At 56.5% G+C, this 57,671-nt stretch carries 55 protein-coding genes (1 of these 55 running past the window's edge); 22 read left to right on the forward strand and 33 right to left on the reverse strand.

The window, feature by feature from the left end; all coding sequences use genetic code 11:
• Window positions 1–58 precede the first annotated feature (58 nt).
• Window positions 59–838, reverse strand: coding sequence for a hypothetical protein (locus tag FHW04_RS10855; RefSeq protein WP_143811585.1), 780 nt, complete (start codon window positions 836–838; stop codon window positions 59–61).
• Between the two features lie 133 nt (window positions 839–971).
• On the opposite strand from FHW04_RS10855, the gene pyk reads away from it, so the two are divergent.
• Together pyk and FHW04_RS10865 are read left to right on the forward strand one after the other, a co-directional pair.
• The gene (pyk, locus tag FHW04_RS10860; RefSeq protein ID WP_089562029.1) at window positions 972–2,453 is read left to right on the forward strand and encodes a pyruvate kinase; all 1,482 of its coding nucleotides are present in this window, start codon (window positions 972–974) and stop codon (window positions 2,451–2,453) included.
• A gap of 86 nt (window positions 2,454–2,539) precedes the next feature.
• Window positions 2,540–3,772: an MFS transporter gene (locus FHW04_RS10865; RefSeq protein WP_089562028.1), complete on the forward strand. Its 1,233-nt coding sequence runs from the start codon at window positions 2,540–2,542 to the stop codon at window positions 3,770–3,772.
• Window positions 3,773–4,103: 331 nt separating this feature from the next.
• On the opposite strand, the gene lpxM is transcribed toward FHW04_RS10865, so the two are convergent.
• The 3 genes from lpxM to znuA form a co-directional block, all read right to left on the reverse strand.
• Window positions 4,104–5,078: a lauroyl-Kdo(2)-lipid IV(A) myristoyltransferase gene (gene lpxM, locus FHW04_RS10870; protein ID WP_031377440.1), complete on the reverse strand. Its 975-nt coding sequence runs from the start codon at window positions 5,076–5,078 to the stop codon at window positions 4,104–4,106.
• A gap of 125 nt (window positions 5,079–5,203) precedes the next feature.
• The gene (mepM, locus tag FHW04_RS10875) at window positions 5,204–6,535 is read right to left on the reverse strand and encodes a murein DD-endopeptidase MepM (RefSeq protein ID WP_089562027.1); all 1,332 of its coding nucleotides are present in this window, start codon (window positions 6,533–6,535) and stop codon (window positions 5,204–5,206) included.
• 13 nt (window positions 6,536–6,548) lie between these two features.
• A complete protein-coding gene (gene znuA / locus FHW04_RS10880) occupies window positions 6,549–7,496 on the reverse strand; it encodes a zinc ABC transporter substrate-binding protein ZnuA (protein WP_031377442.1) in 948 nt (315 codons plus the stop codon).
• A gap of 77 nt (window positions 7,497–7,573) precedes the next feature.
• Here znuA and znuC point away from each other — a divergent pair, with 77 nt between their 5' ends.
• Both znuC and znuB read left to right on the forward strand, forming a co-directional pair.
• On the forward strand, window positions 7,574–8,329 hold the full coding sequence (gene znuC / locus FHW04_RS10885; RefSeq protein ID WP_031377443.1) for a zinc ABC transporter ATP-binding protein ZnuC: 756 nt from the start codon (window positions 7,574–7,576) through the stop codon (window positions 8,327–8,329).
• The gene (znuB, locus tag FHW04_RS10890; protein ID WP_089562026.1) at window positions 8,326–9,111 is read left to right on the forward strand and encodes a zinc ABC transporter permease subunit ZnuB; all 786 of its coding nucleotides are present in this window, start codon (window positions 8,326–8,328) and stop codon (window positions 9,109–9,111) included. Before znuC ends, znuB begins: the two co-directional genes overlap by 4 nt.
• Here znuB and ruvB read toward each other — a convergent pair whose 3' ends face one another.
• The 6 genes from ruvB to aspS all read right to left on the reverse strand — a co-directional run bounded on the left by ruvB (window position 9,112) and on the right by aspS (window position 14,586).
• The gene (gene ruvB, locus FHW04_RS10895) at window positions 9,112–10,116 is read right to left on the reverse strand and encodes a Holliday junction branch migration DNA helicase RuvB (protein ID WP_031377444.1); all 1,005 of its coding nucleotides are present in this window, start codon (window positions 10,114–10,116) and stop codon (window positions 9,112–9,114) included.
• An 8-nt stretch (window positions 10,117–10,124) separates the two neighbouring features.
• Window positions 10,125–10,739 (reverse strand): Holliday junction branch migration protein RuvA, encoded by a 615-nt coding sequence (gene ruvA, locus FHW04_RS10900; RefSeq protein ID WP_031377445.1) that lies wholly within the window; start codon window positions 10,737–10,739, stop codon window positions 10,125–10,127.
• Between the two features lie 95 nt (window positions 10,740–10,834).
• Window positions 10,835–11,362 (reverse strand): crossover junction endodeoxyribonuclease RuvC, encoded by a 528-nt coding sequence (gene ruvC / locus FHW04_RS10905; protein ID WP_031377446.1) that lies wholly within the window; start codon window positions 11,360–11,362, stop codon window positions 10,835–10,837.
• Window positions 11,363–11,399: 37 nt separating this feature from the next.
• Complete coding sequence (locus tag FHW04_RS10910) at window positions 11,400–12,143, reverse strand: YebC/PmpR family DNA-binding transcriptional regulator (protein WP_031377447.1); 744 nt, start codon at window positions 12,141–12,143, stop codon at window positions 11,400–11,402.
• Between the two features lie 233 nt (window positions 12,144–12,376).
• Window positions 12,377–12,808, reverse strand: a complete 432-nt coding sequence (gene nudB / locus FHW04_RS10915; protein ID WP_031377448.1) for a dihydroneopterin triphosphate diphosphatase — start codon at window positions 12,806–12,808, stop codon at window positions 12,377–12,379.
• On the reverse strand, window positions 12,808–14,586 hold the full coding sequence (gene aspS, locus FHW04_RS10920; RefSeq protein ID WP_046288271.1) for an aspartate--tRNA ligase: 1,779 nt from the start codon (window positions 14,584–14,586) through the stop codon (window positions 12,808–12,810). The genes nudB and aspS overlap by 1 nt, the downstream gene beginning before the upstream one ends.
• 220 nt (window positions 14,587–14,806) lie before the next feature.
• Between aspS and FHW04_RS10925 the strand changes: the two genes are divergently transcribed.
• The 4 genes from FHW04_RS10925 (at window position 14,807) to cmoB (ending at window position 17,867) form a co-directional block, all read left to right on the forward strand.
• A complete protein-coding gene (locus FHW04_RS10925; RefSeq protein ID WP_089562025.1) occupies window positions 14,807–15,628 on the forward strand; it encodes a DUF72 domain-containing protein in 822 nt (273 codons plus the stop codon).
• Window positions 15,629–15,696: 68 nt separating this feature from the next.
• The gene (locus tag FHW04_RS10930) at window positions 15,697–16,092 is read left to right on the forward strand and encodes an MAPEG family protein (RefSeq protein WP_031376661.1); all 396 of its coding nucleotides are present in this window, start codon (window positions 15,697–15,699) and stop codon (window positions 16,090–16,092) included.
• A gap of 81 nt (window positions 16,093–16,173) precedes the next feature.
• A complete protein-coding gene (cmoA, locus tag FHW04_RS10935) occupies window positions 16,174–16,902 on the forward strand; it encodes a carboxy-S-adenosyl-L-methionine synthase CmoA (protein WP_031376660.1) in 729 nt (242 codons plus the stop codon).
• Window positions 16,899–17,867: a tRNA 5-methoxyuridine(34)/uridine 5-oxyacetic acid(34) synthase CmoB gene (cmoB, locus tag FHW04_RS10940; RefSeq protein WP_031376659.1), complete on the forward strand. Its 969-nt coding sequence runs from the start codon at window positions 16,899–16,901 to the stop codon at window positions 17,865–17,867. The genes cmoA and cmoB overlap by 4 nt, the downstream gene beginning before the upstream one ends.
• 16 nt (window positions 17,868–17,883) lie before the next feature.
• On the opposite strand, the gene FHW04_RS10945 is transcribed toward cmoB, so the two are convergent.
• Entirely contained in the window at window positions 17,884–18,507 is a 624-nt protein-coding gene (locus FHW04_RS10945; RefSeq protein WP_089562024.1) for a LysE family translocator, read from the reverse strand.
• Between the two features lie 137 nt (window positions 18,508–18,644).
• On the opposite strand from FHW04_RS10945, the gene FHW04_RS10950 reads away from it, so the two are divergent.
• Window positions 18,645–19,742, forward strand: a complete 1,098-nt coding sequence (locus tag FHW04_RS10950; protein WP_031376657.1) for a glycerol dehydrogenase — start codon at window positions 18,645–18,647, stop codon at window positions 19,740–19,742.
• A gap of 33 nt (window positions 19,743–19,775) precedes the next feature.
• On the opposite strand, the gene FHW04_RS10955 is transcribed toward FHW04_RS10950, so the two are convergent.
• Window positions 19,776–20,624, reverse strand: a complete 849-nt coding sequence (locus tag FHW04_RS10955; RefSeq protein WP_046288269.1) for a hypothetical protein — start codon at window positions 20,622–20,624, stop codon at window positions 19,776–19,778.
• 267 nt (window positions 20,625–20,891) lie between these two features.
• On the opposite strand from FHW04_RS10955, the gene FHW04_RS10960 reads away from it, so the two are divergent.
• Both FHW04_RS10960 and FHW04_RS10965 read left to right on the forward strand, forming a co-directional pair.
• A complete protein-coding gene (locus FHW04_RS10960; protein WP_089562023.1) occupies window positions 20,892–21,590 on the forward strand; it encodes a DUF421 domain-containing protein in 699 nt (232 codons plus the stop codon).
• A gap of 2 nt (window positions 21,591–21,592) precedes the next feature.
• Window positions 21,593–22,324: a DUF421 domain-containing protein gene (locus tag FHW04_RS10965; protein ID WP_089562022.1), complete on the forward strand. Its 732-nt coding sequence runs from the start codon at window positions 21,593–21,595 to the stop codon at window positions 22,322–22,324.
• 126 nt (window positions 22,325–22,450) lie between these two features.
• Here FHW04_RS10965 and cutC read toward each other — a convergent pair whose 3' ends face one another.
• On the reverse strand, window positions 22,451–23,203 hold the full coding sequence (cutC, locus tag FHW04_RS10970; RefSeq protein WP_089562021.1) for a copper homeostasis protein CutC: 753 nt from the start codon (window positions 23,201–23,203) through the stop codon (window positions 22,451–22,453).
• Window positions 23,204–23,288: 85 nt separating this feature from the next.
• Here cutC and FHW04_RS10975 point away from each other — a divergent pair, with 85 nt between their 5' ends.
• Window positions 23,289–24,434 carry a MalY/PatB family protein gene (locus tag FHW04_RS10975; protein WP_069728576.1) on the forward strand — a complete coding sequence of 382 codons (1,146 nt, stop codon included), beginning with the start codon at window positions 23,289–23,291 and terminating at the stop codon, window positions 24,432–24,434.
• Here FHW04_RS10975 and FHW04_RS10980 read toward each other — a convergent pair.
• The gene (locus tag FHW04_RS10980; RefSeq protein ID WP_046288266.1) at window positions 24,431–24,991 is read right to left on the reverse strand and encodes a VOC family protein; all 561 of its coding nucleotides are present in this window, start codon (window positions 24,989–24,991) and stop codon (window positions 24,431–24,433) included. The genes FHW04_RS10975 and FHW04_RS10980 overlap by 4 nt on opposite strands.
• A 314-nt stretch (window positions 24,992–25,305) precedes the next feature.
• On the opposite strand from FHW04_RS10980, the gene FHW04_RS10985 reads away from it, so the two are divergent.
• The 4 genes from FHW04_RS10985 (at window position 25,306) to FHW04_RS11000 (ending at window position 29,640) form a co-directional block, all read left to right on the forward strand.
• Window positions 25,306–25,428 carry a hypothetical protein gene (locus FHW04_RS10985; protein ID WP_009089698.1) on the forward strand — a complete coding sequence of 41 codons (123 nt, stop codon included), beginning with the start codon at window positions 25,306–25,308 and terminating at the stop codon, window positions 25,426–25,428.
• A 208-nt stretch (window positions 25,429–25,636) separates the two neighbouring features.
• The gene (argS, locus tag FHW04_RS10990) at window positions 25,637–27,367 is read left to right on the forward strand and encodes an arginine--tRNA ligase (protein ID WP_031376653.1); all 1,731 of its coding nucleotides are present in this window, start codon (window positions 25,637–25,639) and stop codon (window positions 27,365–27,367) included.
• A 113-nt stretch (window positions 27,368–27,480) separates the two neighbouring features.
• Window positions 27,481–28,407, forward strand: a complete 927-nt coding sequence (locus tag FHW04_RS10995; RefSeq protein WP_089562020.1) for a LysR family transcriptional regulator — start codon at window positions 27,481–27,483, stop codon at window positions 28,405–28,407.
• 234 nt (window positions 28,408–28,641) lie between these two features.
• Window positions 28,642–29,640 carry an aldo/keto reductase gene (locus FHW04_RS11000; protein WP_031376652.1) on the forward strand — a complete coding sequence of 333 codons (999 nt, stop codon included), beginning with the start codon at window positions 28,642–28,644 and terminating at the stop codon, window positions 29,638–29,640.
• 17 nt (window positions 29,641–29,657) lie between these two features.
• On the opposite strand, the gene flhE is transcribed toward FHW04_RS11000, so the two are convergent.
• From flhE to otsB, 18 genes are all read right to left on the reverse strand, one after another.
• A complete protein-coding gene (gene flhE, locus FHW04_RS11005) occupies window positions 29,658–30,050 on the reverse strand; it encodes a flagellar protein FlhE (protein WP_069728579.1) in 393 nt (130 codons plus the stop codon).
• Window positions 30,050–32,146, reverse strand: a complete 2,097-nt coding sequence (flhA, locus tag FHW04_RS11010) for a flagellar biosynthesis protein FlhA (protein WP_031376444.1) — start codon at window positions 32,144–32,146, stop codon at window positions 30,050–30,052. The genes flhE and flhA overlap by 1 nt, the downstream gene beginning before the upstream one ends.
• Entirely contained in the window at window positions 32,139–33,290 is a 1,152-nt protein-coding gene (flhB, locus tag FHW04_RS11015) for a flagellar biosynthesis protein FlhB (protein WP_069728580.1), read from the reverse strand. The genes flhA and flhB overlap by 8 nt, the downstream gene beginning before the upstream one ends.
• 194 nt (window positions 33,291–33,484) lie before the next feature.
• Window positions 33,485–34,126: a protein phosphatase CheZ gene (gene cheZ / locus FHW04_RS11020; RefSeq protein WP_031376442.1), complete on the reverse strand. Its 642-nt coding sequence runs from the start codon at window positions 34,124–34,126 to the stop codon at window positions 33,485–33,487.
• 9 nt (window positions 34,127–34,135) lie between these two features.
• Window positions 34,136–34,525, reverse strand: a complete 390-nt coding sequence (gene cheY, locus FHW04_RS11025) for a chemotaxis response regulator CheY (protein ID WP_046288263.1) — start codon at window positions 34,523–34,525, stop codon at window positions 34,136–34,138.
• A 39-nt stretch (window positions 34,526–34,564) separates the two neighbouring features.
• The gene (locus FHW04_RS11030) at window positions 34,565–35,614 is read right to left on the reverse strand and encodes a protein-glutamate methylesterase/protein-glutamine glutaminase (protein WP_031376440.1); all 1,050 of its coding nucleotides are present in this window, start codon (window positions 35,612–35,614) and stop codon (window positions 34,565–34,567) included.
• A complete protein-coding gene (gene cheR, locus FHW04_RS11035; RefSeq protein WP_089562019.1) occupies window positions 35,614–36,483 on the reverse strand; it encodes a protein-glutamate O-methyltransferase CheR in 870 nt (289 codons plus the stop codon). The genes FHW04_RS11030 and cheR overlap by 1 nt, the downstream gene beginning before the upstream one ends.
• Window positions 36,484–36,566: 83 nt before the next feature.
• Entirely contained in the window at window positions 36,567–38,243 is a 1,677-nt protein-coding gene (locus tag FHW04_RS11040; RefSeq protein WP_089562018.1) for a methyl-accepting chemotaxis protein, read from the reverse strand.
• Window positions 38,244–38,349: 106 nt separating this feature from the next.
• A complete protein-coding gene (locus FHW04_RS11045; RefSeq protein ID WP_046288262.1) occupies window positions 38,350–39,912 on the reverse strand; it encodes a methyl-accepting chemotaxis protein in 1,563 nt (520 codons plus the stop codon).
• Window positions 39,913–40,117: 205 nt separating this feature from the next.
• Window positions 40,118–41,788: a methyl-accepting chemotaxis protein gene (locus tag FHW04_RS11050; RefSeq protein WP_069728595.1), complete on the reverse strand. Its 1,671-nt coding sequence runs from the start codon at window positions 41,786–41,788 to the stop codon at window positions 40,118–40,120.
• Between the two features lie 161 nt (window positions 41,789–41,949).
• A complete protein-coding gene (gene cheW, locus FHW04_RS11055; RefSeq protein ID WP_031376437.1) occupies window positions 41,950–42,447 on the reverse strand; it encodes a chemotaxis protein CheW in 498 nt (165 codons plus the stop codon).
• A gap of 23 nt (window positions 42,448–42,470) precedes the next feature.
• Entirely contained in the window at window positions 42,471–44,462 is a 1,992-nt protein-coding gene (gene cheA, locus FHW04_RS11060) for a chemotaxis protein CheA (RefSeq protein WP_031376436.1), read from the reverse strand.
• An 11-nt stretch (window positions 44,463–44,473) separates the two neighbouring features.
• Window positions 44,474–45,415 carry a flagellar motor protein MotB gene (gene motB / locus FHW04_RS11065; protein ID WP_031376435.1) on the reverse strand — a complete coding sequence of 314 codons (942 nt, stop codon included), beginning with the start codon at window positions 45,413–45,415 and terminating at the stop codon, window positions 44,474–44,476.
• On the reverse strand, window positions 45,412–46,299 hold the full coding sequence (gene motA / locus FHW04_RS11070) for a flagellar motor stator protein MotA (RefSeq protein ID WP_031376434.1): 888 nt from the start codon (window positions 46,297–46,299) through the stop codon (window positions 45,412–45,414). The genes motB and motA overlap by 4 nt, the downstream gene beginning before the upstream one ends.
• Before the next feature lie 132 nt (window positions 46,300–46,431).
• Entirely contained in the window at window positions 46,432–47,010 is a 579-nt protein-coding gene (gene flhC, locus FHW04_RS11075) for a flagellar transcriptional regulator FlhC (protein WP_031376433.1), read from the reverse strand.
• On the reverse strand, window positions 47,010–47,360 hold the full coding sequence (gene flhD / locus FHW04_RS11080) for a flagellar transcriptional regulator FlhD (RefSeq protein ID WP_031376432.1): 351 nt from the start codon (window positions 47,358–47,360) through the stop codon (window positions 47,010–47,012). Before flhD ends, flhC begins: the two co-directional genes overlap by 1 nt.
• 1,017 nt (window positions 47,361–48,377) lie before the next feature.
• On the reverse strand, window positions 48,378–49,814 hold the full coding sequence (otsA, locus tag FHW04_RS11085; RefSeq protein WP_031376431.1) for an alpha,alpha-trehalose-phosphate synthase: 1,437 nt from the start codon (window positions 49,812–49,814) through the stop codon (window positions 48,378–48,380).
• Entirely contained in the window at window positions 49,811–50,599 is a 789-nt protein-coding gene (otsB, locus tag FHW04_RS11090; RefSeq protein ID WP_031376430.1) for a trehalose-phosphatase, read from the reverse strand. The genes otsA and otsB overlap by 4 nt, the downstream gene beginning before the upstream one ends.
• 446 nt (window positions 50,600–51,045) lie before the next feature.
• Here otsB and eptA point away from each other — a divergent pair, with 446 nt between their 5' ends.
• The 6 genes from eptA (at window position 51,046) to msrA (ending at window position 57,026) form a co-directional block, all read left to right on the forward strand.
• Window positions 51,046–52,680, forward strand: coding sequence for a phosphoethanolamine transferase EptA (eptA, locus tag FHW04_RS11095; RefSeq protein ID WP_089562032.1), 1,635 nt, complete (start codon window positions 51,046–51,048; stop codon window positions 52,678–52,680).
• Window positions 52,677–53,357 (forward strand): two-component system response regulator PmrA, encoded by a 681-nt coding sequence (pmrA, locus tag FHW04_RS11100; protein ID WP_031376428.1) that lies wholly within the window; start codon window positions 52,677–52,679, stop codon window positions 53,355–53,357. Before eptA ends, pmrA begins: the two co-directional genes overlap by 4 nt.
• Complete coding sequence (pmrB, locus tag FHW04_RS11105; protein WP_031376427.1) at window positions 53,354–54,412, forward strand: two-component system sensor histidine kinase PmrB; 1,059 nt, start codon at window positions 53,354–53,356, stop codon at window positions 54,410–54,412. Before pmrA ends, pmrB begins: the two co-directional genes overlap by 4 nt.
• Window positions 54,413–54,749: 337 nt before the next feature.
• Window positions 54,750–55,739, forward strand: coding sequence for an aldo/keto reductase (locus FHW04_RS11110; RefSeq protein WP_031376426.1), 990 nt, complete (start codon window positions 54,750–54,752; stop codon window positions 55,737–55,739).
• A gap of 127 nt (window positions 55,740–55,866) precedes the next feature.
• Window positions 55,867–56,433, forward strand: a complete 567-nt coding sequence (locus FHW04_RS11115) for a flavin reductase family protein (RefSeq protein WP_179420086.1) — start codon at window positions 55,867–55,869, stop codon at window positions 56,431–56,433.
• Window positions 56,434–56,492: 59 nt separating this feature from the next.
• Window positions 56,493–57,026: a peptide-methionine (S)-S-oxide reductase MsrA gene (gene msrA, locus FHW04_RS11120; RefSeq protein WP_031376424.1), complete on the forward strand. Its 534-nt coding sequence runs from the start codon at window positions 56,493–56,495 to the stop codon at window positions 57,024–57,026.
• A gap of 40 nt (window positions 57,027–57,066) precedes the next feature.
• Here msrA and phoA read toward each other — a convergent pair whose 3' ends face one another.
• A protein-coding gene (gene phoA, locus FHW04_RS11125; protein WP_046288258.1) for an alkaline phosphatase crosses the window boundary here: on the reverse strand, window positions 57,067–57,671 show its 3' portion. It continues 814 nt past the right edge of the window; the window shows 605 of its 1,419 coding nt (coding positions 815–1,419); its start codon lies off the right edge, out of view; the stop codon is at window positions 57,067–57,069.

Genomic DNA, 57,671 nt, shown 5'->3' on the forward strand with positions numbered 1-57,671 from the left:
TCTGAATTTGCGGCGGGCTGGAGAAAGGGTAATTCTGAAAATGAAGGTTCCGACATTACTAAGTGAGCGTTGTATCTAATCCTGGGGGCAGGTCAATCATTGAGTCCCTCATAGCTGTCACCTCACCGCGGCTATGGGTATTCCAGTTGATTGACCCTGTGAACCGGTTGAGAGTCTTATGGGCGCTCACAATGTCAGCCTGAGATGCTGGCTTAAGGTTAACCATGTGTTCATTACGATAGGTGGCTGATAATGAGGACCATTCCAAGGCGGGAATATGAAGACCATTAGCCTCCGGTTCGTGCTGATGCACTGCTTTAACGTAGCCCTCAGGCGTCTCTACGGAATCACTGTTAGTAGCTCGTATGAGATACTCACTACCACAGACCTCTTTAAGCAGTCCTGATGCATCACCATGTACTCTGCTCTGAGCCGCCTCAATGACTCTCAGGGACTCCTGAAGGTGCCTATGCTGGTCAATGGTCAATCTACCAATCACTGATAACTCTTTAAGGTCTGCTTTAGCATCCTCTAAAACCGATACTGACAGACCATCCCAAAAGGACCCTACAGGCTCAGTAAGCAATCGCTCAGCCATATCCTTTAGGTGCGCTCTAAGCTCCTCCTGTGATGCTTCAATTTTATCTAACATAAAAGCCTTAGCTGTAGCTGCAAGTTCTCTCATACGTTCCATAGCTATTCTCCTGTCGGTTGTCTTCAGACTAATAGTGATGATTAAGGAGGTCTTACCGACTTCACGGAGTCGCATGGAGTATCTTCCTGACCTCTTGCGGCGCACTACCTGAGGAACTGCGAGCTGTGATAATGTGAGGGTCATCTTGTGTCACCCTTGTGTCATCTCATAGAGCCTCTACCTTAAGTGGTCATTACAGATAGGTAGACAGAGAGATGCATAGTTAGTCATTAGGATTCACATTTTTATTCACTTTAAGCACCCTATAAGGCCCATTATGAATAGTCATGCAATCCCTTCCATACTCACTAAGTCCACCTCTCGACGTCTCAGAAGAACCAAGATCGTAACAACCCTCGGCCCGGCTACCGATCGTGATAATAACCTCGAAAAAATCATCGCGGCCGGCGCAAACGTTGTGCGACTCAACTTCTCCCACGGCACGCCAGAAGATCACCAGATTCGTGCAGATAAAGTCCGTGAGATCGCGGCAAAACTGGGCCGCCATGTGGCGATCCTCGGCGACCTGCAGGGTCCAAAAATTCGCGTTTCTACCTTTAAAGAAGGCAAAGTTTTCCTCAATATCGGCGACCGCTTTCTGCTGGATGCCAGCCTCGGTAAAGGCGAAGGCGATAAAGAGCGCGTCGGTATCGACTATAAAGGCCTGCCGGCAGATGTGGTGCCGGGCGACATCCTGCTGCTGGATGATGGTCGCGTGCAGCTGAAAGTGCTGGAAGTTCAGGAGATGAAAGTGTTCACCGAAGTTACCGTCGGTGGCCCGCTGTCGAATAATAAAGGGATTAACAAGCTGGGCGGCGGCCTGTCGGCTGAAGCGCTGACGGAAAAAGACAAAGCGGACATTATCACCGCGGCGAAAATTAAGGTCGACTATCTGGCGGTCTCCTTCCCACGCTGTGGCGAAGACATGAACTATGCCCGCCGTCTGGCCCGTGAAGCGGGTTGCGATGCCAAACTGGTAGCGAAAGTTGAACGTGCCGAAGCGGTTGCCAGTCAGGAAGCGATGGATGACATTATTCTCGCCTCTGATGTGGTGATGGTAGCGCGTGGCGATCTCGGCGTAGAGATTGGCGATCCGGAACTGGTCGGCATTCAGAAAGCGTTAATTCGTCGCGCCCGCCAGCTCAACCGCACCATTATCACCGCCACCCAGATGATGGAATCGATGATTACCAACCCGATGCCGACCCGCGCGGAAGTTATGGACGTGGCGAACGCGGTGCTGGACGGGACCGATGCGGTAATGCTGTCGGCAGAAACCGCCGCCGGTCAGTATCCGGCAGAAACCGTCTCGGCGATGGCCAAAGTTTGCCTCGGCGCGGAGAAGATCCCCAGCGTTAACGTCTCTAAACACCGTCTGGACGTGCAGTTCGACAACGTCGAAGAGGCGATTGCGATGTCGTCGATGTATGCCGCTAACCACCTGCAGGGTGTAACCGCCATCATCACCATGACCGAATCAGGCCGCACCCCGCTGATGACCTCACGTATCACGTCGGGGCTGCCGATTTTTGCCATGTCGCGTCATGAGCGCACCCTCAACCTGACTGCGCTGTATCGCGGTGTGACGCCGGTGTTCTTTGACAGCAACAATGACGGCGTGGCCGCCGCACACGATGCGGTTAACCTGCTGCGCGATAAGGGTTTCCTGGTATCAGGTGACCTGGTTATCGTTACTCAGGGCGACGTAATGGGCGCCACCGGCACCACCAATACCACTCGCGTGCTGCGCGTGGATTAATTGCCCCCCGGGTTGACATTGCCGGTGTAGAATAAAAGACGCGACTGCCTGCCAGTCGCGTTTTTCTTTTCTGACAAGGAGGCCAGATGGCCCGTTTTCACCCCATCAGCCAGCTTACCGGCCGAATTTTGTTGTTTCCTCTGGCGTTAGTCCTGTTCGAATTCGCAACCTATATTGCCCACGACATGATCCAGCCCGGCATGCTGATCGTCACCACGGAATTTGACGTCGGCCCGGAGTGGGTATCGACCTCGCTGACCGCCTACCTGATTGGTGGCGTAGTGCTGCAGTGGTTGCTCGGTCCGCTCTCTGATAAGTTTGGCCGCCGGCCGGTGATGCTTTCCGGCATCCTGTTTTTTGCCGCCGCCTGCATTCTCACCCACTGGGTCAGCTCGATTGAGGAGTTTGTCAGCCTGCGCTTTGTGCAGGGCATCAGCCTGTGCTTTATCGGTGCGGTCGGCTATGCCGCGATTCAGGAGGCGTTTGATGAAGCGCTGGCGGTAAGGATGATGGCGCTGATGGCTAACGTTGCGCTGCTGGCCCCGCTGGCCGGTCCGCTGGCGGGCGCGGCGTGGCTGACCGTTGGCAGCTGGCGCAGTATGTTCTGGCTGTTCGCCGGCTGTAGCCTGCTGGCCTTTGTCGTGCTGTGGCGGGTGATGCCGGAAACTGCCGGCGATCGCAGTCATTCCATCGCCCTGCCGAATCTGGCGCGTAACTACCGGCGACTGATGAAAGATCGGCTGGTGATGTCTGGATCGTTCGCCATCGGGCTGGTGTTTATCCCGATCCTGACCTGGGTAGCGCTGTCGCCGGTGATCCTGATGCATGACGAAGGGCTGTCGCGCATGCAGTACGCGCTGCTGCAGCTGCCGGTATTCCTGGCGATGATTGCCGGTAATCTGACACTGAGTAAGCTGGCGGGACGGGTGCCGATTGAACAGCCGGTGAAGTTTGCTGCCTGGCCGATTCTGATCGGGTTGAGCCTGGCGCTGCTGGCCAGTTTGCTCAACAGTCACGGCTACCTGCTGATTACCGCCGGTCTCAGCCTGTACGCTTTTGGTGCGGGCATGGTGAATGCCGGACTCTACCGCCTGACGCTCTACGCCAGTGATGAAGGCAAAGGCAGCGTGGCGGCGATGCTGGGGATGATCAGCATTCTGACGCTGGCAATCGGCATTGAACTGGCGAAAAGCGGCTATTTCAGTGGTGGTACGTTGTGGTTCTGTCTGATCAACTTTATCAGCGGCGTGCTGTGGTTTGGTCTGGTGATAGTGTTTATGCGGGAACGCAAACGGCGCAGCAGGCTGGAAGCGTTATAACAAGGCCGCAACCACGGGTTTGCCTTACGCAGCCAGCAGAGAAACGCTAAGCGACCGGAGCAGACGCCCGGGAAGCATAGCGGGCGATGAACAACAATGCCGGGAGCGTTTTTGAACAATGCAAAGCGTGGGCCCGCTGCGGGCGCACCTCAGGGACCAGGTACGTCATTGCCCGCGCTGAGCCTGCCATGGCTGGCGGGTTTTGCGTCTTAGCGGGGCGTATACTCCCTGAGCCTGCTCTGTACGATCTGACCGTGTTCCCTGAGCATTCTCGATCTCACCGCTATCCACGCCAGACGTCACAAAAAAGGCCGCTTTCGCGGCCTTGTTGCTATTTGCGTGGGTAGAGCTCTTTACGTGAATAGGGCTCCATATCCCCATCTTTGCGCGTTTTCAGCAGTTTCAGGATCCAGGTGTACTGTTCCGGATGCGGGCGCACGAAAATTTCTACTTCTTCATTCATCCGGCGCGCCAGCTGATGGTCATCCGCGTCAAGCAGATCGTCCATTGGCGGCCGCACATAGATTTCCAGCTTATGCGTGTCGCTGTTATAGACCGGAAACAGCGGCACAACGCGGGCGCGGCACAGCTTCATCAAACGACCCAGCGCCGGCAGCGTCGCTTTATAAGTAGCGAAGAAGTCGACAAACTCGCTGTGCTCGGCACCATGATCCTGATCGGGCAGATAGTAGCCCCAGTAGCCCTGACGAATCGAGCTGATAAACGGTTTGATGCCGTCATTACGGGCGTGTAACCGGCCGCCATAACGGCGACGCGCGGTGTTCCAGGCATAGTCCAGCAGCGGATCGCTTTGGTTGTGAAACATCGCCGCCATCTTCTGTCCTTCCGACGCCAGCAGCATGGCGGGAATATCCACCGCCCAGCCGTGGGGCACCAGGAAAATGACATTCTGCTGCTCCGCCTGCATCTGGTCGATTATTTCACGACCGTGCCACTCTACACGCTGGCGAATTCGCGCCGGATCGCGCAGCACTAATTCGGTCATCATCGCCATCGCCTGCGGTGCCGTGGCAAACATCTCATCAACCAGCGTGGCACGCTGGGATTCACTCAGTTCCGGCAGGCAATAGTAAAGGTTAATCAGGGCGCGTCGACGGGCACCTTTCGCCAGTTTGCCGGCAAAGCGGCCTAACCGACCCAGCAGCGGATCGCGCACTTTCGGCGGTAACATCGCCATACCGGCCAGGCCACCAATCGCCAGCCAGCTTCCCCAGTATTTAGGTTTGAGAAATGAACGTTCAAAAACGGGAATAAATTCAGCGTTATTTTTTTTTCGGGTTTCCATGCACTCGCCTCAAACAATGACCGGCTAATGATAGTGACGACGGGCAAATTTGCAATCATCGTGCGCCAGATATAAAAAAACCGACGGGATTGCCGTCGGTTTCTGCGCGATTTGGCGAAATTCGCTTATTTCAGGCCCAGCTGAGGCAGCCAGGATTTCACCTGCGCCATATACTCGCTGCGTTCTTTGCCGGTCAGTCCTTCCATCCGCGGCAGCTTGGCCGTTAACGGGCTGACCGCCTGATTGTTGATCCAGATTTCAAAGTGCAGATGCGGCCCGGTTGAACGTCCGGTATTACCAGACAGCCCGATGCGGTCGCCACGCTTCACTTTCTGGCCCGGCTTCACCAGCACTTTTTTCATGTGCATGTAGCGCGTCATGTACTGACGTCCGTGACGGATCGCCACGTAGTTACCGGCCGCCCCGCCATTCTTCGCTACCACGATTTCACCGTCGCCCACCGCCAGTACCGGCGTGCCGATCGGCAGCGCAAAGTCGACGCCTTTATGCGGCGCAATGCGTCCGGTTACCGGGTTCAGACGGCGCGGATTGAAGTTAGAGGAGACGCGATACTGCTTCACCGTCGGGAAGCGCATAAAGCCGCGCGCCAGGCCGGAGCCGTTGCGATCGTAGAACTTACCGTCTTCGGCGCGGAAGGCGTAATAGTCTTTGCCGCCGCTGCGCAGGCGCACCCCGAGCAGCTGGCTCTGGGCACTTTTACCGTCGAGCATTTCACGCGACATTAAGACGCTGAACTGGTCGCCGGCCCGCAGCTTACGGAAATCCATCTGCCACTGTAGCGCCTTAATCACGCCGCTGGCTTCCGCACTGGTTAACCCGGCCCGCTGGGCGCTGGCGGCAAAACTGCCGCGCACTTCGCCCTGCAGAACGCTGTTACGCCATTCGCCCTTCTGCATCTCCGCTGCCATTTTAAAGCCACCTTTATCGGTGCGCTCATAGGTGCGGGTTTCGCGACGGGAAATCTCCCAGCTCAGGGTTTTCAGGCTGCCATCATCGGCCAGCGTCCAGCTCAGCTGCTGTCCGACCTGCAGGTTACGTAAATCCCGATCGCTGACCACCAGCGAATTGATGTCACTGATGTCGATGCCATACTGATTCAGCGCACTGCTCAGCGTATCACCAGAGGAGACGGTATATTCGTGGACGCCCGGCGTGTCAGGCACGCCAGTATCATCCTCATCTGCCGGCAGCTCTTCATCCGGTTCCGGTGTGCTCTGATCAATCGGCTCACTGGCTTCCGGCAGCAGGGTGCGGAGTTCATTTTTATCCAGCTCGATAGTTTTGACGATAGGCGTCACATCATCGGTGGGGTGGTAGACGTAAGGCCGCCAGACGGCGACGGCCAGAGTAATAACAGTTAACGATCCCAGCATAACGCGGTGGGGGCGCGGCAAATTATTAAATGCGAGGGCGACAGAGCGGGCTATCTGCTGCACTTTTACCTATTCCTCATGCTCCATTCAGGCAGCTTGCATACTGGCTCGACAGCTGTGAGAGGAATTTCACATAGCTATCTTTAGCTAAGCTGATGTCTGTTCCCAGCGGATCGAGCGTGCCTTTACGCACCTGCGTTCCGCGGGCGACAGCATCGATGACTGCTGGCCTGAATTGTGGCTCAGCAAAGACGCATACCGCCTTCTGCTCAACCAACTGTGTTCGTATCTGGTGTAAACGCTGGGCGCCCGGCTGAATCTCAGGGTTGACGGTAAAATGCCCGGTGGGCGAGAGACCGTAGTGTTTTTCAAAGTACGTGTAAGCGTCGTGAAAAACGAAATATCCTTGATTTCTGACCGGTGCGAGTTGTGCGTTAACGCGTTTGTCCGTGTCCGCCAAAGTTACCTCAAACTGCTGGAGGTTGGCGTCAAGTTTGGCTTTATCTTGCGGCATAAGTTCCAATAATTTTTCATGGATTGCAACCGCGGTTTTGCGTGCGATCTCCGGCGACATCCACAGGTGCATATTAAACTCGCCGTGATGATGATGATGGGCATCGGCGTCCGGCTGTTCGGATTTTTCCGCTGTGTGTTCATCTTCATCTTCACCACCGCTAATCAATAGCGGTTTCACCCCATTGATATCGACGATTGCCAGATTTTTTTTCGCCGGCAGCTCAGCCGCAGACTTCGCCATAAAGGCTTCCATTTCAGGCCCGACCCATACCACTAAGTCCGCGTTTTTTAAGCGTTTTGCATCGGATGGACGCAGGGCGTAATCGTGCTCTGAGGCGCCGTCTGGCAACAGCACATCAACCGGCGTCACCCCATCGGCAATCGCTGCCGCGATAAAACCCACCGGCTTGAGTGAAGCGACCACATTTGCCTGCGCAGAAAAGGTTAAAGAAGCTGTAACGGAGAAAGCAGTTAAGGCGAAAAGTGCGCCCTTTTTAATATGTAACATTATGCGTCATTCCATCGTGACCTGGGTGTGGGATGTGATATTATAACATTCGAAATTCTGTGCAACCTGTAAATACTATGACCTCACTTGTTACACTCGAAAACGTTTCGATCAAATTTGACCAGCGCAACGTGCTGTCTGGCGTCAGTCTGGCGCTGCAGCCGGGGCGCATTCTGACGTTGCTGGGACCAAACGGTGCGGGTAAGTCGACCCTGGTGCGTGTGGTGCTGGGTCTGCTCGCGCCGACCAGCGGCACGCTCAGGCGTGATCCGGCCCTGCGTATTGGCTATGTGCCGCAGAAACTGCACATCGACCCGACGCTGCCGGTCACGGTGGAACGCTTTATGCGCCTGTCGCGTGGCAGTAAAAGCGCAGAGATCCTGCCAGCCCTGAAACGTGTTCAGGCCGGTCACCTGCTCAATGCGCCACTGCAAAAACTCTCCGGTGGTGAAACCCAGCGGGTGTTACTGGCGCGCGCCCTGCTCAACCAGCCCCAGTTACTGGTGCTCGACGAGCCGACTCAGGGGGTTGACGTCAATGGCCAGGTGGCGCTGTACGATCTCATCGACCAGCTGCGTCATGAACTGAACTGTGGCGTGTTGATGGTCTCCCACGATCTGCACCTGGTGATGGCCAAAACCGATGAGGTGCTATGCCTTAATCACCACATCTGCTGCTCCGGGACCCCGGAAGCGGTATCGCAACATCCCGAGTTTATCGCGATGTTCGGTCCGCGCGGCGCACAACAACTGGCCATTTATCGTCATCATCATAATCACCGTCACGACCTGCAGGGACGAATCGTTTTACGCAAAGGACAGGGTTCATCATGATTGAGTTGTTATTACCGGGCTGGCTAGGCGGCGTGATGTTAGCGCTGGCTGCGGGCCCGCTGGGGTCGTTTGTCGTCTGGCGCAAAATGTCCTACTTCGGCGATACGCTGGCCCATGCCTCGCTGCTCGGCGTCGCGTTTGGCCTGCTGTTCAACGTTAATCCTTATTATGCCGTGATCCTGGTGACGGTCTGTCTGGCTCTCGGGCTGGTATGGCTGGAACGACGTCCGCATCTGGCGATCGATACCCTGCTCGGCATCATGGCGCACAGCGCGCTGTCGCTGGGTCTGGTGGTGGTCAGCCTGATGAAGAACGTGCGCGTCGACCTGATGGCCTATCTGTTTGGTGATTTGCTGGCGGTGACGCCGGACGATCTGTGGATGATGGGCGGCGGCGTGGTGGTGGTGTTACTGGTGATGGCGTGGCAGTGGCGTTCGCTGCTGTCGATGACCATTAGCCCGGAACTGGCGCAGGTGGATGGCGTCAATATTCAGCGAACCCGCCTGATTCTGATGCTGGTGACCGCGCTGACTATCGGGGTGGCAATGAAGTTTGTCGGCGCGTTGATTATTACCTCGCTGCTGATCATCCCGGCCGCCACCGCCCGACGTTTTGTCCGTTCACCCGAGGGAATGGCTGGCGTGGCGGTGATTATCGGCGTGCTGGCTGTTACCGGCGGCCTGACCTTCTCCGCCTTCTACGACACGCCCGCCGGTCCGTCGGTGGTACTGAGCGCCGCGATCCTGTTTATTATCAGCATGGCGCGCAAACCGGCGGTCTGATCAGACCTCGCGGGTAATGCCAAAATGACGATAAGCATGCTGCGTGGCCATCCGGCCGCGCGGTGTGCGCTGAATGAATCCCTGCTGGATCAAAAACGGCTCGATCACATCTTCAATCGTTTCACGCTCTTCGCCAATCGCGGCAGCCAGGTTATCCAGTCCGACGGGTCCGCCCATGAACTTATCGATAATCGCCAGCAGCAGCTTGCGGTCCATATAATCGAACCCTTCGCTGTCGACGTTCAGCATATCGAGTGCGCTGGAGGAAACCTCGCCGCTCAGCTCACCGTTAGCCCGCACTTCGGCAAAATCCCGCACCCGGCGCAGCAGACGGTTGGCGATACGCGGCGTACCGCGTGCGCGACGGGCGATCTCTAACGCGCCCTCGTCGCTCAGCGCCAGCCCCAGACAGGCGGCACTGCGGCCAACAATGTGCTGCAGATCTTTCACCTGATAGAACTCCAGCCGCTGCACAATGCCGAAGCGATCGCGTAACGGCGAAGTGAGTGAACCGGCGCGGGTGGTGGCACCAATCAGGGTAAACGGCGGCAGATCGAGCTTAATTGAACGGGCAGCCGGACCTTCACCAATCATGATATCCAGCTGATAATCTTCCATCGCCGGGTAGAGAACTTCCTCTACCACCGGCGACAGGCGGTGAATTTCATCGATAAACAGGACGTCATGCGGTTCAAGGTTGGTCAGCATCGCCGCCAGGTCACCGGCTTTCTCCAGCACCGGGCCAGAGGTGGTGCGCAGATTAACCCCCATTTCATTGGCGACGATGTTCGCCAGGGTGGTTTTGCCAAGCCCCGGCGGACCAAAAATCAGCAGATGATCGAGTGCATCGCCGCGCAGCTGCGCTGCCTTGATGAAAATCTCCATCTGCTCACGCACCTGCGGCTGGCCGACATACTCGGTCAGCATTTTCGGGCGAATGGCGCGATCGAGACTCTCTTCTTCGTTAACGCTTACAGCAGAGACCAGGCGGTCGGCTTCTATCATGACTTACCTCAAATGGCGGCGCGTAGCGCTTCGCGGATCAGCGTTTCGCAATCCGCATCCGGTCGACCGACTTTACTGATCATACGACTGGCTTCCTGCGGTTTATAACCCAGCGACACCAGCGCTGCAACCGCTTCGGCTTCGGCATCGTTGGTTTCCGGTTCGGCATTCGGCGTGGTAAGCGTAAAGGCGGAATCGCCGCCAAACAGATCGCCGTGCATCCCCTTGAAGCGGTCCTTCATCTCGACCACCAGACGCTCAGCGGTCTTCTTGCCTACGCCCGGCAGTTTCACCAGCGAGGCAATCTCCTCTTTCTCGACCGCAGTAACGAACTGCTGCGCCGACATGCCAGAGAGGATCGCTAACGCCAGTTTCGGGCCGACGCCATTCACCTTAATCAACTCACGAAACAGCGCACGTTCCTGCTTGCTGTTGAAGCCGAACAGCAGCTGCGCATCTTCGCGCACCACGAAGTGGGTAAAAATCACCGCTTCGTGATTCAGTTCAGGCAGTTCATAAAAACAGGTCATTGGCATATGGACTTCATACCCTACGCCGTGTGCCTCAAGCAGCACCAGCGGCGGCTGCTTTTCCAGAATATTGCCCCGTAAACGACCTATCACCTGAATGCTTCCTTAACCAACCAATGTGGCGGATTTTATAACATAAAAAAGGCTGGATGAATATCCAGCCTGTGCGTGTGCCGGCAACCGCGCGGCTAACCTGAACGTAAACGCCCGCGGGTCAGCACCAGCTTGCTGTCGCTCATCCGTGCGGCATTCTGCGACACGTGGCAATGAGTAATGGCGATTGCCAGCGCATCGGCAGCATCGGCCTGCGGGTTGGCGGGCAGCTTCAGCAGGGTGCGCACCATGTGCTGCACCTGGCTTTTTTCGGCGCTGCCAATCCCGACTACCGTCTGTTTAACCTGACGCGCGGCGTACTCAAACACCGGCAGATCGTGATTGACCGCGGCGACAATGGCCGCGCCACGTGCCTGGCCCAGTTTCAGCGCAGAATCCGCGTTCTTCGCCATGAACACCTGTTCGATGGCGAAGTAATCGGGCGAAAACTGGGTGATGATCTCGCAGACGCCCGCATAAATTAACTTCAGACGGGCGGGCAACTCAGTGGTATTAGTGCGGATACAGCCGCTGCCCAGATAGGTGAGCTGGCGGCCGGTCTGACGAATGACACCATAACCGGTGATGCGCGAACCGGGATCGATACCCAGAATAATCGACATTAAGCCTCCCCGGTTAAGGAGGTGCGGGTCAGCGCCATTACAGCGTTTCCGCCACCTCGTCGGAGATCTCACCGTTGTGATAAACCTCCTGCACATCGTCGCAATCTTCCAGCATGTCGATCAGACGCAGCAGTTTCGGTGCCGTTTCCGCATCCATTTCCGCTTTAGTAGACGGGATCATCGACACTTCAGCGGTATCCGCTTTCAGGCCGACCGCTTCCAGCGCATCACGCACCGCGCCCATCTCTTCCCAGGCGGTGAAAACGTCAATCGCGCCATCGTCGTAGCTGACCACATCTTCAGCTCCGGCTTCCAGCGCAGCTTCCATCACCGCATCTTCATCCTGACCCGGCGCATAGGAGATCACCCCTTTTTTGCTGAACAGGTAGGCAACAGAGCCGTCAGTACCGAGGTTTCCGCCGGTTTTGGTGAAGGCGTGACGCACTTCGCCCACGGTACGGTTGCGGTTGTCGCTCAGGCACTCGATCATGATGGCAGAGCCGCCCGGACCGTAGCCTTCATAGATGATGGTTTCCATGTTGGCGTTGTCATCACCGCCGACGCCGCGCGCGATGGCGCGATCCATGGTTTCACGCGTCATGTTGTTGGAGAGCGCTTTGTCCATTGCGGCACGCAGGCGTGGGTTCGAGCCCGGATCGCCGCCGCCCAGTTTGGCCGCCGTCACCAGTTCACGAATGATCTTGGTGAAAATTTTGCCCCGCTTCGCGTCCTGTGCCGCTTTACGGTGCTTGGTATTTGCCCACTTACTATGTCCTGCCATGTTACTTTTTCTCCGAACTTAGCATGGTGCAGGCTATCCTGCCGCCGGGATTGTCCCGCTGGCCGGCTCGCAACTCACGTACACAGTACGCTGGCTACGTCGCGCTGGCGGTGAACAACCTCACGGCACCGGGTACGCCTGACTGTTCAATACGTTGGTGTAGTCCTGTTAAAACTCACCAGATTCATAAATTTAATCGATTCGCCGCCGGAAAAATGCGCGGCAGCAGCGATTCAGGTAAATTCTTCAATCGCCTGGCGATTACTCCAGGACTTGGTGAGCGCAGCCGCTTCTGCCGGTGCCAGCCAGCGAAACGCCAGATGCTCGGTCAGTGCAATTGCCCGCTCTGCTGGCAACCGCAGCCGGAACCAGTGTTCGTGATTATGGGTGACACCGGGTGCGTAGCGATGGCGATAGTGCGGAAAGATTTCAAAGTCGATCTGACGCTGACAATCTTCCACCTCCAGCCGTTCCGCCAGCACGTCAATGCCCAACTCCTCGCCCACTTCACGCCGGGCAGCGGCCAGCGGCGTTTCATCCGCCTCCAGGCTGCCGGTTACCGACTGCCAGAAGGCCGGATCGTCCTGCCGCTGCAGCATTAACACCCGGCCAGTGTCGCGCGCCACAATGACCACCAGCACTGAAACCGGATGTTTATAGCCCATTATTTAGTCTCAGGCTTTTCTTTTTTTACCACCTGAATGCCCAGCTCCAGCAGCGAGGCGGGATTCGCTTCGCTTGGGGCTTCGGTCATCAGGCAGGCCGCAGCGGTGGTTTTCGGGAACGCAATCACGTCACGAATGTTATCGGTACCGGTCAGCAGCATGGTCAGACGATCCAGACCAAATGCCAGGCCCGCGTGCGGCGGCGTACCGAACTTCAGCGCATCCAGCAGGAAGCCAAACTTCTCGCGCTGCTCATGCTCTTCAATACCCAGAATGCTGAACACCGTCTGCTGCATTTTGCCGTTATGGATACGCACCGAGCCGCCGCCGACTTCATAGCCGTTGATCACCATGTCATAGGCGTTAGCCACTGCACGGGTCGGATCGGCGGCCAGCTCATCGGCGCTCATCTCTTTCGGCGCGGTGAACGGATGGTGCATCGCCGCCAGGCCGCCCTCTTCGTCCTCTTCAAACATCGGGAAGTCGATCACCCACAGCGGAGCCCAGGCTTTCTCATCGGTGATGCTCAGATCGCGGCCCACTTTGAGACGCAGTGCACCCAGCGCATCGGCCACCACTTTGGCGCGATCGGCACCAAAGAAGATGATGTCGCCATCCTGCGCGCCGGTGCGGCTCAGAATGCCTTCGACGATCTCTGCGTTGAGGAACTTCGCGACCGGACTCTGCACCCCCTCCAGTCCATCAGCACGCACGTTGACTTTCATCCACGCCAGACCTTTGGCGCCATAAATCTCAACGAATTTGCCGTATTCATCAATCTGCTTACGGCTCAGCTGCGCGCCAGCTGGCACACGCAGTGCCGCCACGCGGCCTTTGGCATCGTTCGCCGGACCCGCGAAGACCTGGAATTCGACATTTTTCAGCAGGTCGCCAACGTCCACCAGCTCCATCGGGTTACGCAGGTCGGGCTTATCGGAGCCGTACCGGTGCATCGCTTCGGCAAAGGTCATCTGCGGGAACTCACCGAGATCCACACCCTGTACCGCCTGCCACAGATTACGGATTAAACGCTCCATCACCTCACGCACCTGCGGCGCGGTCATGAAGGAGGTTTCAACGTCGATCTGGGTAAATTCCGGCTGACGGTCGGCGCGCAAATCTTCGTCACGGAAGCATTTAACAATCTGGTAGTAGCGATCGAAGCCCGACATCATCAGCAGCTGTTTGAACAGCTGTGGCGACTGGGGCAGCGCATAGAACTTGCCTTTATGAACCCGGCTTGGCACCAGATAGTCGCGCGCGCCTTCCGGCGTGGCTTTGGTCAGCATCGGGGTTTCGATATCGAGGAAGCCTTCATCGTCCATAAAACGGCGCACGAAGCTGGTGATTTTCGCGCGGGTTTTCAGGCGGGTCACCATCTCAGGACGACGCAGGTCCAGATAGCGGTACTTCAGGCGCGCTTCTTCGCTGTTGTTCTGGTTAGCATCCAGCGGCAGCGGCTCAGAACGGTTGATGATGTTCAGCGCATGGGCAAACACTTCGACTTCGCCGGTCGCCATTTCGCTGTTTTTATTCTTATCGTCACGGGCACGCACGGTACCGGTAATCTGGATACAGAATTCGTTACGCAGTTCAGAAGCCAGCTTAAACGCGTCCTGACGATCGGGATCAAAAAATACCTGCACGATGCCTTCACGGTCGCGCATATCGATAAAAATCAGGCTTCCCAGATCGCGACGGCGGTTTACCCAGCCGCAAAGAGTGACTTGCTGACCCACATGAGACAGATTGAGCTGTCCGCAATATTCTGTACGCATAACACTATCCTTTTAACTTCGCCGCTGCAGCTGACAGCATCCGGCCGCGTAACCTGATGCGATGCTGTCGCAAAAATGGCGGTCATTATAATGGAAAAAGGCAAACAGGATAAGTAGAGCCGCGCCAAAGCGGCGATTTCATCCGCAGCGGGCCTGTTTGCACCGGGGCGTGACCTTAGAGGATAATCGCAAATCTTAACTCAGAGCCAGGAGAGAGGGTGTGACACTTCGTATTGGCCTGCCCCAGTGGCAGCATTCGCACTGGAAACGCTGGGGCATTGAGAGCCTCGCGGATTATGCCCGCTATTTTCACTGTGTCGAAGGCAATACCACGCTGTACGCGCTGCCGACAGCCGATACCGTGCTGCGCTGGCGTGAGATGACCCACGACGACTTTCGCTTCTGCTTTAAGTTTCCCAATACCATCAGCCATCAGGCGGCGCTGCAACACAGCGACGATCTGCTGACCGACTTTCTGCGCCTGATGGAGCCGCTGGCCGATCGTATCGGTCAGTACTGGCTGCAACTGCCCGCCACCTTTTCGCCAGCGCAGCTTAACGATCTCTGGCGCTTTCTGGACAGCCTGCCCGCGCGTTTTCAATACGGAGTCGAAGTGCGTCACGCGGCGTTCTTTGCCAAAGGTGAAGCCGAGCGGGCGCTGAATCGCGGTCTGCTGGCGCGCGGCATTAACCGGGTGGTGCTGGACAGCCGCCCGGTCCACGCCTCAACCTCGCAAAACCCGGCGGCGCTGGCGGCGCGCGCGCAGAAGCCCCGCGTGCCGCCGCATGCTGTACGCACCGGCTCGCAGCCGATGGTGCGGTTTATCGGCAGCGACAGCGTCGAAGAGAGCGTGCCGCTGTTTCAGATCTGGCGGCCAAAGTTAACCGAATGGCTGCAACAGGGCGACGCGATGCTGTTTCTGCACACCCCGGATATGGGCCAGGTATTTCCACTGGTGCAGGCGTTATGGCCGCAGTTGCAACAGATTGATCCGCGGATTGGCAGCGGTCCCGACTGGCCGCAACAGGATTCACTGTTTTAATCAGTGGACAGGACAGCGCCCTCCGCGCTGGTTAGAATAGCCGCCTTACTGATGCTGATGGAGTCACAATGGTTAGCGCGTTATACGTGGTGTGGGGTGCGTTGCTGGTCATGAAGTTTACCCTGGATGTGGTGCGTTACCGCCGCTTCTATCGGGTGGCGTATGGCGATGGGGGTTATCATGATTTAAAAATGGCGATACGCATTCACGGCAACGCCATTGAAACCATCCCGCTGGCGCTGCTGTTGCTGGTGATGATGGAGATGAACGGTGCCGATATCTGGATGGTGCACCTCACCGCCCTGCTATTTTTTATCAGCCGCCTGCTGCACGCCTGGGGTCTGCGCCACAGCGCCATGCCGGGCCGCAAATATGGCATGCTGCTGACGCTGTTTTCGTTGTGCGGCATGGTGATTTTTAACCTGATCTACCTGCCATGGGAACTGGTGGTGACGCTACACTGAGTGTTGCCGGGTTAAGGGGTGCAGCCCGCCCTACTTTCTGCCAGAATAGCGCCCTTTCCGTCGTCTCTTCGGATTTTCGATATGTCTGACCGCGATCAACTCTTCTCAGCGCCCATTGCAAAACTGGGCGACTGGACTTTTGACGAGCGCGTAGCTGAAGTCTTTCCCGACATGATTCAGCGCTCGGTGCCGGGCTATTCCAACATCATCTCGATGATTGGCATGCTGGCAGAACGTTTTGTGACGCCCGACAGCCAGGTTTATGACCTCGGCTGCTCGCTCGGCGCGGCCACCCTGTCGGTGCGCCGCAATATTCAGGTGCCCGGTTGCCAGATCATTGCGGTGGATAACTCCCCGGCCATGGTTGAGCGCTGCCGTCGTCACATTGATGCCTTTCGCGCTGACACGCCGGTAACGGTGCTGGAAGCGGATATCCGCGATATTGCGATTGAAAACGCCTCGCTGGTGGTGCTCAACTTCACGCTGCAATTTCTTGAGCCACCGGCGCGGTTAGCGCTGCTGGAGAAAATCTGGCACGGGCTGAAGCCTGGCGGTGCGCTGGTACTGTCAGAGAAATTCAGCTTTGAAGATGCCGAAGTCGGTGAACTGTTGTTTAACATGCACCATGACTTCAAGCGCGCCAATGGCTACAGCGAGCTGGAGATCAGCCAGAAGCGCAGCATGCTGGAAAATGTGATGCTGACCGATAGCGTAGAAGCGCACAAAGCCCGCCTGAAACAGGCCGGTTTCTCGCACGCCGAACTCTGGTTCCAGTGCTTTAACTTTGGTTCTCTGGTGGCATTGAAATGATCGACTTTGGCCGTTTTTATCAACAAATTGCCGTCGGTCCGCTGGCGAAGTGGCTGGAAGTGTTGCCGGCGCAAATCAGCGAATGGCAACGGGAAAACCTGCATGGACACTTCCGCGACTGGTATAAATCGCTGGAATATCTGCCGTTGCTCGAACCGCAGCGGCTTGACCTGTTACACAGCGTCAGTGCTGACCGCGATGACATCAGCGATCGCCACCGTCAGGGCATTGAGAAACTGCTGCGCAATCTGATGCCGTGGCGCAAAGGGCCTTACTCACTCTACGGCACCGAAATCAATACTGAATGGCGCTCCGACTGGAAATGGGATCGCGTATTGCCGCATATCTCCTCGCTGGCGGGCCGGACGGTGCTGGATGTGGGCTGCGGCAGCGGTTACCACATGTGGCGGATGATTGGCGCCGGTGCCCATCTGGTGGTTGGTATCGATCCGATGCAGCTGTTTCTCTGCCAGTTTGAGGCAGTACGTAAGCTGCTGAATGACGATCGCCGCGCCCATCTGTTGCCGCTGGGCATTGAGCAGTTACCGGCGCTGCAGGCGTTCGATACGGTGTTTTCAATGGGCGTGCTCTATCATCGCCGTTCCCCGCTCGACCATCTGCTGCAGCTGAAAAATCAGCTGGTGAGCGGCGGCGAACTGGTGCTGGAAACGCTGGTGATCGAAGGTGATGTGAATCAGGTGCTGGTGCCCGGTGAACGCTATGCGCAGATGCGCAACGTGTTCTTTATTCCGTCGGCCGAGGCGCTGAAAAGCTGGCTGGAGAAGAGCGGTTTTGTCGATGTGCGCATCGTTGATTTCGCCCGCACCACCACCGAAGAGCAGCGTCGTACCGACTGGATGACCAGCGAATCGCTGGCCGAGTTCCTCGATCCTGACGACGCCAGCAAAACGGTCGAGGGTTATCCTGCCCCGCTGCGCGCGGTGCTGGTTGCCACCAAACCTTAAAATCCTTCCCTGAAGCTTAGCGGCGGGACAAAGCCAGTTTCGCCGCGAAGCCAATGAACACACAGCCGGTCAGGCGATCCATCACTTTCAGCACCCGTGGCTGGCGCAGATGGCGGGCGAAATAGTGGCTGCCACCAATCAGCACCGCATTCCACACCAGTCCCAGCAGCATGTGCGTCAGCGCCATCAGGCTACACCACAGCGCCACCGATGCCCCGGCCGGAATAAACTGCGGCAGAAAACTGACATAAAAGATCCCCACTTTTGGATTCAGCAGGTTGCCCAGCAAACCGCGGCTGAAGCAGGCAAGATAGCCCTGTTGCAGCAGCGGTTGCCCGCTCTGAATCATTGGCTGCTGGCGCGGTTTCAGCAGCAGTTTCAGTCCCAGGTAGAGTAACCACGCCGCGCCCAGCCACTTCAGCAGGTTGTAGGCCATTTCAGACGCCAGCAGCAGCGCGCCTAATCCTAATCCCACCGCGACGCCCCACACCAGACAACCGAGCGTCACGCCCAGCGCCGTTACGCTGGCGCGCTTCGCGCCCTGGGCCACCGCCGAGCGCAACACCAGCGCGGTATCAAAGCCCGGCGTCAGGGTCAGAACAGTAATCGCAAACAGAAAAGAAAACAGCGTGGTGCTCATCAGGATCTCCTGGAAGATGGCGGGCTGGCCGTAGCTTAACAGGGTTCCGGCGACATCTCATTGGTGATTCCCCCGCCCGTTTGCCGACTTTGTGCCAGGCTAACAGCGGTTTATCTTCATATTAAGGAGTTGTGATTATGAGTAAATTTATCTTCTCTTCACCCCGCAAATATGTGCAGGGCGCTGGCGTACTGGATGAGCTGGGGCCTTACATCGCCGAACTGGGTGACAACGCTTTCCTGGTGGCGGATGAAATCGTCTGGAAACTGATTGGCGAGCGCACGCAGCAGGCACTGCAAAAGGCGGGCGTTAATTTTAACTGGCAGCAGTTTAATGGCGAAGCCTCCAGTAATGAGATTACCCGACTGAGCCAGCTGGCGAAAAACCAGGGCTGTAATGTGGTGGTCGGGCTGGGCGGCGGTAAAACGCTGGATACGGTGAAGGCGGTGGCTGATGAGCTGAAGCAGCCGGTGGCGATCGTGCCAACTATTGCCTCAACGGATGCACCCTGCAGCGCGCTGTCGGTGATCTACACCGACAGCGGCGTGTTTGAGAGCTACCGGTTCTACAGTAAAAACCCAGACCTGGTGCTGGTGGATACCGCGGTGTGCGCCAGCGCGCCGGCGCGGCTGTTTGCATCCGGTATCGCCGATGGCCTGGCAACCTGGGTCGAGGCGCAGGCGGTGGCCCGTTCGCACGCCAAATCGATGGTGAACGGTGATCCTACCCTCGCCGGTCTGGCGATTGCCCGCGCCTGTGAAGAGACGCTACTGACCTGGGGCTACAGCGCCTTCGTGGCGGTAAGCGAAAAACGGGTAACGCCAGCGGTCGAGGCAGTGGTTGAGGCAAACACCCTGCTCTCTGGTCTGGGCTTCGAAAATGGCGGCCTGGCGGCGGCTCATGCCATCCACAATGGCTTTACCGCGATTGATGGCGATATCCATCACCTGACGCACGGTGAAAAAGTCGCTTACGGTACGCTGACCCAGATGGTGCTGGAGCGGCGTCCGGACGATGAGATTGCGCGCTACATTCGTTTCTATCGCGCCATCAACATGCCGACCACGCTGAAGGAGTTGCATCTGGAGAATGAGAGCTGGGAAAATCTGGTCAAAATAGGGGCGCTAGCCAACAGCGAGGGGGATACGCTGAAGAACCTGAACCCGAACCTGTCGCCGGAAGATATTGCCCACGCGCTGCTGGCGCTGGATGCGTTCAGTAAGACGGTGGAATAACGCCTCGCGGGCGATGGATAGTGCGATCGCCCGCTACTCTTCTGCCGCAGGCTGGCCCCAGTACTCATATTTATAGGCGGAGCTGAGATGACGTTCGATGGTGCCGCGGGTAAACACTTCGGTTTCGTGCAGGTAGCTCAGGGTACAATTCCCGACCTGATCCCACGACTGACACTCATCGACGGTGCGGATGGTACTCAGCGGCGTGGTCGCGGTGCCGTTCAGGCGCAGTTCCCGCCACTGGTTATCGTAGGTGTAGCTATCGGTGCTGCGGGTTGAGGTGGTGCGGGTCACCAGCCCCTGCGGATTCCAGCGGTAGTGATACTCTCCGTTGGTCAGCTGATCGCTGCCACGCGCCACGCTTTTTTGCAGCCGGAACTGCGGATCGTAACGATAGGTGGTGTCCGTAAAGCCACTGGTGCCCATGCTGGTAAATTTATCCGAGGCGCTGGTGATGTTGCCGTTTTTCCCCTTCTGCCAGTTGATCGTCCCCTGCCGGTTATCGACCACCACCTCTTTTCCCTCTTTCAGCACCTTCACCAGATAGGCATACTCCGCCACCCAGCCACCCTGCACCCGGGCGATGTGCTGCTCCATACTGAGGATCACGTTGCGTTCATTCTTGTCGTAAGTGACATCGGCCACCAGCAGATCGCCGCAGGCATCGAACTGACCCAGCACGCGCTTTTGCGAATTCACATCTTTGCCAAATTCTCCGGCAATCACCTGCTTAACGGCACCCTTTGCGCTGCCGCCCAGCAGGATCCAGTTATTACTGCTGGCAATAGCACCACTGTGCGGGCCGCACTGACTGGCCGCAACCAGCGGAGTGCTCAGACCAGCCAGTAACAGGCTTACAGCAACAATCGGTTCGCATTTCATAAGGTAAGTTCCAGACAACGTTGGGTTAAGTGTAAACGCTGCGGCGGCGAATGGCGGCCTAAGGCAAAAATTTCAGTTGGCCGCCCGCGCCGGTTATTTCGCTGTGAAGCAGTTTCTGCTGTGGGTGCAGAACGCTGAAGACACCGGGCTTTTTGAGGCTTAAGCCAGACGGCACAAGGGCTGCAGGCCGGTTGACCGTGCGGCAGAATAGATTTCACACGATATACTTTTTCACTCTGCTATTCGTCAATAGGGGTACGGTGAGTCATGAAGCAGGATGAAATCGTGTTGTCCGATATTGCACGTCTGGTTTTTGGTCAGAATCCTCCCACGTTTCTGCTGGAGGTGATTGGGCGCGCAGTGATCTGCTTTGTCCTGATTATTATCGCATTGCGTCTGCTGGGTCGTCGCGTCGCCTCGCAATATACGCTGTTCGAACTGTCAGCGGTGGTCACTCTGGCGGGGACCATGGGCGTCCCGTTGCTGGATGACAAGCGCGGGCTGTTGCCGCCATTGGTGATCATTGCCAGCCTGCTGGCGTTGCAGCATCTTGCCGGCCATCTCAGCATGCGCTCCCGCCGGTTCGATCGTCTGCTGGCGGGTAGCGAACGGGTGGTGCTGGATGAAGGTCGACTGAAGCTGGAGACGCTGCGCGCCACCGTGCTGTCGCGCGAAAAACTGTTCTCACTGCTGCGCGGTCGTGGCGTTCAGCATCTGGGGCAACTCAGCCGGGTATACATTGAGCCTTCCGGTGCATTAACCCTGGCGTGGAGCGATACCCCGCGTCCCGGTCTGGCGATTGCGCCCCGCGGCGATGACGCCCTGATTGCGGCGATGGAAACCGATGAGCATCAGGTCTGCTTTTCCTGCGGTAACCTGGCGGACCGCAATACGCCCGCCGATAGCGCCTGCCACTGTTGCCACGCGCACCACTGGCTCCCCGCCTCAACCTCGCTGGAGGACTAACAATGCGTGACCTTATGCACCGCTGGCTAATCGGTGAAGCGCCCTGGACCTTTGCCGGTGAGGTGCTGCTGCGTTTTTTGTTCATCTATCTGGTTTTACTGCTGGTGCTGCGGCTGATGGGCCGTCGCTTTGCCGGTCAGTTAAGCATTATCGATCTGGCGATAATGATCATGTTGGGTGCCGCGATTGGTGCGCCCTTGCAGACGCCTGAAAAGGGCATTCTGACCACCATCGTGTTGCTGATTACGCTGCTTGGCTGTTTTCGCCTGCTCTCCTGGAGCACCTTTTTCTCGCATCGGCTCGAAGTGCTGACCCAGGGCGATGCCACGTTGCTGGTGATGGATGGACGACTGGCGCTGGAGCATCTGCACCACGCTGAATTTTCGCGCGATCGGGCATTCTCGGAACTGCGTTCAATGGGCGTTCAGCATTTGGGTGAGGTCCGGCGCGCCTGGCTGGAACCGTCTGGCCGGGTCAGCCTGTTGCTCTATCAACAGCCGCGTAGCGGACTGTGGCTGCTGCCTGAACAGAATGAGACCTTCAACCAGCATATAGCGGTGGATGGCTGTTTCGCCTGTGGTCACTGCGGTTACGTGGTGCAGAGTGAGCAGCAGCCTGACCAGCAGTGTGACTACTGCGGCCAGCGGGCGTGGCGTCAGGCCGTGAAGCGGCTCGGGGTGGAGAAAATCTACCACCCGCATCAGAAGGAGCATCCGCGCGAAGCCGGTGAATAGAAGCCGGTGAATAAAGGAAAAAAGAGGAACTGCAGGCAAAAAGAACCCCAGCAAGCATACTGGGGTTTGGTACTTGCAAACATCACGTCAATGATCGGCGTGCTGCGCGGCAAAATCGGAAGTGATTCAGGCCACCCGGACGGTGCTCATCTGCATCACGCTTTTCATCGCCTCCACCACATCGCCATCAACGCAATAGCGGCTGAACTCATCGGTTTCGGCTTCAGAACACATGGAAACACCCGCTTTGCGGTAGCGCATCGGCGAAGCGATCAATCGGCTTGCCGAGCTATGGACTTCACGTATTCCCATGTCGAGGAACTTTTGCAGGTTACTCAGACGAACACCGGCACCTGCCATAATGATAGGACCCGTGCTCACTTCATTAAGTTCCTTCAGCAGTGCAATTCCATTCTCCGCGCTCTGCTGCTGCCCTGAAGTCAGAATGCGGGCTACGCCAAGATCGGTCAACTCCTCCAGCGTGCGTTTCGGACTATGGCAGAGGTCGAAGGCTCGGTGGAAGGTCACCGCCAGGCCATCGCACAGCGCCATGATTTGCCGCATCTGCCCACGATGGACGTGCGCATCTTCGTCGAGCATGCCGAGCACCAGGCCCGGAAAGCCGAGTTCGCGAATCAGGGCTACGTCAGATTTCATCGCCTCGAATTCACGTGCGGTATAGCAAAAGTCGCCGCCGCGCGGCCGGACGATGGGATGAACCGGAATTGAAACTTCACGCCGGGCAGCATTCAGCATGCCGGCGGACGGGGTTAAGCCCCCTTCACGTGGCGCGGCACAGAGTTCAACCCGATCGGCGCCGGCCTGCTGCGCGGTCACTGCGCAATCCACGCCATAGCAGCAAATTTCCAGTGTGGTCATTCTCTTCTCCTTTACATGACTCTGGTTCAAGGCAGATTCATCAGTTAGTCTGGCTGCTGGAATGAGTTTACCGGGAAAGTTAACTATGGCATTCAATTTCGACCAACGGATAGACCGTCGTCACAGCGATAGCCTTAAATGGAACAAATATGCGGACCAGGACATTCTGCCGTTGTGGGTGGCAGATACCGATTTTCGATCGCCTGATTGTGTCATCGAAGCGATAAAAGCCCGTGCCGAACATGGCATTTTTGGTTATGGCGATAAGCCCACTGGTTTTATCGACAGCGCCGTGGAGTGGCTGGCCTCGCGCTATAACTGGCACGTTAATCCCGAGTGGATTGTGGTACTGCCGGGCGTGGTGTGCGGGTTAAATCTGGCAGTACGGGCATTCACCGCGCCGGATCAACTGACCATCGCCCCCACGCCAATCTATCCGCCCTTCCGTAGCGCGGCAAAACTGGCGGAGCGCGGGCAACTGAATCTGCCGCTGAGCCTGCAACAGGGACGCTGGCTGCTGGATCTGGCGGCGGCCGACGGTCAGATGACCGGTAAAGAGCGGCTGCTGATGCTGTGTAACCCACAGAATCCGGGCGGAACGGTCTACCGCCATGACGAACTGCAGGCGCAGCTGGAATTTGCCCGGCAGCATGACCTGATTGTCTGTTCCGATGAAATCCACAGTGATTTGCTGCTGGAGCCCGGCGTACAGCATATTCCGTTTGCCAGCCTGAGCGAAGAGGCCGCCCAGCGCTCTGTTACGCTGATGTCGCCATCCAAGAGCTTTAACATCGCCGGTCTGGGTGCCTCGATGGCGATCATCCCCAACGCTGAACTGCGCGCCCGCTTTAATAAGATGAGACGGGGCATTGTGCCCGATGTCGATATTCTGGCCTTAGCGGCGGCAGAAGCCGCCTGGCGCGACGGCAGCGCCTGGCTCAGCGCGCAGAATGCCTACCTGCGCAGCAACCGTGACTGGCTGGTGTCGCAGGTCAACAAGCTGCCCGGCTTATCCCTGATCGCACCGGAGGCGAGCTACCTCGCCTGGATCGATGCGCGCGGTCTCGGGGTAGCCAGTCCGGCGCTCTACTTTGAAAAACATGGGCTGGGACTGTCAGCAGGACGCGAATTTGGCAATGACCAGTTTGTCCGTCTTAACTTTGGCTGTACCCGCGCCCTGCTGGATGAAGCGGTCGCCCGACTGCAGCGCGCCGTTGCCGCCCGGCCTTAATCCTGCTCGCTGGCGACAATCTCTTCCAGTCGCCATGGATGAAATTTAATCGTTGTCTGCCCATCCGTCACCGCCAGGGTCGGATTGGGCAGACGCTCATTTTCGCCCTGTGGCGAGCTGGTCTTGAACGAAATCCCCGGCTGCGTCAGCGCCTCATCCGATAATAACGCCATGGCACGCACGCCCAGCGTCTGATGATCGCCGCGCAACACCACCTCGACATGCTCCCATCCCTCATGACGGTAACGCTTCTCGCCCGGCCACGGCAGTTCGACCACATCCAGCGCCCAGCCCGCCACCTGCAACGGTTGATGCAGTTTAAACAGGCAAATTGGCCGGCCATTAATCATCGCCTGAGAAAACTGGGTACCAATCTGCTGCAGCCCTTGCTGCCAGCGCACTGCGGTCGCGTCCTGATGACAACGCACTGCAATGTGATCGGCTTCAAGATCGTTAAGGCATAAACCCAGTCGCTGGGCAAAATTTTGCAACGATTCTTCAAAACGTTGCAAATCTGTCTTTAAATCGTCCAATTCAGCGGGAAAAGGTCTGGTCACAACGGTAAATCCTCTCGATTTGTTTAATCTTTTTTAACATTAGAACCTGTTGCCTGCTCTGCCCTGAGCGCCACAAAATGATCAGATTCATCTTATTTAGCCCATTATTTCCGGCAAAAGCGTATAAGAACAGCTTTCAATTCGGATTAATCCCCTCTTTAGGTCCATGAGTTAATTGATGAAAGTGACCTAAACATATGATTTTAATCACCTTCTTTAATACAATAAGATAACTCTTATTTGACAGTGAAACAATTGCAGCCACCCCCTGTTTCTTATAAATTTGACCTAACACAACCAAAAGGAATGGCTCTATGTCTATGCTCATCGTTGTCGCTGTCCTGATCGCACTGATGGGATTTGCAATTTCCCGCCATTGGAAGGTGCGTGAAGATAAAAGCGTCAAGAACCCTCGCCGTCACCTGCGACGTCGTTAACGCCACAGGGAAACATCTTCGGCTCTGTTTCCCCGCTTCATCCAACTGCTGACGCCCACTGACATTTCACGTATACTTTTCCCCTCATTTTTTTCCATTTTGTCTGCGCCCTCCACTGCTGTCGCGCCATTGCGCAGTGCTGCCAGGCAAGATGATGACGGCTCGGATCCAGTGATTCGGGCGTTGTTCAGCACATGAAGGTAACCCGGTGAATATTCAGTCTCTTCTTTCCGCAAAAGTCAGTCAGGCAATGGTTTTAGCCGGCGCTCCCGCCGATTGCGAACCGCAGGTTCGTCAGTCCGCCAGGGTCCAGTTTGGTGATTATCAGGCCAACGGTATTATGGCCGTGGCGAAAAAGCTGGGGCAAGCACCGCGACAATTAGCGGAAGCAGTGATCCAGCATCTCGACCTGACCGGCATCGCCAGTAAAGTTGAAATTGCCGGACCGGGCTTCATTAACATTTTCCTCGATCACCAGTGGCTGGCGACCCATGCGCGTGAAGCGCTGAGCCTGCCGCGCCTCGGTGTACAGCAGGTTGAACCGCAGACCATCGTGGTCGATTACTCTGCACCCAACGTGGCCAAAGAGATGCACGTCGGCCACGTGCGCTCCACCATTATTGGCGATGCCGCGGTCCGGACGCTGGAGTTTCTCGGCCATCGGGTGATTCGCGCCAACCACGTCGGCGACTGGGGCACACAGTTTGGTATGCTGATCGCCTTCCTTGAGAAGCAGCAGAACGAGCATCACGCTGAAATGGCGCTGGCCGATCTGGAAGCGTTCTACCGCGAAGCCAAGCGTACCTACGATGAAGACCCGGCGTTTGCCGAGCGCGCACGCAGCTACGTGGTCAAACTGCAGGGCGGCGACGAATATTGCCGTCAGATGTGGAAAAAGCTGGTCGACATCACCATGAGTCAGAACCAGAAAATTTATGACCGCATGAATGTCACCCTGACGCGTAAAGATGTGATGGGTGAAAGCCTCTACAACGATATGCTGCCAGGCATTGTCGCTGACCTGAAGCAAAAAGGGTTAGCGGTAGAAAGTGAAGGCGCTACCGTGGTGTTCCTGGATGAGTTCCAGAACAAAGAAGGCGAACCGATGGGCGTGATCATCCAGAAAAAGGATGGCGGCTATCTCTATACCACCACCGACATCGCCTGTGCCAAATACCGCTATGAAACCCTGAAAGCCGATCGGGTGCTCTACTACATCGATTCACGTCAGCATCAGCATCTGATGCAGGCCTGGACCATCGTGCGCAAAGCCGGTTATGTTCCGGAGTCAGTACCGCTGGAGCACCACGCCTTCGGCATGATGCTGGGCAAAGATGGTCGTCCTTTCAAAACCCGCAGCGGCGGCACCATCAAGCTGGCCGATCTGCTTGATGAAGCCTATCAGCGCGCCTATAACCTGGTTCGTGAAAAGAACCCGGAGATGAGTGAAGAGGAAGTGAAAACGCTGGCGGAAGTCGTCGGCATCAGTGCCGTGAAGTACGCTGACCTGTCAAAAAGCCGCACCACCGATTACATCTTTGACTGGGATAACATGCTGGCATTTGAAGGCAATACCGCGCCTTACATGCAGTACGCTTACACCCGTGTGCTGTCGGTATTCCGTAAAGCGGGCATTGATGCCGCAGCGCTGGACGCAGAGATTGTGATCAGCGAAGAGCGTGAAGCGCAACTGGCAACCCGCCTGTTGCAGTTCGAAGAGGTGATCACCCAGGTTGCGCGTGACGGCACGCCACACGTGATGTGCGCCTATCTGTACGATCTGGCGGGTCTGTTCTCCGGTTTCTACGAGCACTGCCCGATCCTGACCGCCGAATCGGACGCTACCCGCCTGAGCCGACTGCAGCTGGCGGCGCTGACCGCGAAGACGCTGAAACAGGGTCTGGATACGCTGGGTATCGATACCGTCGAACGCATGTAAACCGCCTGCGGCGCTGCGGCAGACGATAACCGTTGCCTCAGCGCCGTGCGCCAGCCTGACAGCGTCCTTTCCCGGCGATTCAGGACGCTGCCGCCGATCGGCAGGATGACGCAATGAGTATGCCCGCGCACCTTATCAACACCCATCTCCCCAGCATTAAGCAACTGCAATGTTTCCTCGCGGTGGCCCATGAACTTAACTTTCGCCGGGCGGCAGAACGCCTGCGGATGACCCAGCCGCCATTAACCCGGCAGATCCAGTGTCTCGAAGCGGTGCTGGAACAACAGTTATTTCACCGAACCACCCACGATGTCAGCCTGACCGATGCCGGACGTAACCTTATGGTGAAGGCTGACGCTATCCTCAGACAACTCAGCGAACTGAAAACCGAGGCCGCCATGACGCCGGGCCGTTTACGCATTGGCCTGACGCGGACGCTTAATTTCGACTTTATCGAGGCAGTCAGGGCTCAGCTCAGCCAACTGAAGATTGAGGATGAGATCGAAACGCCCGATCTGAGCTCGGCGCAACTGCTGCAGTGCCTGGCAAAAAACCGGCTGGATCTGATTATCACCGGCGAGAAAGGGCCGGATGCAGACCAGTCGGCAAACTATGGGTGGATCTGTCGCGAACCGCTGCGGGTGGCGCTGCCAGCGCTGCACCCGGCCAGCCTGCAATCACAGGTTGCGCTGGACGATCTGGCTGACCTGCCGCTATTCTGGTTCCCGCGTAGTGCCAATCCGCTGTTTTACGATAAGTGTGAACGCTACTTTTCGCAGTTGCGGGTCACGTTGAAACGGGTCAAAGAGCCTGACGATTCGCTGGTGATGCTGTCACACATCGCCCGGGGCAAAGGCTTCGCGTTGCTGCCCCAGTCAAAATGCACCTTCAATCAGCAAGGCCTCTGTTATCGGGAACTGACCGATTCTGCCGCCCAGCAGTTAAATATCGATCTGTATGCAGTAATCCGCGCGGATGAAACGCGCCAGGCCGTGCGGGACGCCCAGGCCTTATTGTGTCGCCCGCTGCAACCGGAATAAGTCATCGCTGGCTGCCATAAAGCATCACTGCGGCCGATAAACCTGGCCAGAATGATGCCGCTTTCGCTTACTTTTCAAACTATTACGCCACGTAAATCTGCCCTGCTACGCAATCAATCCCACCTGTCCCTAACGCTGTTGCCAGCTGGATGATACCTTTACTGAATAACCAAAATGCGAATTCATTAACGGAAAGCGCGGTGGAATAATCGGGTCAACTTATCAGGAGGCATGATGAAAACCCGAACTCTCACGCAGGATTTGAACGTCAGTGCAATTGGCTATGGTGCAATGGGACTGAGTGAATTTTATGGCAAGACCGACGACAGCAGCGCGCTGCAACTGCTTAATTCTCTCATCGATCTGGATATCAATTTTATCGACACCGCAGACCTGTATGGCCGCGGCCACAATGAGCAGCTAATCGGCGAGTTTCTTGCCCGGCTGGATACGCGCAGCCGGCAGCAGATAAAGGTCGCCACCAAATGCGGTATTGAGCGTGCTGCCGATCAGGCCTATGCCCGCGTCATCAATAATCAGCCCGATTACCTCATTCAGTGCTGCAACGCTTCGCTGAAAAGGCTGGGCGTCGAGCAGATCGATCTGTTTTACCTTCATCGCGTCAGCGAGTCCACGCCCATTGAGCACAGCATGGACTGTCTCAGCCAGCTGGTTAAGCAAGGGAAGATTCGACATGTCGGTCTGTGTGAAGTGTCAGCAGCCACCCTACAGCGAGCACATGCGGTTCATCCGGTCGCCGTGTTGCAGACAGAATATTCTTTATGGACCCGGGATATTGAAGCGGAGATCCTGCCGATGGTGAAAAAACTCGACATCGGACTGGTGCCCTACTCTCCGCTCGGCCGCGGTTTTCTGACCGGCAAATACCTTAACAACAGCGACTTTGCCGCAGACGACTTCCGTAAAAATAATGACCGCTTCCAGCAGGCCAGCCTCGATCATAACGCGCAGTTGCTGGAGGTTGTGCGGCCGCTAAGCCAGAAGTATCAATGTACGGTGGGTCAGATTGCGCTGGCGTGGCTGCTGGCGCAGTATCAAAGAATTGTGCCGATTCCTGGCACCAAACGGCTGGCTTATCTGACGGAAAATGCGCAGGCCAGTGAAGTGGTACTGGAGGCGGCTGATGTCGCGTTACTGAACCAGATTCATCAGCAGGTGGAGATTAAAGGCGGCAGGTATTCGGCCGAAGGGATGAAAGGCGTCAATGCCTGATACGCCTCATCCCGCCGCTACTGGTAATTCACCATCACTTCGCTGCTGACGACCCGCAAGCCCGGCGGCAGCGCGCCGCTGCCGGCAAAACCAAACACCATATGCAGCGTTTCATCGGCGCTGAGATGTGCCAGGCCACGGGTGGTGCCGCTGGCGCCTTCCAGCGTAGTGCAGCGTTGCGCGCCGCACAGCCGCACTTCCAGCCCGGACGGGGCCGGTTTGCTCAGTTGATAACGCCAGTTAACCACGCTGATCTCGCCGCTAAGGTTAGCCGGTGCCGTCAGCGGCTGGCTGCGCTGCCAGCTGCCGCGGTTGGCCAGCAGCGGACCACTGGCGCTGGCCTGCCACGCACCACCGGCCGCCTGAGCCAGCAGCGGCAGCATTAATCCCAACGCCATCATCCAGCGCATTATTTGCCTCCGATGGTGGCGGTCATGCGAATCTGACGGTTGTCGCTCAGTTCGAGGTTAGACAGCACCACCAGCTGCGGCAGATTGCGACGCAGGAAGCGGGCCAGCAAGGCGCGTAGCGGATGATTGACCAGCAGCACCGGCGGTGCGCCGAGCATTTCCTGACGCTGCAACGCCGCCTGCGCCTGGCTTAACAGCCGATCGGCCAGACCTGGCTCCAGTCCACCACCGCCCTGCAACGCCTGCAGCAGCAAGCGTTCCAGCGTGGCATCCAGTCCGATCACCTGCACTTCATCATTGCCGGGGAACCACTGCTGAGTAATGGCGCGACCCAGCGCCACGCGCACCACGCTGGTCAGCTCCTGCGGATCGCTTTGTACCGGCGCATGCTCGGCCAGAGTTTCGATGATGGTGCGCATATCGCGAATCGACACCCGCTCCACCAGCAGGTTTTGCAGCACCTTGTGCAGCGTGGTCAGGCTGATCACGCCCGGCACCAGATCTTCGGTCAGCTTCGGCATCTCCTGGGTCACGCGATCCAGCAATTGCTGCGCTTCCTGACGGCCAAACAGCTCGCTGGCGTATTGTCCAATCAGGTGATTCAGGTGCGTTGCCACCACGGTACTGGCTTCAACCACGGTAAAGCCCTGGATTTGCGCCTGCTCTTTGAGCGCGCTGTCAATCCAGACGGCCGCCAGCCCGAACGCCGGATCGACGGTTGCTTCACCCGGCAGACTGCCCGCTGCGGTGCCCGGGTTAATCGCCATCCAGCGGCCCGGGTAGGCATCGCCGCTGCCGATTTCGACTCCTTTCATCAGAATACGGTAGCGCGCCGGCGGCAGTTCCATGTTGTCACGGATATGCACCACCGGCGGCAGGAAGCCGACATCCTGCGCCACCTTTTTACGGATACTGCGGATACGGCCCAGCAGCTCACCATTTTGCAGATGATCGACCATCGGAATCAGGCGGTAACCTACTTCCATCCCCAGCGTATCTTCCAGTTGCACATCGGTCCAGGAGGCTTCTGCGCTAGCCGGTGTTTCCGGGGTTTTAGTCAGGCTGCCCGGCGTCGCTTCCATCTTCTTGTTCGGCTGCATTTCCCGACCGCGCAGCCACCAGGCCAGGCCGAGTAAGGCGGCGGTAAACAGCAGGAAGACGAAGTTTGGCATGCCGGGTACCAGCCCGAGCAGGCCGATGACGCCGGCACTCAGCATCAGCACGCGCGGATCTTTGAACAGCTGGGTTACCATCTGCTCGCCCACGTCCTGATCGGTCGCCACACGCGTAACGATTACGCCCGCGGCGGTGGAGATCACCAGCGCCGGGATCTGCGCCACCAGACCATCACCGATGGTCAGCAGGGTATAGGTTTCCGCCGCGTGCCCCACGTCCATACCGTGCTGCACCACGCCGACCAGCAGGCCGCCGATGACGTTGATCACCATGATCATGATACCGGCGATGGCATCGCCGCGGACGAACTTACTGGCACCGTCCATTGAGCCGTAGAAGTCCGCTTCCTGGGTCACTTCTGAACGGCGACGTTTGGCTTCATCTTCGCCGATTAAACCGGCGTTAAGGTCGGCGTCGATCGCCATCTGCTTGCCGGGCATCCCGTCAAGCACAAAGCGCGCGCCCACTTCGGCGATACGGCCAGCACCCTTGGTGATAACCATAAAGTTGATGATGACCAGGATGATGAACACCACGATACCGATAGCGAAGTTGCCGCCGACCAGGAAGTGGCCAAAGGCCTCAACCACCTGACCTGCTGCTGCCGCGCCGGTATGCCCTTCCATCAGAATAATACGGGTCGAGGCGACGTTCAGCGCCAGACGCAGCAAGGTGGAGAACAGCAGAATGGTCGGGAATGCCGCAAACTCCAGGGTACGCTGGGTGAACATCGCCACCAGCAGCACCATGATCGACAGCGCAATGTTAAAGGTGAACAGCAGATCGAGGATGAACGGCGGTAACGGCAGCACCATCATCGACAGGATCATCAGGATCAGTACCGGACCCGCCAGCACCTGCCACTGCATATCTTTAAAGTTGCCCGGTAAACGTAGTTTTGCGGCCAGGTTATTAGCCATCGTTTTTGCTCTCTCCTGCAAAGTCCATCTCTGCCGGGACCGGCAGGTTTTTCGGTTTGGCTGGGATCAGGCCGCCTTCGCGCTTCCAGCGGCGCGACTGCCAGACCCAGGCCAGCACTTCCGCCACGGCCGCATAGAGCGCGCCCGGAATGTGCTGTCCAATTTCAGTGTGTCGGTATAGCGCACGCGCCAGCGGCGGTGCTTCCAGAACCGGAATGCGGTGTTCCGCACCCAGTTCACGAATTCTCAGGGCGATTTCGCCCGCGCCCTTGGCAATCACCTTCGGTGCGCTCATCTTCTTCTCGTTGTACTGCAGCGCCACTGAATAGTGCGTCGGGTTAGTGACGATCACGTCGGCTTTCGGCACGTCGGCCATCATCCGGCGGCGGGCCGCGGCGCGCATCTGCTGGCGGATACGCCCTTTGACGTGCGGGTCGCCCTCCTGCTGTTTGTGTTCGTCGCGGATTTCCTGACGCGACATACGCAGCTTTTTGTAATAGCTGTAGAGCTGCCAGAAAACGTCGTAACCGACCATCGGCACCAGCCCCAGCATCACCAGGGTGCAGCAGATGGCAATCATATCCATGCCGTGCACCAGCGCGTTGATCGGAGATTCGCTGATCAACCGCAGCATCTCCGGCCAGTGGACCCAGATGTACCAGCAGGCAACGCAGCCCACCAGCACGGTCTTGAGGATGCCTTTGAACAGCTCCGTCCAGGCCTGGGCGGCAAACATTCGCTTGAAACCGGCCAGCGGGCTGAGCTTGGTAAAATCGACTTTGATCGACTTGCCGCTGATCACAATACCGCCCAGCAGCATCGGCGCAGCAATCGCCACCAGCACCAGTCCGCCCATCAGCGGCAGCAGCGCCATTAACGCCTGGCCGATCAGGCTGCCGATATGGCTGATGATGATTTTATCATCGGTCACCATGCCGTGATCGAAACGCAGACCGGTGGCCACCATGCCCGCCAGACGGTGCGCCATCATGGTGCCGCCCATCCACAGGATCATGATGCCGGCCAGCAGCATCAGTAATGAGGTCAGTTCGCGCGAACGCGGGATCTGCCCATCTTCCCGCGCCTTTTCAAGTCGGTGCGCGGTGGGCGATTCTGTTTTGTCCTCGTCACTTTCTTCAGCCACGACAAACCTCGGTTGGCAAGAATTCTGAGCATAGAATGCCAAAACTGGCTGGGGTTAAAGCGCAGATAAGACGGGAAAAACAGGCGTTCTTTGGCGGATGAGTTTAATAAAGCAGAGCGGGCCCACCGTCTGGTGGCCCGGTGAGAGAAAGGGACGGCAACGCAGCCCGCCAGCCCGCAGGCTGACGGTCGCGATTAAAACCCTAAGCTATCCAGCAGGTCATCAACCTGATCCTGGTTCGCTACCACGCCCGGTGCATCGGTGTGGATCTGCGGACCGTTCAGCAGGCTGGTGCCTTCCTGACGCTTCTCGGCACTGACTTCCGGCATGTTTTCCAGCAGCACCATTAACAGCTGGCGCTCAATTTCCTGGATAACATCCATCATGCGTTTGATCACCTGACCGGTCAGGTCCTGGAAATCCTGCGCCATCATGATTTCAAGCAACTGCTTGTTGGTAAAGGACGTATGATCCGGCACGGCAGCAAGGTATTCGCGAGTATCCGTCACCAACTCACGCGCATCGGCCAGTTCAATTGGGTTTTCAAACCATTGGTCCCAACGCCCTTTCAGCTGGGTTGCCCCGGCTTCCATCTTATCCTGATGCGGTTGTGCCGCTTCAACGCAGTTCAACGCACGGTCGGCGGCCTGCGCCGTCATCTGCACCACATAATCCAGACGATCGCGGGCATCGGGAATGGCTTCAGCCGCATCGGCAATGGCTTTATCCAGCCCCAGCTCACGCAGGCTATCGCGCAGCATACGCGTCAGAGAGCCGATGCGGGTAATGATGTCGTGTGCCGAGGCATCCTCAGTTGGTTTCGGAAGGTCGCTCATCACATCTCCTTACATGCCCAGTTTTTCGAAAATTTTGCCCAGTTTTTCTTCCAGCGTGGCGGCAGTAAATGGCTTCACTACGTATCCACTGGCGCCGGCCTGAGCGGCAGCAATAATGTTTTCTTTTTTCGCTTCCGCGGTCACCATCAATACCGGCAGGCTGCTCATCGCAGCATCGGCACGGATGGTTTGCAGCAGCTGCAGGCCATCCATGTTCGGCATGTTCCAGTCGGAAATGACGAAGTCAAAACCACCTGCTTTCAGCTTTGACAGCGCGTCCACGCCGTCTTCTGCTTCTTCTACGTTATTGAAGCCCAGCTCTTTCAGCAGGTTACGTACAATACGACGCATCGTATTGAAGTCGTCTACTACCAAAAAGCGCATGTTTTTATCAGCCATATCTACTCCTGTGTTATCTCGCCCGGCAGGACGGGCCTGTTAAATACGCAATGCCTGTCCGGCGCTAATTTTCGCCAGCATGTGCTGGCTGATGTTGCTTAAATCCACCACTTCGCTCACGCCGCCTGTGGCAATCGCCTCACGCGGCATGCCAAATACCACACAGCTGGCTTCGTTCTGGGCAATCGTCCAGGCGCCGGCCCGATGCATTTCCAGCATCCCGGCCGCGCCGTCGTTGCCCATGCCGGTGAGGATCACACCGACCGCATTTCGTCCGGCGTTGATCGCTACCGATTTGAACAGCACATCCACTGAAGGCTTATGCCGGTTAACCGGTGGCCCTTCATTCAGTTTCACCACATAGTTGGCCCCGCTACGGCCCAGCTCCATGTGCATCGCACCTGGCGCGATGTAAGCGTGTCCCGGCAGAATACGTTCACCGTCTTCCGCTTCTTTCACCGTGATCTGACACAGTTTGTTCAGACGCTCGGCGAAGGAGCGGGTAAAACCTGGCGGCATATGCTGGGTAATCAGCAGCGCCGGACTGGTGGCAGGCAGCGGCTGCAGCACATGGCGAATCGCCTCGGTGCCGCCGGTAGAGGAGCCAATCGCAATCAACTTCTCGCTACTCAGCAGCGGACCCGCCTTCAGCGCGACCGGCACCGGCATCGCCGCCCGGTTGTGCAGTCGGGCGCGCGCCGCCGCACGAATTTTGTCGCCAATCATCTGGCTGTACGCCAGCATCCCTTCACGGATGCCGAGCTGCGGCTTGGTGACGAAGTCCACCGCCCCCAGCTCCAGCGCCCGCAGGGTAATTTCCGAGCCTTTGCCGGTCAGCGAAGAGACCATCACTACCGGCATCGGCCGTAAACGCATCAGTTTTTCGAGGAAGTCGAGGCCATCCATGCGCGGCATTTCCACATCCAGCGTCAGCACCTGCGGATTAAACTGCTTAATCAGATCGCGGGCGACTAATGGATCGGGCGCCGTAGCGACCATCTCCATATCCGGATGGCTATTGATGATTTCCGTCATCAGTTGCCGCATCAGCGCAGAGTCATCTACGCACATCACGGTGATTTTGCTCATCATCTTTCCTTCGTCAGTCCATAGACGGTTTGTCCGCGCAGCCAGAACTCTTTACTGATCTGACTGAAGTTCTCTGAGTGACCGGCAAACAGGATGCCGCCGGGCTTGAGCAGCGGAACAAACCGACGCAGAATTTTCTCCTGCGTCTCTTTATCGAAATAGATCATCACATTGCGGCAGAAAATGGCGTCGAACTGGCCCGGCAGCGCCCAGTCATTGGCCAGCAGATTGAGCTGGGCAAAGCTGACCATGCTGGCCAGTTCAGAACGCACCCGCACCATCCCGGCGTGAGGACCGGTGCCGCGCAGGAAGAAGCGTTGCAGCTGCGCCGGTGACAGCGTGCGCAATTCCTCCTGGCGATAGACGCCGGCCACCGCTTTCTCCAGCACCTGGGTGTCGATATCGCTGGCGTGGACCTGGAACTTACCCGGTCCGGTACCCAGCGTTTCGGCCAGCGTCATGGCAATCGAGTAAGGCTCTTCACCGGTTGACGCGGCGGTACTCCAGACGCTGAAAGTTCCCTGACGCTTACGGGCATGCTCCGCGAGAATTGGAAAGTGATGCGCCTCGCGGAAAAACGCCGTCAGGTTGGTGGTCAGGGCATTGATAAACGCCTGCCACTCTGCGCTGTTAGGATCGTGTTCCAGCAGCGCCAGGTAACGACCGAAATCATCAATATTCAGCGTACGCAGACGACGAACCAGACGGTTGTAAACCATCTCGCGCTTGTGATCGGCCAGCACGATACCGGCACGCTGATAGATCAGCTGGCTGATGCGACGGAAATGCGTATCCGAGAGCGGTAAGCGCTGCACCATTTGCGACAGCAGCGTTGTCGTCTCATTTTGCTCGAATGTCGATTTTTTCATTTCTGCACCTGGCCTGAACTAAAACACATTAATTTTCTGCTGCGATGCCCGACTGCCACAGGGTGGTCGGGCCTTCCAGGCGATTAAAAGGTTTCCCAGTTGTCGTCGCCGCGAGAGGCAGACTGACGGGCAACGGTTAACGGCGCATCCAGCTGGAGGCTTTTTGTCGCCGTTGTCTTGTTAACGGCCTGGGCGACAAATTCTTTACCAATATTGAACACTGAGACCGCTTGTTTTAAGTGGCTGGCCTGATCTTCCAGTGCCGCCGCCGCCGCAGCCGACTCTTCCACCAGTGAGGCGTTCTGTTGCGTAACCCGATCCATCTCGGTTACGGCCAGACCGACCTGATCGATCCCGCGGCTCTGCTCATCCGACGCCGAGGCGATTTCGCCCATGATGTCGGTGACGCGCGTCACCGCACTGACGATGTTGCTCATGGTGTCGCCGGCGCTCTCTACCAGCACCGAGCCTGTATTGACGCGGCTGACCGAATCTTCAATCAGACCTTTGATCTCTTTAGCGGCCTGCGCGCTGCGCTGTGCCAGGCTGCGCACCTCGCCCGCCACCACCGCAAAACCGCGACCCTGTTCACCGGCACGGGCAGCTTCCACCGCGGCGTTGAGCGCCAGGATGTTGGTCTGGAAGGCGATGCCGTCGATCACGCTGGTGATATCAGCAATCTTCTTCGAGCTACCGGCAATCTCTTTCATGGTGGTCACGACGCCATCCACCACTTTGCCACCCTGCTGGGCCGTTTCTGAGGCGTTGAGCGCCAGCTGCGACGCCTGACGGGCGTTTTCGGCGTTCTGCTTCACGGTTGCGGTCAGCTGCTCCATGCTGGCAGCGGTCTGCTCCAGCGAGGCGGCCTGCTGTTCGGTACGCGATGAGAGATCGTTATTGCCGATGGCGATTTCGCTGGCACCGGTATAAATGGCGTCAGACCCGTCGCGCACGGTACGCACGGTGCGCACCAGCTCCTGCTGCATGTACTGTAATGAGGTCAGCAACTCGCCAATTTCGTTACGCACTGAAAGATCAATCGGCTGAGTCAAATCGCCGCGCGCAATATGCTGGATATGCTCAATGCTCTGACGCAGAGGACGGATCAGTACGCTGCGCATTACGTTCCACACCAGGATAATCATCAGCAGAGTGACGGCCAGCGTCGCGATCACGATGGTGATTGAGCGGCTGTAGGCCTGTTCATTGGCCTGAACGCCCTGCTTCGACAGCACCAGGTTGTACTCCAGCCAGGCGTTGTAATCTTTCTGAAATTTGTCCTGATAACTCTGGGTCGGCTGATCGACAAAGCCCTTGAAGTTGCCGCTGTTGAAAAACACCATCAGCTCTGCCAGCGCGTCGTGGTACGCCTGGTAGTTGGCCTGCAGCGCCTTGACGTTATCGGCATTTTTGCCTTTTTCCGACAGGTTGGCATTGAACTGTTGATAGCCCAGTTCGGCCTGTTTCAGCTCCTCACCCGCCAGCGCCACCAGCTCTTTGACCGTGGCACCCGATCCCGACATCTGCGCATCCTGCAGGAAGCGAATACCGGCGCGGTTAAGGGTGTTACGCGCCTGAACCAGCGAAACCCATGAGGTGCCCATCGCCTGCTGCAGCGTGTTCAAACGCTGGTTATAAGCAAAATTTTCTTTATCTGAACTAACGGTTTTGAAAAACATTCCGCCGGAAAACAGCTGCAGCAGCGCAAACAGCGCCAGCACGCACAGCAGACCGGTCACAACACGTACACGACTAAACATACACACCTCATTGGTTGGCGATTCGCTTCTATTTATCGGCGCATCGGAGGGGAACTTTATGCACGGCGGCGGCTTTACCGCAGCCGCCGTGAGGAGAGGAGAGAAATTACGCGCGGGAGACTTTAAATACGGAGACGGCCTGGGTCAGCACGCTGGCCTGCTGCTCCAGTGCAGCAGCAGCCGCGGCGGATTGTTCAACCAGTGAGGCGTTCTGCTGGGTGACGCGATCCATCTCGGTAACCGCCTGGCCGACCTGCTCAATGCCACGGCTCTGCTCATCAGACGCCGAGGCGATCTCGCCCATGATGTCGGTCACGCGGGTTACCGCCCCGACGATATCGTTCATGGTGCTGCCGGCGCTTTCAACCTGCAATGAGCCGCTGTTGACGCGCGCCACCGAATCTTCGATCAACCCTTTGATCTCTTTAGCTGCCTGAGCACTGCGCTGCGCCAGGTTACGCACTTCACCGGCCACCACCGCAAAACCGCGACCCTGCTCACCGGCCCGGGCGGCTTCCACCGCGGCGTTGAGCGCCAAGATGTTGGTCTGGAAGGCGATGCCGTCAATCACGCTGATGATGTCGGCAATCTTCTTCGAACTGCCGGCGATCTCTTTCATGGTGCTGACCACGCCATCAACCACTTTGCCACCCTGCTGAGCGGTTTCTGACGCGGTCAGCGCCAGCTGTGACGCCTGACGTGCATTGTCTGCGTTCTGTTTCACCGTGGCGGTCAGCTGCTCCATGCTGGCGGCGGTCTGCTCCAGTGAGGCGGCCTGCTCTTCGGTACGGGCGGAGAGATCGTTATTGCCGGCGGCGATCTCACTGGCACCGGTAAAGATGGCGTCAGATCCGTCACGCACGTTGCTGACGGTCATCACCAGCGACTGCTGCATTTCCTGAATGCCGGCCGCCAGCTGGCTCATTTCATTGCGTCCTTCCACCACGATCGGCTGCGTCAAATCGCCAGAAGCGATCGCGCGGATCTGCGCCAGCAGCTGTTGCAGCGGCTGAATCAGCACCTGACGCAGGCCAAACCAGCAGGCGACGATCACCACCAGCACCGATACGGCAATTACGCCCAGCAGCCACATCATCTGGGTAAAGGCCTGCTGGTTCTGTTCGATTCCCTGCTCAGCCAGTGCGGTCTGACGGGCGCGCCACTCACCGTAGCTGCCCTGCATCGCTACCTGTTTCTGTTCAATATTCTGTTTGAACATCCCTTCCAGATCGCGCGCCTGCAGACTTTTAATCATCTCTTTCAGGCCGCTGTCGTAGCGGGCGTAATCAGCTTCCAGCCGGTCACGCAGCGACACCTCCATGCCTGCGGTGCCCGGCAGATTGTAATAAACCTGGAAGTGACGATCGGCTTCGGCTAACTGTGCGTTAGCTTTGTTCATCAGATCGTCGAGCTGACCGCCGTTCATCTGTGAAGCCATGCTGGTTTGCAGTCGCAGCATGGCGCGGTTCAGCGTGGTCCGGCTGTTGTTTAACGAAATATAGGCGTCGGTCATCGCCGTGACGTTACGATTGGCGACTTGCGACAGGGCAAACGCCGCTTTGTCGGTGTTCAGCGCTGACCAGAACAGGCTGCCAGACAGCAGCTGGAGCGCGCCAAAGATCACCAGTACCGCGATCAGACTGGTCACCACTTTTATTCTTTTTAACATCTTGTTCCCCTGCAGGTTGATTAAGGTGCAGCGGCTATATCGGCGGCCAGTCGCGATGTGTTAACGCTTTTCACCGCTTTTCAGCGACAATCGGCTTTTGTAATTAATAATATCGCGGCAGGACGGTGGGTTTGGCTTTAGTCAGGCTGGCGAGAGGTCAGGTGCAGGTGCGCACCCCGGCTATGCAGACGGGGCGCGCGATCGATCAGAAGGTTTCCCAGTGGGTATCGCTGACCGGTGCGGTCAACGCTTTACGCGGTGCCAGCGCCGTCGCTGGTGCGGCAATCGGCAGATGTTTAGTCAACGCCTGGCCCACGGCTGCACGCTTAATCTTAAACACCGCAACCGACTGGCTGAGGCGACTGGCCTGATCTTCCAGTGAGGCCGCGGCAGCAGCGGACTCTTCCACCAGCGAGGCGTTCTGCTGAGTCACGCGATCCATTTCGGTAACCGCCTGGCCGACCTGGTCGATACCGCGACTCTGCTCATCCGACGCCGAGGCAATCTCACCCATGATGTCGGTTACGCGGGTCACCGCATTGACGATATCGCTCATGGTTTCACCGGCGGTGCCGACCAGCTGAGAACCGGTGTTCACCCGGTTAACCGAATCCTCAATCAGCCCTTTAATCTCTTTGGCTGCCTGCGCGCTGCGCTGGGCCAGATTACGCACTTCACCGGCCACCACCGCAAAACCGCGACCCTGTTCACCGGCGCGAGCGGCTTCCACCGCGGCGTTGAGCGCCAGAATGTTGGTCTGGAAGGCGATGCCGTCAATCACGCTGGTGATATCGGCAATCTTTTTCGAGCTGCCGGCGATGTCGCGCATGGTTTTCACCACGCCATCGACCACATTGCCGCCTTTCTGCGCCGTTTCTGATGCGCTTAACGCCAGCTGCGACGCCTGACGCGCGTTCTCGGCGTTCTGTTTCACCGTGGCGGTCAGCTGTTCCATGCTGGCAGCGGTCTGCTCCAGCGAAGCCGCCTGCTGTTCAGTACGGGCCGAGAGGTCATTGTTACCGGCAGAAATTTCGCTGGCTCCGGTGAAAATGGCATCTGAACCTTCACGCACGTTGCTCACGGTGCGCACCAGCGACTGCTGCATATCGTGCAGGCTGGCCGCCAGCTGGGTCATCTCATTACGGCCTTCAACCGCGATCGGCTGGGTCAGGTCGCCCTGAGCGATGTGCTGAATATGAGTAATGTTGGTGTTCAGCGGAGTAATTAATACCTTACGCAGACCGAACCAGCACAGCACGATCACTGCTGCCACCACCGCCATGATGGTACCCAGTATCCACAGCATCCGGCTGTAGGCAGAACTGTTCTCGTCAACACCGATGGTGGTCAGGCGGTTCTGATCGGTACGCCAGTCGGTATACAGCTTCAGAAACGCACTCTGGCTGGGCGCCACCGGGGCTTTGCCGGCCGCTACCAGATCGTCAGACTGCAACGCGACCTGCAGCGCATTCAGCGCATCGGCGTAGGCGCTGTAGCGCTGATCCAGCTGCTCGTTAAGCTGCAGATTTTGTCCCGGCGTATCGGGCGTCTCTTTGAACACTTTGTAAAAACCGGCCGCCGCCTGCTGAAAGCCTTTGCTGTCGTCAAACAGGCCGGCTACGTCCGCCGGTTTCCCTTCCAGTTTACTGGTGGCGAAACGCAGCTGAATGCGGGTCAGTAACACCCGGCTCTGGTTAAGACTCATATAGGCATCATTGAGCGCCTGGGTGTTCTGCATCGCCAGCTGCGAAACGGCAAAACTTTGCTTGTCGTGGCTGAGGGCGGAATAAAAAACGGAGCCGGAAAAGGCCTGTAACAGCCCAAACATCAGCAATACCAGCAGCAAACTGGTAACTACGCGGATTTTCGTTAACATGATTAACCCTGAAAAATGTAAGTGATAAAGCAGCAAGATGATTATCGGCAGGCGATAGCGGGAAATTAGGCCAGAAAGAATTTTTATTAATTGAAAAATAAAGAAATTATTCAGCAGCAAAACTGTCACAGGCCGGGCATATCCGGCCTGTGACGGTGGGATTATGCGCTACGCAGATTATCCACCAGCGCCATTTCATCGCTGCTCAGCAGCTTCTCAATGTCCACCAGAATCAGCATCCGCTCGCCGAGTGCGCCCAGCCCGGTCAGGTACTCGGTCGACATAGTGACCGCGAACTCCGGTGAAGGACGGATCTGATCCTGAGTCAGCGACAGCACATCAGAGACGCCATCCACCACGATACCGACCACGCGGTTTTCGAGATTCAGTACGATCACCACGGTGTTGTCGTTGTATTCAACATCGGGCTGAGAAAACTTCACCCGCAGGTCGATAATCGGCACGATCACGCCACGCAGGTTGGTGACGCCGCGAATAAATTCAGGCGTATTGGCGATACGCGTTACCTGATCGTAACCGCGAATTTCCTGAACTTTGAGAATATCGATGCCGTACTCTTCGTCGCCCAGCGTGAAGACCAGAAACTCCTGACCCACAGTTTCGCCAGCGATTTTTGTCACGGTTGCCATTCCATTCATGTTATTTACCCTTTCGTTATCAATCAGGCGGCAGCGCCGGCCACACGTTTTTCACGGTTAAGTGATTGCAGTGCTGATACATCGACAATCAGCGCTACGCTACCATCGCCAAGAATGGTGGCGGCTGAGATGCCCGGCACTTTGCGATAGTTACTTTCCAGGTTCTTCACCACCACCTGATGTTGACCAATCAGCTGATCGACCAGCAGCGCGTAACGCTTGCCCGCGCTTTGCAGAATGACGACGATGCCTTGGGTGGCCTCGGTTTTCGCCCCCTGCACATCAAAGACATTCCACAGCTCGACCAGCGGCAGATATTCTCCGCGCACTTCGAGAACGCACTCGCCACCGGCCAGCGGTTTCAGCTCTTCGGCGCGCGGTTGCAGTGATTCCATCACCGCATTCAGCGGCAGGATAAACACTTCATCGGCAACGCGTACCGACATGCCGTCGAGGATCGCCAGCGTCAGTGGCAGCAGGATACGGATGGTCGTACCCTTGCCCTGCTTAGACGAAATTTCGACGTGACCGCCCATCTCCTGGATGTTTCGTTTCACCACGTCCATGCCAACGCCGCGTCCGGAGACATCGGTCACCTGCTCGGCGGTTGAGAAGCCAGGCGCGAAAATCAGCATGCCGACATCTTCGTCGCTCATGTTTTCGCTGACCGGCAGGCCGGATGACAGCGCTTTCGCCAGGATACGCTCACGGTTCAGGCCGGCACCGTCATCGGATACTTCGATGCAGATGTTGCCGCCCTGATGTTCCGCTGACAGCGTCAGGTTACCGGTCGCCACTTTACCGGCTGCCAGACGTTTATCCGGCGATTCGATACCGTGGTCGAGGCTGTTACGCACCAGGTGAGTTAACGGATCGATGATGCGTTCAATCAGGCTCTTATCGAGTTCGGTTGAGCTGCCCAGCAGGGTCAGTTCCACCTCTTTGCCGAGCTTGCTCGCCAGGTCACGCACCAGACGCGGGAAGCGGCTGAAGACATATTCCATTGGCATCATACGAATCGACATCACCGATTCCTGCAGATCGCGGGCGTTACGCTCCAGCTGACCCATGCTGTTAAGCAGGTCGCCGTGGGCTACCGGATCGAGTTCGCCGGAACGCTGGGCCAGCATCGACTGGGTGATCACCAGTTCGCCAACCAGGTTGATCAGCTGATCGACCTTTTCCACCGCGACGCGGATGCTGGTTGATTCGTTTGACTTGGCCGGGGCCGCCACGCGCTTGCTTTCGCGTTTCACGGCAGCAACCGGCAGTTCGGTAACGCTGGCCGTCTGCACTTCAGCAGCCACCGCTGCCGCTGGCACTTCTGGCGCCACAACCGCCGCGACCGGTGCGTTCTCTTCAGGCTGCGGGAAGCGAATCTGGGCTTCATCAATCACGAAGCAGAGCACCGCAACGATGTCATCTTTACCGACGCCATCAATGCAGACGTCCAGCATGTTGCTGCCCTTCTGCACGTTGGTCAGGGTGCCGAGATTGCCCATCTCTTCCAGCATCAGATCGACTTCTTTCTCTTTCAGGTCGATCAGCTGTACCCGCAGCGCACTGCTGCTGGTCGCGGGCGCGCTGGCAGATGGCGCAGCACTGGCTGGCGCTTCAACCGGCAGGCCTTTAGCCTCTAACGCCAGCTGACGCAGCGCTTCACAGATATATTTAAAGCTCTCCGCGTTCGGCTCTTGCGCGGTTTTATAAGCATCGAGCTGTTCCTGCATAATATCTTTGGTTTCCAAAAACAGGTTGATGATGTCGGTGCTGAGCTGCATCTCGCCGCGACGAGCACCATCCAGAATGTTTTCCAGGATGTGAGTGGTTTCCTGTAATACCGTAAAACCAAAGGTTCCGGCTCCACCTTTAATCGAGTGGGCGGCGCGGAAGATGGCGTTAAGCTGTTCAGAGTCTGGTTCCTGCGGGTCGAGACCCAACAGGTGTTGTTCCATATCCGCTAACAGCTCATCGGCTTCATCAAAAAACGTCTGGTAAAAATCGCTGATGTCCATACTCACGGGGATCACCTCGGCTGTGAGGGGGCTGCTGTATTCACCGCGCTGCCTGGTGATGCAGGTGCGGTAATCTGTTCAATCGCCGCCGGATCGCTGATCTGGACGGCATCACTTTCTGCGTTCTCTTTTTCTATTGCCGCTTCGGTGTCGTGGTTCAACACCAGCAGGCTGATACGGCGGTTAACCGCATCATTCCCGCCGCGATTTTTCAGGCGCATGGTGTCGGCCATGCCTAACACCCGCAAAATTTTGCCGCTGTCTAACCCGCCAATGACCAGTTCACGCCGCGAGGCGTTGGCACGATCGGCCGATAACTCCCAGTTGCTGTACCCTTTTTCACCGCTGGCATACTGGAAGTCATCGGTATGACCCGCCAGGCTGATGCGGTTAGGGATGTCATTCAGAATCGGCGCAATGGCGCGCAGAATGTCGCGCATATAAGGCTCGACTTCGGCTCTGCCGGTCTTAAACATCGGGCGATTCTGGCTGTCGATAATCTGGATACGCAGCCCCTCTTCCACCATGTTGATGATCAGATGCGGGCGCAGCGCTTTCAGACGCGGATCGGCTTCAATCAGCTGATCGAGCTTTTCCCGCAGCCGGTTAAGACGAATCTCGTCCAGCTTGCGTTTCTGCTCATCCATATCGACCACTTTCTTTACTTCACCAATCTTTTGCGTCGGATCGTCACCGCCGCCAGGGATCGGGCTTTCACTGTCGCTGCTGCGCTGTCCACCGGTTATCGCCACTTTAAGCGGCGTTTTGAAGTAGTCAGCGATCTGCACCAGCTGCTGCGGGTTAGCGATAGAGAGCAGCCACATCACCATAAAAAACGCCATCATCGCCGTCATAAAGTCGGCATAGGCGATTTTCCACGAGCCGTGGCTGCCTTCATGTCCTTTATGTTTGCGCTTTTTAATCAGCACAATTGGGCGATTGCCGTGCTTCATGAGGTCTCGTCCGAAGTCTGTTTAGCCGGGTTTTTCGCGTTACGTACGTGCTCTTCCAGTTCGCTGAAGGAAGGACGTTCAGCCGAGTAGAGCGTTTTACGACCAAATTCCACTGCAATCTGCGGTGCATAGCCATTGAGGCTGGAGAGCAACGTCACCTTGATGCACTGCATCATCTTGGTGGTTTCAGCACACTTCTGGCGCAGCACTGACGCCAGCGGTGAGATAAAGCCATACGCCAGCAGAATACCGAGGAAGGTACCGACCATCGCATGGGCGACCAGCGCACCCAGTTCCGCCGCCGGGCGATCGGCCGAGGCCAGTGCGTGCACCACCCCCATTACTGCCGCCACGATACCGAAAGCTGGCAGGCCATCACCCACCGCCGCTATACTTTGCGCCGGTACGTCACACTCGTGTTCGTAGGTCTCAATTTCTTCATCCATCAACGCTTCAATCTCGAAGGCGTTCATGTTGCCGCTGACCATCAGACGTAAATAATCGGTAATAAAATCCACTAACTGCTTATCGGCAAGAATACGCGGATAATTAGCAAAAATTTCGCTCTGGCTGGGATCTTCAATATCGCGTTCCAGCGATAACATCCCCTGCTGACGTGATTTGGCCATCAGGCGATAAAGCAGCGCCATTAAGTCCATGTAAACAGCTTTGTTATATTTTGATCCGCGAAATAACAAAGGTAACGCTTTCAGCGTTTTTTTAATCGACTTTCCGTTGTTACCCACTAAAAATGCGCCGGCACCGGCCCCGCCGATCATTAATAATTCGGCTGGCTGATACAGCGCGCCAAGATGACCGCCCACCAGCGCATATCCGCCCAACACGGAGCCTAAAACAATCAAATAACCTACAATTATTAGCACAAGAAATCCTTACGTCCGTAACGTGTTGGTGGAAGTTAAGCCAGAGAGCCGCAGGTGTTATTCGTAAAACGGAAGCAAAAAAAAAGCAGCGGTATTAACCGCTGCTGGATGGCTTCCACAGTGCGAACAAACTTAAACGGCGCGTTTAACCTGTTCATCCAGCAGTTGTGGAAACATATCGGCAGAATCTGCAGAAAGTTTACGTCTTTTTACGGCACGTGATGGCGGCTGGCACAGGCTGCAGACAAAGCTGCCTACCGGCTGATGGGCATGATTAATAAAGCTGCCATTACAGCTTTTGCAATCGGCCAGTTCCAGCATGCCACTTTCAACGAATCGCACCAGGGTCCATGCACGCGTTAGCGCCAACAGCGGGCCCTCGTCCGATTGCGGACACTGTTCGAGATATAACCGGTAGGCTTTGATCACGGCCTCAACGCCGCTGCACAGTCCGGTTTTCAGTAAAAATTTCCAGGCGTTACAGAACATGGAAGCATGAATGTTCTGCTCCCAGGTCATAAACCAGTCGGTCGAAAAAGGCAGCATGCCTTTAGGTGGCGGGCTGCCACGCAACTCTTTATACAGCTTAATCAGACGGCCACGGCTCAGCTGGGTTTCGCTTTCTAACATCTGTAAGCGCGCGCCAAGGGTAATCAGCTCCATCGCGAGCTGAATATCACGCGCTTCCTGAACAATACTTTTCTCAGTCATCACATCGCCCTCTTTTTAGCAGGCGCGTCATCTTTAGACGCGTTACGCAGTAAACGGCTGGATAATAAAATGCCGGTGTGGATTTGTTGTAAATCATCCACGCGTGATTCCTGCGTCAGGCGATTAATTGTGCTGCTGTCGGTAAAACGAAACTGGCAAACCAATTGATTGGTTTCCGCCATTTTTACCATTTCAGGCAGAGTTAATTCAGATAATGCATCCGCCATTTTCTCGTCAATACCGAGGCGAAACATTGCAGATGCTTTTTCCTGGTTAATTAATCGCTGCGCAAGCAGTAAATATGACAAATTGAGATCGTAAATATGTTTTAGTAATTCAGATGTACCCATTTTTCCATCCTGAGAGATGCGACGTAACTTCACCACAGATTATTTTCTGCGTATCGAGCTGCTGATTGGTAAATCTAAAGATGGCAAAAAAAATTGTTTGTCGTGCAAATGTCACTGCTCTTCGCCTTCATCTTATGTGCGGGTTTCAGGTCCGCCGAAAGTCAAAAATCCAGGCCATTTTATTTTCGAGTTGTAACCATCTTCCGTGACGTCTCCTTACATTTTTTAAGACTAATCCGAAAACAAGGCAAATCTATATCGTCTGATTTCCACATACAACGACAGTAATGTGAAATTTTAGATAAAGTGTGACGCAGATCACACTTTTAACGCAAATTTCTTCAGCAACCCTTTACGATCCTTTGTCTGTTGCTCGTTTTTTAAGCGAAAAAAGGCGATTTTAAGTCGAATTGGTCCTGAGAAAGGTTTAATAGGGGGTAAAACAGGCTCTATTCCACGGTTTGACAGCAGGCTGATCTAATGTTGGTGTTAATCGATTTAACACCCTATTTAGAACCATTTAAAACAGACATAACAGAATATTATGCTGTTCAACGGGGTGATCAATCGCTTTCAAATTAATAACTTAGGGTAAGTATCGCAGGGAGTGAGTAATGAAAGCGTTAAGGTTTTTACGGCAGTATTGGCACTGACTGGCAACTTAACGTTAACAGTTGCAGTCGTGTGTTTAGTATACGACACCAGATGTAACAATGGGTTACATAAGCAAGACGAATGAATCGAGGGGAGTTTTAATCAGGCCTGATAAGTATCGGCAGCCAGCGGAAAAACTTGAGTTAAGAAGTTAAAGAAAGCGGGCTGAGCCTCTTATCAGTCGTTTTTTCGCGCATTTGATTTTTTTTGGCCGATCTGCCCACAGTTGTGGCATCAGGCAAACCCCGCGTGGGGTAACGGTAACGGCAGGGAACGTGTCGGAATGTAACAGGAGGATACAGCGCGCGCTGGTTGTAAAAAAGGCCACGACATCCGCAGATATCGTGGCCCGTCAGCGCCTAATCAGGCCAGTTTTGGAAAGGTCGCGACTTTATTTACCGTGCCGTGGTCGGCACTGCGCGGCGCAATGCGTTCCAGGTCTTTCAGGAAGTTCTCGCGCCAGGCGGTGATGTCGTTTTTACGCAGGACCGCCATCATGTCGTTGTAGCGTGAAATCCTTTCGGTACGCGGCATGGTGATCGCTTTATCGAGCGCCGCCGCAACTTCGTCGCGGTCATACGGGTTAACGATCAGCGCCGAGGTCAGCTCATTGGCCGCACCGGCAAAGCGCGACAGCACCAGTACACCCGGATCGTCCGGGTCCTGCGCCGCCACGTACTCTTTCGCCACCAGGTTCATCCCGTCGCGCAGCGGCGTCACCAGACCGACATCGGTCAGGCGGAAGATTTTCATCAGCAGCCGGCGATCAAAATGCTGGTTAAGGTAGTAGAGCGGCGTCCAGCCCAGCGTGCCGTATTTACCGTTGATGCGCCCTGCTTCGGTTTCCAGCTGGTGACGGATATCCTGATAGGCCTGCACATCGCTACGTGAGGTCGGGGCAATCTGCGAATAGCGGATTTTACCGCGGTGCTGCGGGAAGTTCTCAAGCAGCGCCTCGTAGGCCAGGAAACGTTCCGGCAGCCCTTTAGAATAGTCGAGACGCTCACAGGCAATAATATTGCGCGCGTCACCCAGTTCTTTCTTCATCGCCGCCATCTTCGGTGGCAACGGACCTTCCGCCATCTCTTTAATGCTGTCAGGTTCAATCCCGATAGGGTAAACCTCAGTCATAAAGGTATTGCCGAAGGCGCGGTGTTTTTTATCACCTTTATTCTGCAACTGCGTAAGCTGGCTGACGCTGTCGAGGAAGGCGACCCGATCCGACTCGGTCTGGAAGCCCAGCAGGTCATATTCACACAGCATTTCCAGCAGTTCCTGATGCGGAGGCAAGGCGTTGAAGATTTCAGGCGTCGGGAACGGAATATGCAGGAAGAAACCAATGCGGTTATTAATGCCGGCGCGACGCAGTGCCGCCGCAAATGGCAGGAAGTGATAATCGTGGATCCACAGAATATCATCCGGCTTAATCAACGGTTTTAACCGCTGAGCCACCGCATCATTCACTTCGCAGTAACCTTCCCACGCTTCGCGCTGGAACTTCACCAGATCAAGACGATAATGGAAGGCGGGCCAGATAACCGTATTTGAGAACTGGCAGTAGTAGAGATCGTATTCGTTCTGGCTTAACGGGAAGGAGGCGTACTCAATGCCCTCATGCTGCTGGACCGACACATCATCCTCTTCTTCACCGGAGAACTCGCTGATTTCACCGTTCCAGCCAAACCACAATCCGCCAGTGCTTTTCAACGCGTCCAGAATGCCGACGGCCAGGCCGCCTGCGCTGGTTTTAGCCCCATTTGGAATGGCGATACGGTTAGATACAACCACTAAACGACTCATAACCTAAACTCCTTACCGACGTTGTCTTGCTTTAATCGTAATAATGTTCGTTCCAGCCAGCTATACACTGCATCGACATCATTCAGCCGAAACGGTGCCTGACTGGAACCTTCGCCGACCTTAATCGAAATGCCCTGCATGGCGTTGACCACGGCAAAACCTTTCTCGTCTGTCAGGTCGTCTCCAATAAATACCGGAATGCGTCCGGCAAAAGGCGCTTGTTGCATAAAATCGCGAATGGCGGCGCCCTTATCAATACCTAAGGGTTTAATCTCCACCACACATTTGCCCGGCTGAAGCGCCAGCCCCGGAAATCGTTTCACCGACTGTTCAGCCAGTCGTAATACATCCTGTTCATGCTGCATTGCCTGACGATAGTGAAGCGCAAAGGCCATGCCTTTGATCTCCAGCTGAGTGCCAGGCCATAACGCCATCGCGTTTTGCAGTTCCGTCCTGAGTTGCTGTTCAACCTCGACCGGCAGGCTGATGCGCTGCATCTCCCCGTCGGCATCACGACGCTCTGCACCGTGAACACCGGCGGCAGGACCGCGCCACGGCGCAGCCAGTGCGTCGAGCTGCTCAATCGGCCGGCCGGAAACCAGTGCCAGCGCGCCCTGACTGAGCGCAGAGAGTTGTTGCAGCTGCGTGACAACCTGTTCAGGAATAAACACCGCTTCGGGACGGGACTGTATCGCTGCCAGCGTGCCATCGACATCAAAAAAGAAGGCGTAACGGCCGCCCTCCAGTGTCGGGAACGTGTCAGAGGTATTTACCGCTTGGGTCACGTCACTTCTCCTGAATTTGGAAATTTGAGTTCAAATCGAGGATGTCCTGACGCAGTAGGGTCAGCAAGAGGGAAATTCTGATAACGCGGTGATTGAGGGGTAAAACAGGGCGATTTGATAGGTCACTCTCCTCAAACTTACAAGCTCATTACTGACAATACTGGCTGACTGAGAACATCTACCGATTAAGTGTAGACGGAAACAGGGGTTATGCCAGAAAGATGCATGTTTCATGCCAGCCGCTGCGGTTAACTAAGCACAAGCTGCCCAATCGGCCGGGGTTGCCTTTGCAGTGGCTGCGCTGATTTCGCACCAGCAGCGGCTGGAGCCAGGCGAGGTCATCTCGACTGAACCGGTAAAACCGGAGAAAGCTTAAGCTTCTTAAGGTATTCCTAATATTGAAAGTGCAATCTCAGCACACTTTTGATATTCGGACTTTTTTGATCATGGCATTTTCACTGAACAGGCCGGTCATCAGCCGCCTTACTCTGCTGATCCTTGCTGCGGTTTATATCGCGGTTTTCCTTAATCTGGCCTATTACCGTCAGGTGCTGGCCCTGATGCCGCTGACCAGCCTGCACGCTACGCTGGTCTTCCTGTCGATGCCGCTAGTGGCGTTCAGCGTGATCAACATTGTGATCACCCTCGCCTCGTTTCTCTGGCTCGATCGGGTACTGATGGCGCTGTTTATTCTGATCTCAGCCACCGCTCAGTTTTTTATTCAGACCTATAACATCGTGGTCGATCGCTCGATGATCACCAATATGATGGACACCACCGCCTCTGAATCGTTTGCCCTGATCACGCCGCAGCTGCTGTTTACCCTGCTGACCTCCGGCGTTCTGATGGCGCTGCTGGTATTCTGGCCACGGCTGAAAAAGCAAAACTGGCGCGGTGTGGTGCAGCGTTTGCTCAGCATCCTGATCTCAGCGGCAATCATCCTGTTGGTCGCCCTGCTGTTTTATAAAGATTACGCCTCGCTGTTCCGCAATAACCGCGAACTGGTGAAGGCGCTTAGCCCGTCCAACAGCATCGCCGCCAGCCTGTCATGGTATAAGCATCAGCAGCTGGAGAACCTGCCGCTGGTGCGGATCGGCGAAGATGCGCATCAGCAGCCTGACCGGCTTAACGGCGGTAAACAGAATCTGACTATCCTGATCGTCGGCGAAACGTCGCGGGCGCAGAATTTCTCGCTGGGCGGCTATGCGCGCCAGACCAATCCGCTGCTGGCCAAAGATAATGTGATCTATTTCCCGCATACTGTCTCGTGCGGCACGGCGACGGCAGTGTCAGTCCCCTGCATGTTTTCGAATATGCCGCGCGCCCATTACGACGACGTGCTGGCCGCCCATCAGGAAGGATTGCTGGATATTATTCAGCGCGCCGGCATCAGCGTGTTATGGAATGAAAATGATGGCGGCTGTAAGGGTGCCTGCGACCGCGTGCCGCACCAGGATATGACCAGCCTGAACCTGCCCGGCATGTGCATTAACGGTGAGTGTTACGACGATGTGCTGTTTCACGGCCTGGATGACTACATTAACCAGCTCAAGGGCAACGCGGTGATCGTGCTGCACACCATCGGCAGCCACGGTCCGACCTACAGTCACCGCTATCCGCCGCAGCTGCGCCAGTTCGTCCCGACCTGCGATACCAATCAGATCCAGGATTGTTCACAGCAGCAGCTGGTCAACACCTACGACAACACGCTATTAAATGTTGATCACATCGTCGACAAGGCAATTGGCGTGCTGCGTGCCCATCAGGATCGTTTTACCACCAGCCTGGTCTATCTGTCCGATCATGGCGAATCGCTGGGCGAAAATGGCGCATACCTGCACGGTCTGCCCTACGCTATCGCCCCCGATACCCAGAAACATGTGCCTATGCTGATCTGGCTGTCCGATGATTATCAGCAGCGTTATGCGGTGAATCGTGGTTGTCTGACTAAACTGGCGGCGACAGACGATTTCTCACAGGATAATCTGTTTTCCACCATGCTGGGTTTAACCGGCACCGCGACCCACGAATATCTACCCGCGGATGACATTTTGACGATGTGTCGGAGCCGACCACAATGAAAATTCTGATCGTAGAAGATGATGCGCTGTTATTGCAGGGCCTGATGCTGGCGCTGGAGGGCGAAGGATACGTCTGTGATGGCGTCACCACGGTGCGGGATGCCGAAGCGCATTTTTCCACTGGCCTGTATAGCCTGGTGGTGCTGGACCTGGGGTTGCCGGATGAAGACGGGCTGCATTTTCTGCTGCGCCTGCGGCGGCAGAAGAAAATGACGCCGGTGCTGATCCTTACCGCACGCGATACCATCAGCGAACGTATCGCCGGGCTGGACGCCGGTGCCGACGATTACCTGATCAAGCCTTTCTCGCTGGATGAACTGCTGGCGCGCATTCGCGCCCTGATTCGCCGTCACGTGAACCAGGGCGACAGCCAGCTGATGGTCGGCGCGCTGGCGCTGGACATGACGCATCGCCAGATAACGCTCGGCGGCACGCTGCTGGATCTGACGCCGAAAGAGTATGCCATCCTCTCCCGTCTGATGCTGAAAGCGGGCAATCCGGTTCACCGCGAAATCCTCTATCAGGATATCTATAACTGGGAAACCGAGCCGTCTACTAATACGCTGGAGGTTCATATTCACAACCTGCGTGACAAAATTGGCAAAAGCGCCATCCGCACGGTGCGCGGTTTTGGCTACGCGCTGGTGACGGCTGACGTGATTCGCGAGGCACCATGAAACCCCGGATTGACCATCGCAGTATGCGCTTTCGCCTGATCCTGACCATTGGCCTGATTCTGCTGGTTTTCCAGGTGATCAGCGTCGCCTGGCTGTGGCATGAGAGCAAAGAGCAGATTCAGTTTCTGGTCGAAGCGCAGCTGCAAAAGCGCAACATGGATCGGCACGTCGAACGCGAGGTGCATGAAGCCGTTGCCAGCCTGGCGGTGCCCAGTCTGGTGATGATCAGCCTGACGCTGCTGCTCTGCTATCAGGCGGTAAAATGGATTACCCGGCCGCTGTATCAGCTGCAGCGTGAGCTGGAAAACCGCAGCGAAGAAAATCTCGACCCCATCGCCTGCCACAGTCCGGTGCAGGAGATTGATGCGGTGACCCAGGCGATTAACCAGCTGGTGGCGCGGCTGAATAACAGTCTGGAGCGCGAACGGCTGTTTACCGCCGATGTGGCGCATGAACTGCGTACGCCGCTGGCGGGCCTGCGGCTGCATCTGGAACTGATTGAACGCAACAGCGACGTTAACGTGCAGCCGTTACTGCAGCGGCTCGATCAGATGACCAACAGCGTGTCGCAGCTGCTACAGCTGGCGCGCGCCGGTCAGTCTTTTACCTCTGGTACTTACCAGAACGTGGCGCTGATTGAAGATGTGATTCTGCCGATGGAGGCGGAGCTGAGCACCATGCTGGATGCGCACCAGCAGACCCTGACGCTCGATCTGCCGCAGGATATCTTTGTGCGCGGCGACGCGACGCTGCTAAAAATGTTGCTGCGTAACCTGGTCGAGAACGCCCATCGTTACAGCCCCAAAAAAAGCGCAATCACTCTGCGGCTGGCATCGGGCGAACAGCCGACCCTGACGGTGGAAGATGAGGGACCGGGGATTGACGAAAGTAAAAGTGGTGAACTGAGTAAAGCATTTATCCGGATGGACAGTCGTTATGGCGGGATTGGGCTGGGGTTAAGCATTGTCAGCCGCATTGTGCAGCTGCATCGCTTTCAGTTCTTTTTAGAGAACCGCCGCGACCGTAGTGGCTGTCGGGCGGTCATTAAATTCTGATGGCTGCCGACTCAGGCGCTAAACCATGCCGCCAGAAACAGGATCACCGTGGTTGCGGCGATCAGCAGCGCGGCATATTCACTGAAAGGTCGGGCGGGTGCAGCAATTACCGCAGTGGTAGCAGATTTCATGGCATTCTCCTCATGTTGTACCCGGAGTATCCTCGCGCCACATTAAGGAAACCTTAAGCTCGCCTTGATCGCATCAGATAAACGCCCTCTCCCCGGCTATTTATGAGCAGCGCTCATAAACCCATCTCTTTTTAACCCCCTAATCAGCCCGCCCGCCGTGCTCTATTCTCAGGCATTCCCCGCAACGTTTTCAGAGGAGAGTAACAGTGCAAACCCGCAAATTAGGTCAGTCCGGTCTTGAGGTTTCCAGCCTTGGTCTCGGCTGCATGGGACTGAGCCACGGTTATGGTCCGGCAACCGATAAACAGCAGGCGATTGCGCTCATCCGCGCCGCCGTCGATCAGGGGGTTACTTTTTTCGATACCGCTGAGGTTTATGGACCGTGGCTGAATGAAGAGGTGGTCGGCGAGGCGCTGGCTCCGGTTCGCGATCGGGTGGTCATCGCCACTAAGTTTGGCTTCACCTTTGGCGAGGATAACAGACAGCAGATCCTTAACAGCCGGCCAGAGCAGATTCGCCGGGCAATTGAAGGATCGTTACGCCGATTGAAAACCGAGGTGATCGATCTCTATTATCAGCACCGGGTTGATCCTGAGGTGCCGATTGAAGATGTCGCTGGCACCATCCGGGATCTGATCGCTGAAGGCAAGGTCAAACATTTTGGCTTATCCGAAGCCGGTGTGCAGACCGTGCGACGTGCTCATGCGGTCCAGCCGGTTACCGCGTTACAAAGCGAATATTCGATGTGGTGGCGTGAGCCGGAAGCAGAGATGATCCCGACGCTGGAGTCGTTGGGTATCGGCTTTGTGCCGTTCAGCCCGCTGGGAAAAGGCTACCTGACCGGCGCGATTCAGCCTGACAGTACCTTTGGCAGTGACGATTTCCGCAGCCAGGTTCCGCGCTTTTCTCCCGAGGCGCTAGCCGCCAATCAGGCTCTGATCGATCTGCTCGGCACTATCGCTCAGGATAAAGCCGTCACCCCGGCACAGATCGCGCTCGCCTGGCTGCTGGCGCAAAAACCGTGGATTGTTCCGATTCCCGGCACCACCAAACTGCACCGCCTGAAGGAAAACCTGCAGGCTGCGGAGCTGCACCTTAGCACCGAAGACCTGCAGCGCATTAATCAGGCGCTGGCTGCTGTCGAGGTACAAGGCGACCGCTATCCTGCGGCACTACAGGCTCGGGTTGGCCGCTAAGACCGGACGTTGCCGGGTGCTGAATGGTGCCCGGCCGCACTTTTGCTGATTCTGCGGGCTGACGCCAGCGCTGCGCTGGCGTGGTGCTCTACACTTAATGGCTATGTTCCGTTCAGGGAGTTCCGCCATGAGTCAACGCATGCACAAATACGCTTTTCCGGTCAGCAAAGCGCGTAAATATCTCGAGCCGGGTCCGGTGCTGTTGCTCAGCTCGCAGTTTGAGGATCAGCACGACATCATGACCCTCGGCTGGCACACCGTACTTGAATTCTCCCCTTCACTGGTCGGCTGTATGATTGCCGGCATGAACTACAGTCACGAACTGATCCGCAACAGCGGACAGTGCGTGCTGAATGTGCCTTCGGCGTCGCTGATTGATCAGGTGGTGGCGATTGGTAACAGTCACGGTGACCAGTTGGATAAGTTCGACGCCTTTGGCCTGACGGCTGAGCCGGCGCAGGTGGTCCGCGCACCGATGATCGCCGAATGTTTTGCCAGTTTCGAATGTCAGCTGTATGACGATTCGATGGTTGATAACTACAACCTGTTTATCTTTGAAATTGTTAAAGCGCACGTCGCCGAACAGCCGGAATATCCCTCTACGCTGCACTACACCGGTGAAGGCCGCTTCAGCGTGATGAGCGATAAGCTGCTGGATAAAAGCAAAGATTTTAAACCAGAGATGCTGATTTAGTTGAAAGTGGATCCTCTCGTCCCCATTCTCCTCTTTCGACCTGACAGGAGTAAATCATTATGGCAATCGAATATGCAGTGATCGCGGGTGGCTGTTTCTGGTGCACCGAGGCGGTATTTAAGGATGTGATCGGCGTGGAGTCGGTAGAGAGCGGTTATACCGGCGGTGCCCGTCCCAACCCAACCTACGAACAGGTCTGCAGCGGTGCCACCGGCCACGCAGAAGCGATCCGCATCGGCTTTGATCCGGAGAAAGTCAGCTATGGCGATTTACTGGATATCAGCTTTGTGACCCACGATCCGACCCAGCTTAATCGTCAGGGCAACGATATTGGCACCCAGTATCGCTCAGCGATTTTCCCGGCTAATGCCGAACAGGAAGCAGAAGCCCGTGCGGCGATTGAACGTGCCCAGGCCGATCACGACGTGCCGGTAGTAACCACTATCGAGCCGCTGAAAGAGTGGTATCCGGCCGAAGCCTATCATCAGGATTACTGGGACGGTGCCGGTCAGCGTAACGGTTACTGCCTGGCGGTGATCCCACCGAAGTTGCAGAAGCTGCGTAAAAGCTTCGCTAATAAAGTGAAGAGCTAAGGTTGGATGCGGGGTGGCGTAAACCGCCCCGCATCGGCTTTTACTGGCCAGGCAGCTTCAGCCCCATTGCATTTCCTAAGGTATAGAACAGATCGGTTTGGTCGGTCAGCCCCACCACGTTACCCGCATGCGGGCCATAGGCCGCAATCCGCAACTGCGATCCGGTATGTTCCTGCGAATCCTCTTCTGAATTGCCATAACTGATGGTCATCACCGCACCGTCTTTGGTGTTCAGCGCCTGGGTCAGTCCCGGTGCTTTAGTGCCGTTCTCAACGATCTGACTGCTATGGGCATGATCCGCCGTCACCACCACCAGGGTATTGCCTTCTTCACGGGCAAATGCCAGCGCCTGCTGGACCGCTTCATCCAGGTCCACCGTTTCACCAATCTGACCACAAGGATTGGCCGCGTGATCCTGCTTATCAATTGATGCGCCTTCAACCTGCAGGAAGAAACCATTCGGATTGTTACGCAGCAGGTCGATCGCTTTGGCGGTCATCTGCGCCAGCGTAGGCGTTGACAGCGGGCGGTCCTTATTGACTTCACAGGTCACCACCGGCTTATCAATATTGCCGTGATAGCTGGCTTTCGGCCCCTGCCAGCGCACCGGCATATTGCCTGCAGAGAACAGACCCAGCAGCGGTT

The sequence above is a fragment of the Pantoea sp. AN62 genome (assembly GCF_050432985.1).
GTDB lineage: Bacteria > Pseudomonadota > Gammaproteobacteria > Enterobacterales > Enterobacteriaceae > Pantoea > Pantoea brenneri.

Excerpts from the sequence above, each read along its gene's own strand:
- FHW04_RS10855 (WP_143811585.1), bottom strand. The coding sequence starts at position 838 with ATGACCCTCACATTATCACAGCTCGCAGTTCCTCAGGTAGTGCGCCGC.
- pyk (WP_089562029.1), top strand. The coding sequence starts at position 972 with ATGAATAGTCATGCAATCCCTTCCATACTCACTAAGTCCACCTCTCGA.
- FHW04_RS10865 (WP_089562028.1), top strand. The coding sequence starts at position 2,540 with ATGGCCCGTTTTCACCCCATCAGCCAGCTTACCGGCCGAATTTTGTTG.
- lpxM (WP_031377440.1), bottom strand. The coding sequence starts at position 5,078 with ATGGAAACCCGAAAAAAAAATAACGCTGAATTTATTCCCGTTTTTGAA.
- znuA (WP_031377442.1), bottom strand. The coding sequence starts at position 7,496 with ATGTTACATATTAAAAAGGGCGCACTTTTCGCCTTAACTGCTTTCTCC.
- znuC (WP_031377443.1), top strand. The coding sequence starts at position 7,574 with ATGACCTCACTTGTTACACTCGAAAACGTTTCGATCAAATTTGACCAG.
- znuB (WP_089562026.1), top strand. The coding sequence starts at position 8,326 with ATGATTGAGTTGTTATTACCGGGCTGGCTAGGCGGCGTGATGTTAGCG.
- ruvB (WP_031377444.1), bottom strand. The coding sequence starts at position 10,116 with ATGATAGAAGCCGACCGCCTGGTCTCTGCTGTAAGCGTTAACGAAGAA.
- ruvC (WP_031377446.1), bottom strand. The coding sequence starts at position 11,362 with ATGTCGATTATTCTGGGTATCGATCCCGGTTCGCGCATCACCGGTTAT.
- FHW04_RS10910 (WP_031377447.1), bottom strand. The coding sequence starts at position 12,143 with ATGGCAGGACATAGTAAGTGGGCAAATACCAAGCACCGTAAAGCGGCA.
- nudB (WP_031377448.1), bottom strand. The coding sequence starts at position 12,808 with ATGGGCTATAAACATCCGGTTTCAGTGCTGGTGGTCATTGTGGCGCGC.
- aspS (WP_046288271.1), bottom strand. The coding sequence starts at position 14,586 with ATGCGTACAGAATATTGCGGACAGCTCAATCTGTCTCATGTGGGTCAG.
- FHW04_RS10930 (WP_031376661.1), top strand. The coding sequence starts at position 15,697 with ATGGTTAGCGCGTTATACGTGGTGTGGGGTGCGTTGCTGGTCATGAAG.
- cmoA (WP_031376660.1), top strand. The coding sequence starts at position 16,174 with ATGTCTGACCGCGATCAACTCTTCTCAGCGCCCATTGCAAAACTGGGC.
- cmoB (WP_031376659.1), top strand. The coding sequence starts at position 16,899 with ATGATCGACTTTGGCCGTTTTTATCAACAAATTGCCGTCGGTCCGCTG.
- FHW04_RS10945 (WP_089562024.1), bottom strand. The coding sequence starts at position 18,507 with ATGAGCACCACGCTGTTTTCTTTTCTGTTTGCGATTACTGTTCTGACC.
- FHW04_RS10950 (WP_031376657.1), top strand. The coding sequence starts at position 18,645 with ATGAGTAAATTTATCTTCTCTTCACCCCGCAAATATGTGCAGGGCGCT.
- FHW04_RS10955 (WP_046288269.1), bottom strand. The coding sequence starts at position 20,624 with ATGAAATGCGAACCGATTGTTGCTGTAAGCCTGTTACTGGCTGGTCTG.
- FHW04_RS10960 (WP_089562023.1), top strand. The coding sequence starts at position 20,892 with ATGAAGCAGGATGAAATCGTGTTGTCCGATATTGCACGTCTGGTTTTT.
- FHW04_RS10965 (WP_089562022.1), top strand. The coding sequence starts at position 21,593 with ATGCGTGACCTTATGCACCGCTGGCTAATCGGTGAAGCGCCCTGGACC.
- cutC (WP_089562021.1), bottom strand. The coding sequence starts at position 23,203 with ATGACCACACTGGAAATTTGCTGCTATGGCGTGGATTGCGCAGTGACC.
- FHW04_RS10975 (WP_069728576.1), top strand. The coding sequence starts at position 23,289 with ATGGCATTCAATTTCGACCAACGGATAGACCGTCGTCACAGCGATAGC.
- FHW04_RS10985 (WP_009089698.1), top strand. The coding sequence starts at position 25,306 with ATGTCTATGCTCATCGTTGTCGCTGTCCTGATCGCACTGATGGGATTT.
- FHW04_RS10995 (WP_089562020.1), top strand. The coding sequence starts at position 27,481 with ATGAGTATGCCCGCGCACCTTATCAACACCCATCTCCCCAGCATTAAG.
- FHW04_RS11000 (WP_031376652.1), top strand. The coding sequence starts at position 28,642 with ATGAAAACCCGAACTCTCACGCAGGATTTGAACGTCAGTGCAATTGGC.
- flhE (WP_069728579.1), bottom strand. The coding sequence starts at position 30,050 with ATGCGCTGGATGATGGCGTTGGGATTAATGCTGCCGCTGCTGGCTCAG.
- flhA (WP_031376444.1), bottom strand. The coding sequence starts at position 32,146 with ATGGCTAATAACCTGGCCGCAAAACTACGTTTACCGGGCAACTTTAAA.
- cheZ (WP_031376442.1), bottom strand. The coding sequence starts at position 34,126 with ATGAGCGACCTTCCGAAACCAACTGAGGATGCCTCGGCACACGACATC.
- cheY (WP_046288263.1), bottom strand. The coding sequence starts at position 34,525 with ATGGCTGATAAAAACATGCGCTTTTTGGTAGTAGACGACTTCAATACG.
- FHW04_RS11030 (WP_031376440.1), bottom strand. The coding sequence starts at position 35,614 with ATGAGCAAAATCACCGTGATGTGCGTAGATGACTCTGCGCTGATGCGG.
- cheR (WP_089562019.1), bottom strand. The coding sequence starts at position 36,483 with ATGAAAAAATCGACATTCGAGCAAAATGAGACGACAACGCTGCTGTCG.
- FHW04_RS11040 (WP_089562018.1), bottom strand. The coding sequence starts at position 38,243 with ATGTTTAGTCGTGTACGTGTTGTGACCGGTCTGCTGTGCGTGCTGGCG.
- FHW04_RS11045 (WP_046288262.1), bottom strand. The coding sequence starts at position 39,912 with ATGTTAAAAAGAATAAAAGTGGTGACCAGTCTGATCGCGGTACTGGTG.
- FHW04_RS11050 (WP_069728595.1), bottom strand. The coding sequence starts at position 41,788 with ATGTTAACGAAAATCCGCGTAGTTACCAGTTTGCTGCTGGTATTGCTG.
- cheW (WP_031376437.1), bottom strand. The coding sequence starts at position 42,447 with ATGAATGGAATGGCAACCGTGACAAAAATCGCTGGCGAAACTGTGGGT.
- cheA (WP_031376436.1), bottom strand. The coding sequence starts at position 44,462 with ATGGACATCAGCGATTTTTACCAGACGTTTTTTGATGAAGCCGATGAG.
- motB (WP_031376435.1), bottom strand. The coding sequence starts at position 45,415 with ATGAAGCACGGCAATCGCCCAATTGTGCTGATTAAAAAGCGCAAACAT.
- flhC (WP_031376433.1), bottom strand. The coding sequence starts at position 47,010 with ATGACTGAGAAAAGTATTGTTCAGGAAGCGCGTGATATTCAGCTCGCG.
- flhD (WP_031376432.1), bottom strand. The coding sequence starts at position 47,360 with ATGGGTACATCTGAATTACTAAAACATATTTACGATCTCAATTTGTCA.
- otsA (WP_031376431.1), bottom strand. The coding sequence starts at position 49,814 with ATGAGTCGTTTAGTGGTTGTATCTAACCGTATCGCCATTCCAAATGGG.
- eptA (WP_089562032.1), top strand. The coding sequence starts at position 51,046 with ATGGCATTTTCACTGAACAGGCCGGTCATCAGCCGCCTTACTCTGCTG.
- pmrA (WP_031376428.1), top strand. The coding sequence starts at position 52,677 with ATGAAAATTCTGATCGTAGAAGATGATGCGCTGTTATTGCAGGGCCTG.
- pmrB (WP_031376427.1), top strand. The coding sequence starts at position 53,354 with ATGAAACCCCGGATTGACCATCGCAGTATGCGCTTTCGCCTGATCCTG.
- FHW04_RS11115 (WP_179420086.1), top strand. The coding sequence starts at position 55,867 with ATGAGTCAACGCATGCACAAATACGCTTTTCCGGTCAGCAAAGCGCGT.
- msrA (WP_031376424.1), top strand. The coding sequence starts at position 56,493 with ATGGCAATCGAATATGCAGTGATCGCGGGTGGCTGTTTCTGGTGCACC.